Here is a 57043-nt window from a genome sequence, read left to right as displayed (position 1 = left end):
CCGACATGGTCGATGCGGCGCAGGCCGATGTCTGTGACATAGTCGGCAGCAGGCTCGGCGGGGGAGTTCTCAGGCATGACGTTAGTCTGGCCGAACAATCGTTAAGGCGTACAGGTCGGCACCCCTCGGAGGCAGGTATGGCTTCGGTGATCGTCAGCGGCGCGCGGACCCCGATGGGGCGCCTGCTGGGCAACCTCAAGGACCTACCGGCGACGAAACTCGGCGGCATCGCGATCGCCGCCGCGCTCGAACGGGCGGGGGTCGCACCCGATCAGGTGCAGTACGTGATCATGGGGCAGGTGCTCCAGGCCGGCACCGGGCAGATTCCCGCCCGGCAGGCGGCCGTCGAGGCGGGCGTCCCGATGTCCGTACCGGCCCTGACGATCAACAAGGTCTGTCTCTCCGGGCTCGACGCGATCGCCCTGGCCGACCAGCTGATCCGGGCCGGTGAGTTCGACATCGTGGTGGCCGGCGGCATGGAGTCGATGACCAACGCCCCGCACCTGCTGCTCGGCCAGCGTGGCGGCTACAAGTACGGCGACGTCGTCGTCAAGGACCACATGGCGCTCGACGGGTTGACCGACGCCTGGGACTGCTGCTCGATGGGGGAGTCCACCGAGCGGCACGGCGGCCCACGTGGCATCACCCGCCGGGAGCAGGACGAGTTCGCGGCCGCCAGCCACCAGCGCGCCGCCGCGGCGCAGAAGAACGGCCACTTCGCCGAGGAGATCACCCCGGTGGTCATCCCGCAGCGCAAGGGCGAGCCGCTGGTGATCAGCGAGGACGAGGGCATCCGGCCGGACACCACCGCCGATTCTCTGGCCAAGCTCCGCCCGGCGTTCACCGCCGACGGCACCATCACCGCCGGCAGTTCGTCGCCGATCTCCGACGGGGCCGCGGCGGTGGTGGTCATGAGCAAGGCCAAGGCCAAGGAGCTGGGCCTGGCCTGGCTGGCCGAGGTGGGGGCGCACGGCAACGTGGCGGGCCCGGACAACTCCCTGCACTCCCAGCCGTCCAACGCCATCCAGCACGCCCTGCGCAAGGGCGGACTGAGCGTCGCCGATCTCGACCTGATCGAGATCAACGAGGCGTTCGCCCAGGTCGGGATCCAGTCGATCCGTGATCTCGGGGTCAGCCCCGACAAGGTCAACGTCAACGGCGGCGCGATCGCGCTGGGCCACCCGATCGGCATGTCCGGCGCCCGGCTGGTGCTCACCCTGGCGCTGGAACTCAAGCGGCGTGGCGGCGGCACCGGCGCGGCGGCGCTCTGCGGTGGCGGCGGCCAGGGCGACGCACTGATCATCCACGTCCCCGACCCGAGCGAAACCGATCTGTGAGCGAGTCGAACACCCGCGTCCCGGCGGCGGCCAGCGGCTCGGTGCGCCGCAGCCGGGACGTACCGATGCTGGTCGAACGGGCCCGCGACGGTGACCCCCGGGCGGTCGCCCGCCTGATCACCCTGGTCGAGTCGGGCGACGAGACGGTGCCGGCCATCGCCGCGGCGCTCGCCCCGTACACCGGTCGGGCCCAGGTGGTCGGCCTGACCGGCTCACCGGGGGTGGGCAAGTCCACCACCACCAACGAACTGGTCCGTGCGCTGCGCGCCCGTGGTCACCGGGTCGGCGTGCTGGCCATCGACCCGTCCAGCCCGTTCACCGGCGGTGCGATCCTCGGTGACCGGGTGCGGATGCAGGACCACGCCACCGACCCGGGCGTCTACATCCGCTCCATGTCCAGTCGGGGACACCTCGGCGGGCTGTCGGCGGCCACCCCCCAGGCGGTGCGGGTGCTGGAGGGCGCCGGCTGCGACGTGGTGCTGGTGGAGACCGTCGGCGTCGGGCAGGCCGAGGTCGAGGTCGCCTCGCTGGCGGACACCACGTTGGTCCTGCTCGCACCGGGCATGGGCGACGCGATCCAGGCGGTGAAGGCCGGCATCCTGGAGATCGCCGACGTCTTCGTGGTCAACAAGGCCGACCGCGACGGCGCGGACGCCACCGTCCGGGACATCCAGGGCATGATCGCCCTCGGCGAGCGGGCGCCGGGCCAGTGGCGACCGCAGGTGGTGCGGGCGATCGCCGCGCGGGGTGAGGGGATCGACGACGTCGCCGCCGCGATCGACAAGCACCGGGCCTGGCTGGTCGAGCACGACGAGCTGCGACGCCGGCGCGAGGCGCGGGCCGCCGCCGAGGTCGAGGCGATCGCGCTCGGCGTGCTCCGCGCCCGGATCGGCTCGCTGCGCGACGGTACGCAGCTGCCGGCGCTAGCCGCCGAGGTGGCGGCCGGTGCGACCGATCCGTACGCCGCTGCCGAGGCGCTGCTGGCCCAGCTCTCCGCGTGACCGCGTCCACTGCGGAGCGTCGGGGACGGTTAGGCTCGCACCGCCCGGCGGATGCGCGGGCGCTGCGACGGCCGCTGGGGGACGCATGGATCACGAGATGACGCAGGAGTTGGCGATGACGCCGGACGCGGTGGCGGGCGGGCGTACGCACATCTCCGACGAGGTGGTGGAGAAGATCGCGGTGGCCGCGGCGAAGTCCGTGCCGGGCGTGGTCGAGCTGGGTGGCGACCTCGCCCGGTTCTTCAACGCGGTGCTCGACCGGGTCGGGTTGGACCAGGTCGGCGACGCGCGCCGGGGCTGTTCCGCGCACGTCACCAACGGTGGCGCTGTGATCAACCTGGTCATCGTCACCGACGCCGGGCATCCGGTACCCGAGGTGACCACCGCCGTGCGGGTCGAGGTGACCCGGGCGGTCGAGGCGTACGGACTGCGGGTCGACGAGATCAACATCCGGGTGGACGACGTGGCCATCGGCGGTCCGGCCGTCTGAGTTCGGGCAGCTCAGGTTACCGGTCGGTACGAGCTGCCTTATCGATCGTTCAGGTAAGGGCTCTACACTCGACGTGCAGTCGAGGACTCGAGGAGGAGCCCGGGGATGAACGCCGACGACATCGCGGCCGGGCGGGCCCGCTGGCAGGCCCGCTACGACGCCGCGCGCAAGCGGGACGCCGACTTCACCACGCTCTCCGGGATGCCCGTCGAGCCGGTCTACGGTCCGCCGGACGGTGCCGCGTACCCGGGCTTCGAGCGGATCGGCTGGCCCGGGGAGTTCCCGTACACCCGGGGTCTCTACCCGACCGGCTACCGGGGGCGGACCTGGACCATCCGCCAGTTCGCCGGGTTCGGCAACGCGAGGCAGACCAACGAGCGCTACAAGATGATCCTGGGCGCCGGTGGCGGCGGGCTCTCGGTCGCCTTCGACATGCCCACGCTGATGGGCCGCGACTCCGACGACCCGCAGTCGCTCGGCGAGGTGGGCCACTGCGGAGTGGCCGTGGACAGCGCCGCCGACATGGAGGTGCTCTTCGACGGCATCGACCTGGCCGGGGTCACCACGAGCATGACCATCTCCGGTCCGGCGGTGCCGGTGTTCTGCATGTACCTGGTCGCCGCCGAGCGACAGGGCGCCGACCTGTCGGCCCTCGACGGGACGTTGCAGACCGACATCTTCAAGGAGTACATCGCGCAGAAGGAGTGGCTCTTCGACCCGGAGCCGCACCTGCGCCTGATCGGCGACCTGATGGAGTACTGCGCCCGCGAGATTCCGCGCTACAAGCCGCTGTCGGTGTCCGGGTACCACATCCGCGAGGCCGGTTCGACGGCCGCGCAGGAATTGGCGTACACCCTGGCCGACGGCTTCGGCTACGTGGAGCTGGGGTTGTCGCGCGGCCTCGACGTCAACGTCTTCGCCCCCGGGCTCAGCTTCTTCTTCGACTCGCACGTCGACTTCTTCGAGGAGATCGCCAAGTTCCGCGCCGCCCGTCGGATCTGGGCCCGCTGGCTGCGTGACGTCTACGGTGCCACCAGTGAGAAGGCGCTCTGGCTGCGCTTCCACACGCAGACCGCGGGCGTGTCGTTGACCGCGCAGCAGCCGGTCAACAACGTGGTACGCACCGCCGTCGAGGCGCTCGCCGCGGTGCTCGGTGGCACCAACTCGCTGCACACCAACGCCCTGGACGAGACCCTCGCCCTACCGACGGACGAGTCCGCCGAGATCGCCCTGCGTACCCAGCAGGTGTTGATGGAGGAGATCGGCGTGACCAACGTGGCCGACCCGCTGGGCGGCTCGTGGTACGTCGAGGCGCTCACCGACCGGATCGAGGCCGAGGCGGAGAAGATCTTCGCCCGGATCCGGGCGCTCGGCGGTGAGGGCCCGCACGCCATCGGTCCGATGACCTCCGGCATCCTGCGTGGCATCGAGGACGGTTGGTTCACCGGCCAGATCGCCGAGGCCGCCTTCGCCTACCAGCAGGCGCTGGAGAAGGGTGAGAAGAAGATCGTCGGCGTCAACTGCCACACCGGCACGGTCGCCAAGGAACTGGAGATCCTGCGCATCTCGCACGAGGTGGAGTTGGAGCAGCGCCGGGTGCTCGCCGAACGCAAGCGTGGTCGGGACGAGGCCCGGGTACGGGCCGCGGTCGAGGCGATGGTGACGGTGAGCCGTACCGGGGAGAACATGATCCCGGCGATGCTGGACGCGGTCCGGGCGGAGGCGACTCTCGGCGAGATCTGCGACGCGCTGCGCGCCGAATGGGGCGTTTACCGCGAGCCCGCACGGTTCTGACCTTCGCCTCATCAGGCGGCTGGGCAGGGGTGACAGTGGCAACTGTGCGGGCCGAGGCTGATCCGAGTTCGGCGAATTGCGTGCGAGACTAGATAACCATGAGCGACCCACGGATCACCTCGTCGATCTTTACCCGCGGCGCGGTCGACCTCAGCGCGCTGCGCCCCCCTGCCCCCAGTCCCGCACCGGCCCCGGCCCAGGCCGGTCCCCCCGCCGGGGCACCCGGCGGGGCCGTCGGCGGTGTCACCGTCGTCGACGTGACCGAGGCGACCTTCCAGTCGGAGGTCCTGGAGCGCTCGCTGAGCACACCCGTCGTGGTCGACTTCTGGGCCGAGTGGTGCCAGCCCTGCAAGCAGCTCTCCCCGGTGCTGGAGCGGCTGGCGGTGGAGGGTGGCGGCGCGTGGGTGCTCGCCAAGGTCGACGTGGACGCCAACCCGCGGCTCGCGCAGATGTTCCGGGTGCAGGGCATTCCGATGGTGTACGCGGTGGTCGGCGGGCAGCCCGTCGACGCGTTCTCCGGGGTGGTGCCCGAGGCGCAACTGCGCCAGTGGATCCAGGCCGTGCTGAAGGCCGGCGGGGTGACCGTGGCCGAGCCCGAGGACCCACGGCTCGACGAGGCGGACGACGCCCTGATGAGCGGCGACCTGGACGCCGCCGAGCGGGCGTACCGGAAGATTCTCGCCGAGACCCCGGCGGACGCGGCGGCCGAGGCCGGGCTGGCCCAGGTGGGGCTCGCCCGCCGGGTGGCCGGCGCCGACCCGCAGGCCGCACTCGCCGCCGCGGCGGCCGACCCCGACGACGTGGACGCCCAACTGCTCGCCGCCGACATCGAGGTGCTCAGCGGTCTCGCCGACCAGGCGTACCAGCGCCTGGTCGGGCTGGTCCGCCGCACCGGCGGCGACGACCGGGAGAAGGTGCGTCAGCACCTGGTCGGCCTGTTCACCATCGCCGGGCCGGAGGATCCCGCGGTCGCCGCGGCCCGCCGGGCCCTGGCCAGCGCCCTGTTCTGAGCACCTGAGACGCCAGCGCGGGCCGGCGTGCCGCCGGCCCGCCCCTACCGGAGGACGGGAGCCCATGATGCGCCGGATCGCCGTCCTCGACGCGCCGAGCAACCTCGGTCTGCGCCCGCCGACGCCCACCTCCGTCCCCGGCTGCGGGAAGGCACCCGGCGCGCTGCGGGACCAGGGGCTGCTGCCCCGGTTGCGCGCCCGCGACGCCGGCTGCCTGACCCCGCCCCGCTACGACGCCGGTGACTGGCGACCGGGCGACGGCGTCTGCCACGCACGGGAGATCGCCGACTACTCCGCAGCGCTGGCCGACCGGATCGGCGCGATCATCGACCGGGGAGAGTTCCCCCTGGTCCTGGGTGGTGACTGCTCGATCCTGCTTGGCTCGGCGCTGGCCATGCACCGCTTGGGCGAGGCGGTCGGCGGCCGGATCGGCCTGGTATTCGTCGACGGACACTCCGACTTCCGGCACCCCGGCAACGCCTCGTACGTGGGTGCGGCGGCGGGTGAGGATCTCGCCCTGGTGACCGGCCGGGGACAGGCGGACCTGGCCGCCATCGAGGGACGCCGCCCCTACTTCCGCGACATCGACGTGGTGGTGCTCGGCATCCGGGCCCAGGACGAGTACCGGCTCGACCTGCAGGCCGCCGGGATCATCACCAGACCGGTGCCGGCGTTGCGCGCCGAGGGTGCGGCGCGGACCGCGCAGTGGGCGCATGAGCAGCTCGCCGACTGCGCCGGGTACTGGGTGCACATCGACGTGGACGTGCTCGACCCGGCCGTGATGCCGGCGGTCGACGCGCCCGATCCGGGTGGCATCGCCTTCGCCGAACTGGAGATCCTGCTCTCCGGGCTGGTCGACACGCCGCACTGTCTAGGTGTGGAACTGACCGTGTTCGACCCCGACTACGACCCGGATGGCGCGTACGCAGCGGAGATCGTCAACACGGTGGTCTCCGGTCTGCGCCCGGTCACCGCACCGGGCTCGGTACCTCCCCGGCTCCGGCCCGAGCGACCCGAGCAGCCCGACCCGCAGTCGTCGCCGTCGCGGCCGGAGCCATCGGACGGGGCTGCGCCCCTGCCCCGGCAACCGACCGGCGGACCGGCCATCGACGCCGGCGGGCCGGAACCGCGTGCGGCCGTGTTCTCCGTCGGGTCGGATCCGCGTGAGACCGTCTTCTCGGCCGGGCCGGGTTCGCTGCGCCGGACGCCCCCGGTGGAGCTGGATGAGCGGCCGACCGACGCAGACCTGGACGCCGCCGAGGCGGCCGAACCAATCGATCCCCGCTCAGCTTGACCAACACCGGCCCGCCGGTCGCCCACGGCGGGATCTCCGCAGGCAGGCGGTCAGCCGGCCAGGGCGCGCAGGAAGCGTTCCGCGATCGGAACCGCGGTGCCGCTGCCGGAGCCACCCTTCTCGACGAAGACCGCGACGGCGATGTCGCCCTGCCAGCCGACGAACCAGGCGTGGGTGTTCTTCGGGTTGTCGTCGTACTCGGCGGTGCCGGTCTTGCCGTGCACCGGCTCGCCCGGCACGTCCCGCAACGCGGTGCCGGTGCCGCTGGTGACCACCTCGCGCATCATCTCCCGAACGGCCGTGATCGCCTCGGGCTTCAGCTGCGGCCCCGGCTCGGCCGCCGGTTCCGGCGCCGGGTCCGACAGCAACTTCGGCGGGACGAACTGACCCTTGGCCACCGCGGCCGTCGCCGCGGCCATGGCCAGCGGGCTGACCAGCGTCGTACCCTGGCCGATCGCCGCGGCGGCCTGTTCGGTGGCTCCGCCGCCCGCCGAGACCTTCCCGGTGAACGCGTCGAGGCCCAGCTCACCCCACTCACCCTCCAGGCCCAGGGCGCGTCCGGCGGCGGCGAGCCCGTCGGCGCCCAACTGGGGGGCGAGTGCGGCGAAGGCGGTGTTGCAGGACTTCGCGAAGTCGGTACGGAACGGCACCTCGCCGAGGGAGAAGTCGTTGGCGTTCTTGAAGGAGCGTCCGTCCACGGTGAACGTCTTCGGGCAGGCGACGGTGGTGTCGGGGGTCACCGCGCCCCGCTCGATCAGCCCGTACGCGCTGACCATCTTGAACGTGGAGCCCGGCGGCACCTGGGCGGTGAAGGCCAGGTTCTCCCCGGCGGCGCCGGGGCCGTTGGCGGCGGCGAGCACGGCGCCGTCGCTGACCCGTACGGCCACCAGGGCGGCCCGCCGACGTTCCCCGCGCAGCGCCCGGTCGGCGGCGTTCTGGGTGTCCACGTCAAGTGTGGTGCGCACCGGCTGGCCGGGCTGGGGCTCACGCCGGAACACCTCGGTGCCGGTCGGCTCCACCGTGCCGTCCGACCCGGGCCGCTTGATGATCACGGTCAGTCCCGGTACGCCACGCAGCCGCTCGTCCCAGCGGCCCTGCAAGCCACCGTGGCCGACGAGGTCGCCGGGCGAGTAGCGGTCGGGATGGTTGGCCAGGTCCTCGGCGTACGCGGGATCGACGGTGCCGAGCACCGCCCGGGCGAACTCACGGGTGGGTGCGAGGTCCAGCGTGTCGGTTGGGAACTTCGTCCCCGACAGGCCGTGGATGCGTGGCTTGATCTGCCGGTACGCCTCGTCGCGGAGGGTGACCACCTCGACGAACGCGTCCGGTTTCGCCTCCGCCAGCCGCTTGGGGAGGTCCGACAGATCGACCGGCGGGTTGATCGCCGGCCGGATGGCGCGGAAGGCGGCGTCCAGTTCTCGGATCATGGCCTGGACGTCGGTCACCTCGTTGGGCTGCAACCCGACCCGAACCACGTCGCGGGGCGCCACGATCGGCTCGCCGGCACCGTCGAGCACGGTGGCCCGGGGCGCCCTGTCGCGCCGCAGTCCCAGCCGGTCGCCCCGGGTGAGCTGTTCATGGACGATCTGCGGCTCCCAGATCACCTGCCACTGGTCGTCGCGGCCCTGCGTGAGCCGCACCGGCCGGTCGTAGGTCCAGGGCGTCCCGCCCGGCAGCGTCCACTCCGCGCGGACGCTGGCGGTGGCGGTGTTCTGCACCACCTCGGGATCGCCTTGGCGGGTCAGCGTGAGCGGAGCGTCGACAAGCTCGCCGGAAAGCTCCCGGATCTCCTGGACGACGTTGGCGGCGGGAATCTTCGCCCCGGTCGGGTCGACGAAGCCGATCGCGTTCAGGTCGCCCTTGCGCCAGCCGTCCAGGAAGGCGTCGACGGTGCGCTGCGGGCCGTCCTCGCCGGAGCAGGCGACGAGGCTGGCCGCCGCGACCAGGCAGGCGGCGGCGACGGCCAGTGGGGACCGGCGGTGACGGTCTCGGCGCGCAACGTACATCTGGTGGCTTCCTCCTGGTCGGCTGTTCCGCACGCTAGTACGCCGACGCGTCGACCACTGCCCCGCCAGGCCCCGAGGGAGCGGAAAGACGGGCGTGCAGGTGTGATGAACAACATCATGCGGGGTACTCCCAACCCGGCCGAACCTCGTACCGCAAGGGGTGAAAGGACGACGTCGGAGATCCGGACGTCCGGCCGGTGGTCCGCCGACGGAAGAACTGGTCGGTCGGCCTAGGCTGGGCGGCAGAGTGACCCACAGCGTTGTGGGTCGAGGGGAGTGGCACCGATGGACCGGCGTCCGGCGATCAAACCGGAACCCGACATCCGGCAGGCTGACACCGGCCGGGACGACAGTTTCGACACGGCGACCGACGGGGACGGTTTCGGCCGGCTAGACACAGGCGCGACCGGGGTGACCGGTTCGAGCATCGACACCCTCTACGACCTGGGACTGCCGCCGGAGGCGCTGGCCGACGACGCGGAGGACGCCGAGTTCGACGAGCCGGTGCCGAACGCCGAGCGGCTGGTGGCCCAGGCGGTCTCGCTGGCCGGTGACGACCACGATGCGGCGACCCTGGTGAGCAGGTTCTGGCGGTTCGCGCCGGACGAGGAACTGATCGGGTTCACCGCCGAGGAGATGCTCGACGCCGCCCGCGCGCACCGGGAACTGGCCCGGCAGCGAGTGCCGGGTGAGTTGAAGCTGCGGATCCACTCGCCCGACGCGGAGCAGCACCACAGCGTGGTGGAGATCGTCACCGACGACATGCCGTTCCTGGTGGACTCGGTCACCGCCCTGCTCAACACCCACCACCTGGACGTGCATCTGCTGGTGCACCCGCTGGTCGTGGTACGCCGGGAGCCGTTGGGCCGGCTGGTCGAGGTGGCCGCGGACGTGGAGCCGGACGACGCGATCTCCGGAGACCTGGTCGAGAGCTGGATGCGGATCGAGATCGACCCGGTACGCGACCCGGCGGAGCGGGACAAGCTGCGCCGGGAGCTGCAACGGGTGCTGACCGACGTGCGGGAGGCCGTCGAGGACTGGCCGAAGATGCGTCAGCGTGCGCTGGCGCTGGCCGACGAGCTGGCCGCGGCGCGCACCAGCGACAACCGGCCACCGGTGCCGGAAAAGGACATCACCGACTCGGTGGAGCTGCTGCGCTGGCTGGCCCACGACCATTTCACCTTCCTCGGGTACCGGGAGTACCGGCTGCTGCCGGACGCGGCGCAGGGCGGTCCCGCCCTGGAGGCGGTGCTCGGCACCGGGCTGGGCATCCTGCGGCAGGACGCGCCGGAGGCGCGGGCCCTGTCGTCGATGACGCCGGAGGCGCACGAGAAGGTCACCGAGAAGCGCCTGCTGATCATCACCAAGGCGAACTCGCGGGCCACCGTGCACCGCTCGGCGTACCTCGACTACATCGGTTTCAAGATTTTCGATGAGAACGGCGAGGTGGTGGGCGAGCGGCGGTTCCTGGGCCTGTTCTCCACCGCCGCCTACCGGACCAGCGTCCAGGAACTGCCGGTGGTCCGGCGCAAGGTCGCCGAGGTGCTGGACCGTTCGGGTCTGAGCCTGCGCAGCCACTCGGGCAAGGATCTGATGCAGATCCTGGAGACGTACCCGCGCGACGAGCTGTTCCAGATCAAGACCGACGACCTGTACCACGCGGTCATCGGGGTGCTGCGGATGGCGGGTCGCCGGCAGCTGCGGGTCTTCCTGCGCCGGGACGCGTACGGCCGGTTCATCTCCTGCCTGATCTACCTGCCCCGGGACCGGTTCACCACCCAGAACCGGCTGCGCATGCAGGACATCCTGCTGCGCGAGCTGAACGGCGTCGGGGTGGACTACACCACCCGGGTGACCGAGTCGATGCTGGCCCGGGTGCACTTCATCGTGCGTACCGACCCGACGAGCCCGCCCGGTGACATCGACGCCGACCTGCTCGCCGAGGAGCTGGCCGACGCCACCCGGCTCTGGGACGACGACTACCGGCTGGTGCTGGAGCGCAAGCTCGGCGACGAGCAGGCCAAGCACCTGTTCGGCCGGTACGCCGACGCGTTCCCGGAGGGCTACAAGGACGGGCACACGCCGTACGAGGCGATGAAGGACCTGGCCAAGCTGGAGCTGCTGGAGGAGCCCGGCCAGCTGGAGATGCACCTGTTCCGCAAGCAGTTGGCGCCCCGGGTCGGTGGCCGGGGGACCGACGTCGACGAGTCGATGGACGTGCGGTTCAAGGTGTACCGCTACGGCGAGCCGATGATGCTCTCCGCGGTGCTGCCGGTGCTGCACTCGCTCGGCGTGAAGGTCGTGGACGAGCACCCGTACGAGGTGGAACGGGTCGACGGGCGGATCTGGCTGTACGACTTCGGACTGCGGCTGCCGGAGGGGCACCAGGAGCTGGCCGAGGTACGCCCCCATGTGGAGAACGCCTTCGCGGCGGCGTGGCGGGGCGAGGCCGAGGTGGACCGCTTCAACGAGCTGGTGCTGCGCGCCGGGCTGACCTGGCGTCAGGTGGTGGTGCTGCGGGCCTACGCGAAGTACCTGCGGCAGACCGGGACGGTGTTCTCCCAGGACTACATGGAGTCCACGTTCATCGCGTACCCGCAGCTGGCCACCCTGCTGGTGCAGCTGTTCGAGGCGCGGTTCGAGCCGGGCCCGGTGGATGCCGAGCAGCGCCAGCGACGCGGCACCCAGCTGGTGGACGAGATCCGCGCCGCGCTCGACGACGTGGCCAGCCTCGATCAGGACCGGATCCTGCGGTCGTATCTGTCGCTGATCCAGGCCACGCTGCGGACCAGCTTCTACCAGAAGCCGGTGGGCGGGCGGCCCAAGCCGTACGTCGCCTTCAAGCTCGACCCGCAGGCGATCCCCGAGCTGCCCGCGCCCCGGCCCAAGTTCGAGATCTTCGTGTACTCGCCCCGGTTCGAGGGGGTGCACCTGCGGTTCGGGCCGGTGGCCCGGGGCGGTCTGCGCTGGTCGGACCGGCGGGAGGACTTCCGCACCGAGGTGCTCGGCCTGGTCAAGGCGCAGATGGTGAAGAACGCCGTGATCGTGCCGGTGGGCGCCAAGGGCGGCTTCGTGCTCAAGCAGAAGCCGGGTGACCGCGACGAGGCCGTGACCTGTTACAAGGAGTTCGTCTCGGCTCTGCTGGACGTCACCGACAACATCGTGGCCGGCGAGATCGTGCCGCCCGAGGACGTGGTCCGGCACGACGGCGACGACCCGTACATGGTGGTGGCGGCGGACAAGGGCACGGCGACCTTCTCCGACATCGCCAACGAGATCTCGACCGCACACAACTTCTGGCTGGGCGACGCCTTCGCCTCCGGTGGTTCGGCCGGCTACGACCACAAGAAGATGGGCATCACCGCTCGGGGTGCGTGGGAGTCGGTCAAGCGGCACTTCCGCGAGATGGGCCACGACACCCAGAGCCAGGACTTCACCGTGGTCGGGGTCGGCGACATGTCCGGTGACGTGTTCGGTAACGGCATGCTGCTCTCCGAGCACATCCGGCTGGTGGCCGCCTTCGACCACCGGCACATCTTCCTGGACCCGGACCCGGACGCGGCCACCTCGTACGCCGAACGGAAGCGGCTGTTCGAGCTTCCCCGGTCCACCTGGGAGGACTACAACGCCGACCTGATCTCCGCAGGCGGCGGGGTCTACCCGCGTACGGCGAAGTCGGTGCCGGTCTCGCCGCAGGTCCGCACCGTGCTCGGGCTCGAGGACGACGTCGAGCAGTTGAGCCCGCAGGAGCTGATGAAGGCCATCCTCACCGCACCGGTGGACCTGTTCTGGAACGGCGGCATCGGCACCTACGTCAAGGCGTCCAGCCAGACCAACGCCGAGGTGGGCGACAAGTCCAACGACGCGATCCGGGTGGACGGGCGCAGTCTGCGCTGCCGGGTGGTCGGTGAGGGCGGCAACCTGGGCTTCACCCAGCACGGCCGGATCGAGTACGCCCTGGCGGGCGGCCGGATGTACACCGACTTCATCGACAACGCGGCCGGGGTGGACTGCTCCGACCACGAGGTGAACATCAAGATCCTGCTGAACACCGCGGTCGCCGACGGCGAGCTGACCCTGCCCGAGCGGGACGAACTGCTCGCCCGGATGACCGACGAGGTCGCGGAGCTGGTGCTGCGGGACAACTACGACCAGGCCCGGGCGATCAACAACTCCCAGGCGCAGGCGACGTCGCTGCTCCCGGTGCACCGCCGGATGATCACGGAGCTGGAGCGCTCGGGCGTGCTGGACCGCTCGCTGGAGGCGCTGCCGCCGGACGAGGAGCTGGCGGTACGCACCGAGTCCGGGCTGACCGCGCCGGAGTTCGCCGTGCTGCTGGCGTATGTGAAGATCGCCTTGGAGAAGGAGATCCTCACCGACGGGCTGCCCGACGAGCAGTGGACCGGCGAGGTGCTGGTCAACTACTTCCCGACGCCGATGCGGGACCGGTTCGCCGACCGGATGAACCGGCACCGGCTGAACCGCGACATCGTGACCACGGTGCTGGTCAACGAGGCGATCAACCGAGGCGGCATCTCCTTCGTCTTCCGGGTGGTGGAGGAGACGGCCGCGACGGCGGCGGACGTCATCCGGGCGTACGTGGTGGTCCGCGAGGTCTTCGGGCTGCGCCAGCTGTGGGACGCGGTCGAGGCGCTGGACAACCGGATCGACCCGGAGTTGCAGACCAGCGTGTACCTCGACACCCGGCGACTGCTCGACCGGGCGGTGCGTTGGTTGGTGACCAACCGCCGTTCGCCGATCGACGTGCCGGCGGAGATCGTTCGGCTGCGGGACGGGATCGCCCGGCTGCTGCCCCGGATGGAGACGCTCTTCTACGGCAGCGAGCGCGAGTCCATCGCCGCGCACATCGATTCGATGACCGAGCGTGGTGTACCGCGTGAGCTGGCTGAGCGCAGCACCCGGCTGATGTACAGCTTCGGCCTGCTGGACGTGGTGGAGACCGCCGCCGGCACCGGGCGGGACGTGGGCGAGGTGGCCTCGGTCTACTTCGTGCTCTCCGACCGGTTCCGGGTGGACTCGTTGCTCTCGAAGATCTCCCTGCTGCCGAGGGAGGACCGGTGGCAGACGCTCGCCCGGATGGCGCTGCGTTACGACCTGTACGCCGCGCTCGCCGCGCTCACCGCGGAGGTGCTCGACTCCACGCCGGGTGGCCTTGCTCCGCAGGAGCGGGTGCAGCAGTGGGAACAGTCGAACGCCACCTCCATCCACCGCGCCGAACGGGCGATGGGGGAGTTCGACGAGTCACGGGCCGACCTCGCCGCCCTGTCGGTGCTGCTGCGCCAGATCCGCACCCTGGTCCGCACCTCCGCCGCCACCTGACCTCCAGGCAGCACCACAACTGAATGATCGACAACGCGCGACCCGGTGTCGGGTCGCGCGTTGTCGTGGTGGTCAGGCAACGAGGGACGCGAAGACGATCACGTTGTCGGGATAGTCGCCGGTGGTCTCGTCGAACGTGCCGCCACAGGTGATCACCCGCAGTCCGGGCCGGTCGTTGGGGCCGTACACCTGGTCGGTGGGGAAGGCGTCCTTGGGGTACGAGGCCACCGAGTCCACCCGGAAGTTCGCCGCCCGGCCGTCGTCCCGGGCGACGCTGACGGTGTCGCCGGGTTGCAGGGCACCGAGGGAGAAGAAGACGGCGGGACCGATCGCGGCCGAGTCGACGTGTCCGACGACGACGGCGTTGCCCCGCTCGCCCGGGCTCGGCCCCGGTTCGTACCAGCCGGCGAGCAGCGCCTGGTCCAGCGGGGGAACCTGGACGGTCCCGTCCGGGTTGGTCCCGAGCGCGATGATCTCGGCGTTGACCCCGATGCGAGGGATGTTGATCCTGGTGGGAGCGGCGCGGGGCAGTCCGGCCGGCGCGCCGTTGAGGTCGGCCTCCGCGATCGGGCCGGCCGGGGTCGGATCGGCCGTTCCGGTTCCGGCCCGGGCCACTGGCTGCGGTGGGCGCGGGGGGTCGGTGGTCTTGAGCGAGGCGCCGATGAGTCCGGAGCCCGCCATGGCGAGCAGGACGACGACGGCGGCGCCGACGGCACGCCACGGTCCACCGTGACGGCCGTCGGCCCGTCTCGCCGACGCGTCAGGCCGCGAACTCATCGACCCGGCGACGGCGCATCAGCACGAGGCCACCGAGGGCGGCCGCGCCGACCAGGCTCGCCCCGGCGGTGGCCAGGCCCCGGTCGGCACCGGTGCCGATGCCACCGTCGCCGCCGTCGACCCCGCCGTGCGGCAGGACGACCAGCTCGCCCGTGCCGCAGGAGCCCTCCAGCTTGTACGTGCCGGGCTTGGCGTCCCGGGCGACGCGGGCCTCGCCGTAGTAGACGAAGTCCTTCTTGTGCTCCCAGCTGTCGCGCTTGCCGTGCTCGGCGGCCTCTTCGCCGGCCCAGTCGCGCTCGCTCGACCAGCCGCGCTCGCCGGAGTCCGAGCCGTACTCGTCCCGACCCGACCAGCCGCCCGTGGACTCCTCGTCGGCCCAGTCGCGCTTCTCGTCCTTCCAGTCCTTCTTGTCGTGGCCCTTGCCGTCGCGGCCACCCTCGGCGTCCTGGCCGTGCTCCTCGCCCTTCCAGTCGTCGTGGGCGTCGGCGGCGGCGCCACCCCCGTAACCGTGGCCGGACTCGGCTTCGGTCTCGGCGGGCTGCGGCCGGTCGTCGCCCTTCCAGTCCTTGCCGTGTCCGTCCTTGCTGTCCTTCCGGTCCTTACCGTGCCCGTAGGAGTCCTCGTCCTCGCCCCAGCTCCCGCGGTCCCCGCGCCGGTCACCGTCGCGGTGGGCCGGCTTGAGCTTCACCTTTCCGGTGACCTTGGACCAGACGAAGGGGTGCTCCTGCGGCTCCGCGCAAATCTGGACGAGCTTGACCTCTTCGCCGGCCTTCACGGCGTGCGGCTTGGCGAAGACCTTGCCCTCGTCCGGTTGCGGTTGGCCGTCGGCGTACGCGATCCCGGGCGCGAACACCAGCAGGGAGGCGCTGCCGAGGGCAGCACCCGCAACGACCTTCCCCAGCATCTTCTTAGCCATGACCTGTGTCACTCCATCCCTGTTGTCCTGCGGCCGGCAACAACCGAGCCAGAACCGACGTTAGACCGTTTCATGACCTATGAAGGGAAAGATTCGTGTTCTGGCATTTGTTCGTTCCGGGGGTTATGCCGGCTCGCTTGTCCCGCCGAGTGCCGGCCTGTCCTCCGTGGCAGGTGCGGGGATGAGGCATTTGTCCGGTAGCGTTTCGAAAATATCGAACCATTGCCATGGAAGCGCTCCCATGCAAGAATCGCTGCACGCGGTGAGCTGAGCCACACCGCGCAGGCAGGTGTCGAGGGCAGCCGGTTCGCCGGACGACCACCTGGCCGCCGACCGGGTGATGCCGGTCGATGCACCACCACCAACGCCCGTCCGGGTCGGGCGCTCACCGAAGAATCCCGTTGGCACCGGCGGTCGTCCGCGCAGGGCGCCCCTCGGGCCACGTGCCGGGCCGTTCGCGGATCCGGTCTCGCCCAAGGAGATCAGTGGCATGAATGTGTGGAGAAGGCTGTCCGGCCGACGCCGGGCCGTCGCGCTGGCCGGCGCGAGCGCGCTGGTCGCGGGCGGTTTGGTGACGCTTCCGGTCACCGCGGCACACGCGGCGACCCAGTGCGACGTCGCGTACACGACCAACGACTGGCAGGGCGGCTTCACCGCCAACATCACCATCAAGAACGTCGGCGACCCGCTGACCAGCTGGACGCTCGGCTTCACCTTCCCCGACGCCAACCAGCGGGTGCAGCAGGGCTGGTCCGCCCGGTGGAGCCAGTCGGGGCGCAACGTGACCGCGCAGAACGAGTCCTACAACGGCAACCTGGCCCGGGGTGCCTCCACGACCATCGGCTTCAACGGCGCGTGGAGCGGCAGCAACCCCCGGCCGACCTCGTTCACCATCAACGGCGTGACCTGCAACGGCGGCACCACGCCGACGACGCCGCCGCCGTCTTCGCCGCCGCCGTCCTCGCCGCCCCCGTCTTCGCCGCCGCCGTCCTCGCCGCCCCCGTCCTCGCCGCCGCCGACCTCGCCTCCGCCGCCCGGAACCAAGGTGGACAACCCGTACGTCAACGCCCGGGGCTACGTGAACCCGGAGTGGAAGGCCAAGGCCGAGTCGGTCAGCGGTGGCAACCGGGTCTCGAACATCTCGACCGCCGTCTGGATCGACCGCATCGCGGCGATCAACGGCACCCCGGACAGCCAGTCCAACGGCCCGATGGGTATCCGGGATCACCTGGAAGAGGCGCTGCGGCAGAACGCGCAGTACATCCAGTTCGTCATCTACAACCTCCCGGGCCGCGACTGCGCGGCGCTCGCCTCCAACGGTGAGCTGAAGGCCGACGAGCTGCCCAAGTACAAGGCGCAGTACATCGACCCAATCGCGGCGATCCAGGGTGACGCGAAGTACCGCAACCTGCGGATCATCAACGTCATCGAGGTCGACTCGCTGCCGAACCTGGTGACCAACACCTCCAACAACGCCGGTGGCACCGTGATGTGCGACACGGTGAAGGCCAACGGGGCCTACGTGCAGGGTGTCGGTTACGCCCTGGCCAAGCTGGGCTCGATCCCGAACGTCTACAACTACGTCGACGCCGGGCACCACGGCTGGCTGGGCTGGGACAGCAACTTCACCCCGACCGCCCAGGTCCTGAAGGAGGCGGCGACCGCCTCCGGCAGCACCGTGAACCACGTGCACGGTTTCATCACCAACACCGCGAACTACTCCGCCCTGATCGAGCCGTACGCGAAGGTCACCGACACGGTGAACGGGCAGACGGTGCGTCAGGCGAAGTGGATCGACTGGAACCAGTACAACGACGAGCAGAGCTTCGCTCAGGCGTTCCGGCAGGAGCTGGTCCGGCAGGGCTTCCCGAGCGGCATCGGCATGCTGATCGACACCTCCCGCAACGGCTGGGGCGGCCCGAACCGGCCCACCGCCGCGGGCCCGACGACCAGCGTGGACGCCTACGTGGACGGTGGCCGGGTCGACCGTCGTATCCACAAGGGCAACTGGTGCAACCAGGCCGGTGCGGGCATGGGTGAGCGGCCGAAGGCCGCGCCGGCGTCGGGCATCGACGCGTACGTCTGGATCAAGCCCCCGGGTGAGTCGGACGGCTCCAGCCGCGAGATCCCCAACAACGACGGCAAGGGCTTCGACCGGATGTGCGACCCGACCTACACCGGCAACGACCGCAACGGCAACAGCCGCAGCGGTGCCCTGGCGGACGCCCCGATCTCCGGCGCCTGGTTCCCGGCGCAGTTCGCCGAGCTGATGCGCAACGCCTACCCGCCGCTGTCCTGACGGACGCAGGCATACCCGCCGCCGACAGTAGGTGAGGCGCTGCGGCGGCAGGTCACCCGGGCCCCTGGTCCGACCGCACCGGTCGGACCAGGGGCCCCTCGCGCCGCCCAGCCACGGTCGTCGTCACCCGCCCGACGCCGAGGCGCGCCACACCGGGTGGCTGCCCTCTGGCAGACAGCCGCCGGGGCGCCGGCGGGTCAGGGCACGGTTCTCTCGATCGCGGCGCGTCCGATCTCGTCCAGATCGCGCCGCGCCCGCTCGATGTTCTCCGCGGTGAGGTCCTGTCCCCGGGCCATCACCAGGTCCTCCGGCTCCCACGGCTGCTCCGCGCCGGTGCGGATGTCGTCCCCAGCGGCACCGGTGCCGGTCCCCGTCGCGCCGGTGCCCGCGGCGTACGGGTCGCCGATGATGTCGTCGGTGCGATCACCGGGCTCGGTGAAGGCAGGGGTCTCCCGGTCTGCTCCGCCCCCGGTCATCAGCTGGGGAACGGTGCTGTCGTCGTCGACCGCCGCGGCCGCCTCGGGGCGCTCCTCCAGCGGTCGTTCCCGATCACGATCCGTCATCCCTGCTGCCCTCCTGTCCGCAGCGCTTCTCCGGCCTCCTTCGGCGTACCCGCCTAACCGGTCGCCATGCCTGACGGCGGCACGCCGAAGGCGGGTGCCCGGATCGGGCACCCGCCTTCGGGGGTGTCGGGTGCCGGTGCCGGCCGGTCAGCGGCCGAGCACCCGGTCGAGGAAGTCGCGGTACTCGCGTACGGCCACCCGCAGCTGCTCGGTGTCCGACGAGCCCGCCTCCTGCCAGCCGCCGAGCTTGTTCCGGTGTTCGGCCAGCGCGGCGGAGAGCGCCTCCATGGCCTCCTCCACCAGGGACTGAGCCTCGCCGGCCGCCGCGCGTGGGTCGTCCACGAAGCGCAGCTGCACGTCGCGCCAGCGGTCCCGGAAGCCCTGCGCCGTCGCGTCGTCGAACAGCGTCGCCGCTCCCGACGGCACCGCCGTTCCGGTACCCGACGCGCTGTCGCCCGGGGTCCGCGTGTCCGGGTCGACCATCGCGGGGGTGGCGCTGCCGTAGCCGGCACCGCCCGCCGCCACCGCGTCCCCGGTGGTCGTCGCCCCGGTCGACCGGATGTCGTCGCCGGCCACCGCCGGGTCGTCGTCGACGTCGTCGGTCAGCCGGTCGCCCGTGGTCGCGCCGGTGGCGGTCGCCGCCTCGCGATCGTCGACAACGCCGTCGCCGTCGGCGTCGTCGGCGAGTTCGTCGACCTCGTCGTCGGTGCGGTCGAACTCGGCCGTCGGGTCCGCCCGCCGTCCCTCCCGCTCGCCGTCGACCGCGCCGTCGCCGGGCCGGGCGGTGTCCTCCTCGCGCGGGTCGCGCTCGTCCTCGGGGCGCGGGCTGGCCAGCGCGGACGCGGCAACCGCGCCACCCACGGTGGTCGCGCCGAAGGTGGTCGGCACGGGACCCGGCTCGTGGAACTCGGCCCGGTCACCGTCGGAGCCCGGACGGCCGTCCCAGGGGCGGCCCCGGTCAGCCCCGGCTTCCGAACGGTCGCGGTCGGTCGGCCCGTCGACGGTGTCCACGTCGTCGGTGATCTCCCGATCGTCCTCAGTGGCCGGCACCGCCACCGGGGCGGAGCGGACCGTCTCCGGGTGGTCGTTGTTGAGCTGCTGCTCGTCCTGCCGCATGGTGGTCTCCTCAGCGGTTGGTGGCGTCGTGGGCGGCGTCGGGGTGGCGCTGTTCCGGCGTCCCGGCAGCGACCGGCGGCTCCTCGCCGAGCAGGTCGCTGAAGAGGGCGCGGTAGTGGACGACGGCCTGGCGCAGATCCTCGGTGCTGGCCTCGCCCCGGGAGTTGCGCAGGTGGATCTCGTGCGCGTCGCGGTAGTGGCCCAGCGTGCGCGCGTGCTCGACGGAGAGGTGGGCGATCTGGTCGTCGAACTCACCGGTGGGGTATCCCCGCTCGGCGATGAGCCGGCTGACCAGTTCGTCGGCCTGGCCGACGGTCTCGGCGGGAGAGTCGACGAAACGCACCTGAAGCTCCTCCCATGCCTCGGCGTACCGGGCACGGGATTCGGGGGTCAGCGGGACCAGTTCGAGTTCGGCGTGCCGGCGTTCCCGGTCCCGCAGTTCGCGCTCGGCGGCGCTGCGGCTGTCCTGCTCGGCGACGACGTGGTCGTACTCGGGGCCGAAGCGCTGCCGGAGCGCCCGGCGGCGGCCGGCCACGACGATGGCGGCGGCGATGGCGGCGACCACCAGGATGACGAGGACGGTGACGACTATCTGCGTGGGCGACATGGCTCCTCCTTCGCCTGCAGGTATTCCCGCAACGCACTGATCGCCAATCCCGTTCCGGAGCACTTTCCTCGGACGGACCGCCAGCGGCCGACGGTACGAAACCGGACAGGCCGTCGGCGGGCGGGACGTTCGGCAACGTACCGGTAGTCTCGACGGACGGTAGTGCTACAGGCGCGGATTACGTATCCTGCCCAAGGCGCCCGAGCCGGCGTCCCGGCGGGACAACCCGGGACGTGCCCCGGCGACGGTGCTGCCCGGCTGCGCCGGAGCCCTTCCAGCCACCCTTCCGGGCGAGGTCCGATTGAACACCCGCGACTGGCCGATCCGCTCGAAGCTGACCGCGTTGGTCGTCGTGCCGGTGACCGCTCTGCTGGCACTGTGGATCTTCGCGACCACGCTCACCTTCGGGCCGGCGCTCGACCTGCTCGCCGCCCGTACCCTCCTCTATGACCTGGGCAGGCCCGGTGAGACGGTGGTGGCCGAGCTGCAACGGGAGCGCCGCCTCTCCGTGGTGCACCTCGCCTCGCCCCGCACGGAGTGTGGACAGCCGCCGGCCAACTGCGTGCTGCCGGCTCTGGTGGAGCAACGGACCCGCACCGACGCGGCAGTGGCCGAACTGCGCCGCCGGGTCGCCGGCGACCAGTTACGGGACGCGGCAGGGGAGCTGCTCGAAGCCCGGCTGGAGCGGCTCCTCGGCGAGCTGGAGGCGTTGCCGGCCGGTCGCGGCTTCATTGACCGTCGGGACCTCGATCGCGCTGGCGCCGTCGGCCTCTACAGCGGAATGATCTCCTCGGCGTTCCACACCTTCACCGCTCTGGCCAACCTTCCGGACCACGACCTCAACCGCGAGGCGTTGGCGCTTACCAACCTGGGCCGCTCGCGGGAACTGCTGGGGCAGACCGACGCGCTGCTGGCCGGGGTGCTGACCGCGGGCGGGTTCGCCGAGGGGGAGCACACCCTGCTCGTACAGGGCATTGGCAATCAGCGGTTCCTGGCCGAGGCCGCCGTGGCCGACCTGCCCGAGGCGGACCGGGCCGCGTACCAGCGGCTGACCGAGCAGGAGGCGTTCGGCCGGCTGCGGGCGATGCAGGACGACCTCGTCGCCGCCGGTCCCTCGGCCCGGCTCCGGCTCGACCCGCAGGAGTGGCAGACGAGCTACGACGCGGTGCAGCGGTCGTTGCGGGACTTCGAGCTGAGCCAGGCGGACGGACTGGCCGACCGGTCGGTGCCGATGGCGGTGGGTGCCCTGGTGCGGCTGGCCGCGGCCGGACTGCTCGGACTGATCGCCGTCGTGCTCTCGCTGGTGGTGGCGGTCCGGGTCGGACGTTCCCTCGCGCAGCGGTTGACTCTGGTACGCGGCACGCTCGCCGACGCCGAACAGCGGCTCCCGGAGGTGGTGGACCGGCTGCGCAAGGGTGAGCAGGTGGACCTGACCCGGGAGGCGGTGGTGGCCGACCGGGGCGCCGACGAGATCGGTCAGGTCGCGCAGGCGTTCACCGAGGTGCACCGGGCCGCGATCCGGTCGGCGATGGTCGAGGTGAGCCTGCGCCGCGGCCTCAACGACGTCTTCCTGAACATCGCCCGTCGCAGCCAGGGGCTCGTGCACCGGCAGCTCGCACTGCTCGACCGGTTGGAACGCGACGCGGAGGACCCGGACCACCTGGCCGAGCTGTTCCGCGTCGACCATCTCGCCACCCGGTTGCGTCGGCACGCGGAGGACCTGGTCATCCTCGCCGGTGCGGCACCAGGCCGGGGCTGGCGTAACCCGGTGGCCATGGTGGACCTCATCCGGGGCGCGATCTCCGAGGTCGAGTCGTACGACCGGGTCGACATCACCACCGTGCAGCCCGCCGGCACGGTCGGGCGGGTGGTGGGCGACATCATTCACCTGCTCGCTGAGTTGATCGAGAACGCCACGGCGTTCTCACCGCCCGGTTCGCGGGTCGAGATCTCCGGCGAGCACGTGGCCCACGGCTACGCTCTCTCCGTCTCCGATGAGGGTCTCGGCATGAGCGAAGCCGCCATCGAGGAGGCAAACCGCAAGCTGGCCCGGTCGCCCGAGTTCGACCCGACCGAGACGGCCCGGCTCGGGCTGTTCGTGGTGGCGCGACTGGCCGCCCGGCACCAGGTGCGGGTCCGGCTGCGCCGGTCGGAGGGGACCGGCCTCACCGCTGTGGTCCTCATCCCGACCGGGCTGATCACAGAGGAACCGTCGCCGTTGCCCGGACCGGAGGTGGCGGCGGACGACGACCGGGGCGCCACGCCGGAGCAGCGGCGGCTGGCCCGGGCGACGCGGCTGACCACGGTGCCTCGGCCCCGGACCCGCACCCTGCCACGGGGTACGTCCGGATCGCCCCCTGGCTCGCGCGGGGTCACCTCGGGAGGTCCCGCCTCCGACGCGTCGGTCGACGCCACGGGTGGCGGCTCGACTGTCGGCCCGGCCGAGGCCGACGGCCTGCCCCGACGGATCCGCCGGCGCGGTCCCGCCGCGCCGGCCACGGCCGATCCGTCCGCCGCGTCGGGTACCGGGACTCCGCCCGTCGCCGTCAACGGGGCGGCACCGACGCCCGCCTCCGCGGCACCGGCCGACGGAACCGGTGGGCGCACCGCAGGTTCGCCGGGTGCGGCAGCGCCGGACGCCGGAGCACCAGTCGATACCTCCGCGCTCCAGGCCGCGCCCGGTGACGGCAGCATGCTGGAGGCGCCCACGATGCAGCTGCCGACGGTGACCCCACCATCGGCACGGACGGCGGCGCTCGACGGACCCACCCTGCGGCAACCGGCGGTGGCGTCCCGGGCGCTGAACCGGCCACACCGCGACCCGGCGCCGCGGAGCCCGGAGGAGGCGCGCCGGGTGATGTCGGCCCTGCAGGCGGGTACCGCGCGGGGTCGGCGCGCCGCCACCGGCACCCCGAACCCGGACCCGGCCGCGTCGTCGTCCGACGACCCGACGGGCGATGGTGGGCCCTCCGTGGCGGAGGCGGCCCGCCAGGCCGGCACACCTGCCGTGCGTACGAGCGCCGAGTCCGGCTCCCCGCCGGGCACCGGACCGGCGTCTGTGGAATCCCCGACCGCTACTGAGAGGGACGCCTGATGCAATCGACGAGGCAGAACGCAGATCTCGACTGGTTGCTCGACGATCTGCTGGAGCGGGTGCCGACCGCGCGGCAGGCGGTGGTGCTGTCGGCCGACGGACTCCTGCTGGGCTCCTCCACCGGCATGGACACCGCCGACGCCGAGCACCTCTGCGCGCTGGCCTCCGGCCTGTCCAGCCTGGCTCGGGGCGCGAGCCGGCAGCTCACCGGTGGACCGGTCCGGCAGACCGTGGTGGAGATGGAGTCCGCGTACCTCTTCGTCACCGCGGCGGGGCAGGGTGCGTGCCTGGCGGTCGCCAGCGACGCCGACGCGGACATCGGCCTGGTGGCCTACGAGATGGCGATGCTGGTCACCCGGGTGGGTGAGAACCTGGGAGCGCCGGCTCGGGCGTCGGTGGGTGCCGCCGATGCGAACTGACTTACCCGGGCACCGACAGGAGTGGCTCGACGATGACGCCGGGCCGGTGGTGCGGCCCTACACCCTCACCGGGGGGCGCGTCCGTCCGAGCGCGGACGGGTTCGACCTGGTCGCGTACGTGTTGGCGAAGCCGGACCCGGACCTCGCGGCCTACCCCGAGCTGCATCCGGAACACCGGCTGCTGGTGGAACTGGCCGGCCGCGGTACCCCGGTCGTCGAACTCGCCGCTGACCTGGACCTGGCGGTCGGTGTGGTCCGGGTGCTGCTTGGTGACCTGCTGTCCCGGGGACTGGTAGCGGTGCATCAGCCGCCGCGCGCCACGTACCTACCCGACAACGACATCCTCAAGGCGGTGGTCGATGGACTCCGTGCGTTATGACGGCGAGCGGCGGGGTCACCGGATCCCCATCGCACTGAAGATCCTCATCGCTGGCGGCTTCGGCGCCGGCAAGACGACGCTGGTCAGCGCGTTGAGTGAGGTCCGGCCGTTGCAGACCGAGGAGATCCTGACGGGCGCCGGCGTCGACACCGACGACATCTCGGGGGTGGAGACCAAGTCGACGACCACGGTGGCGATGGACTTCGGCCGGATCACCATCAACGACGACCTCCAGCTCTACCTGTTCGGTACGCCCGGACAGGACCGGTTCTGGTTCCTCTGGGACGAACTGGCCTTCGGGGCGCTCGGCGCGGTGGTGCTCGCCGACACCAGGCGGCTGGCCGACTGCTTCCCCTCCATCGACTACTTCGAGCAGCGGGGCATTCCGTTCGTGGTCGGGGTGAACTGCTTCGACGATGCCCGGCGGTTCAGCCTGGAGGCCGTGCGCCGGGCCCTGGACCTGGATCCGGACGTGCCGATGGTGCTCTGCGACGCCCGTGACCGACAGTCCGGCAAGACGGTGCTGATCTCCCTGGTCGAGCACGTCGCCCGGCAGCGGGGCGAGCCGGTGCCGACGGCCTGAGCCGGCCGGCGTGGTCGCGCGTACCGGTTCGGCGGGCAGGGCTTAACTCGGCGGTGTCGGGGGAAGGCATCTGATGGGATTCGGCCAGGGAACGAGCGGAGGGCGGTAACCGGTGACAGGTCGAGGCGAGATCGTTCACATCGGCGGGTACACCGAGCCCAACGGAGGGCGCGGCACCGGGATCGTGGCGGCACGGCGGGATCCGCGCACCGGCGAACTGACGTCGCTGGGCACGGTCGCCGTCACCGATTCGCCCTCCTTCCTCGCCCGCCACCCGACGCGGCCCGTCCTGTACGCCGTGAACGAACTGCCCGACGGCCGGATCAGCGCCTGGCGGGTGGAGACCGACGGTGAGCTGTCGTCCATCGGCTCGTGGTCCACCGGTGCCGCCGAACCGTGCCACCTGGCGGTCGCGCCGGCGGGTGGGCACCTGTTCGTGGCCAACTACGGCGGCGGCAGCGTGACGGTCTTCCCGCTCGACGCCGAGGGCGTGCCCGGTGAACGCACCGACCTGGTGCAGCACCAGGGGCACGGGGCCGACCCCGAACGCCAGGAGCAGGCGCACGCTCACATGGTCTCGCCCGGCACGGGTTCCTCGCCGTTGCTGGCGGTCGATCTGGGCACCGACTCCATCTACCGGTACGACCTCGACCGGGCCACCGGTCGTCTGGTGCCACGAGCGCCCCGGGTGCGTACCGCGGCCGGGGTGGGCCCCCGGCACCTGGCCCGGCACCCCGACGGGCGGCGCTGCTACGTCTCAGGCGAGCTGGACGGTTCGGTGCTGGCCTACGAGTTGACCGACGGCGGGGCGCTGCACCAGCAGGGCCGGGTCGATGCCAGCGACCGGGGCGGGCACGTCCAGCCGTCCGAGATAGGAATCGGTCCGGACGGCCGCTTCCTCTACGTCGCCAACCGGGGCGTCGGCACGGTGACGGTCTTCGCTCTCGGTGCGGGCCTGCCCGAGCTGGTGGCGGAGGTGGAGACCGGCGGAGAGTGGCCGCGTCACTTCGCGCTCCTCGGGGAGCACCTCTACGTCGCCGACGAACGGGCGGACATGGTGCGTACGTTCCGGGTGGACCCGGACACGGGCGTGCCGGTGGCGGTCGGCGAGCCGTTGCCGGTTGCGAGCCCTACTTGCGTTCTGCCCTGATCGTGGGCGTGGGACATAGATACATCCACATTGCGCCGTTGACTCATCACTCAAAGTTACTGAATCACGGTAAACTGTTTCTCCTCTGTAACTTTCGTCCGAACGGCCATGGCAGTCCAACGGTCGGATACGCAAGATGGTCTGCGTGTCAGCAGGCCGCCATCGCATGCGTTCAAGTATTCACGGTGCCGCCGCCGCAGCAGCGGTCGGCGTACTCGTCGTCACCGCTGGTGGGTGGGTGGGTTACCGCCAACTCGCCGGTCAGGACTGCTCGGGCAAGATCGAGCTGTCCGTCGCGGTGGCGAGCGAGCTCGCCCCGGCGGTCGACGAGGCGGCCTCCGAATGGGAGGCCAAGGGCGCCGCGGTCGACGGGACGTGCATCGATGTGACCGTCGCCGCCTCCGACCCGGTCGAGGTGGCCGCGGTGGTGGCGGCCAAGCACGGCGCCATCCTGGCCGGCGTGGGACAGGCCAGCGGCACCGCGGTCAGCCCGGACGTCTGGATCCCGGATTCCTCCATGTGGTTGCTGCGGCTCAAGACCGGCGGTGCGGCGGCCTTCGAGCCCGGTAACGGTGCCTCCATCGCGAGCAGTCCGGTGGTGGTCGCCATGCCGGAGCCGATCGCGACCCGGTTGGGCTGGCCGCAGAAGGAACTCGGCTGGACCGACCTGCTGACGCGACTCAACAGCGACCGGCCGTTGAAGACCGGCATCGTCGAGCCGACCCGCGACGCCGCCGGCCTGTCCGGCCTGCTGTCGATGATGACCGCCGCCGCGTCGTCCGGTGGCGACACCGCAGAGCAGGAGCGCATCGGCGCGCTCCGGGCGCTGGCCGCAGGTGCCTCGGCGCTGCGCCAGGACCTGCTCGCCAAGTTCCCCACGGCCACCGACGGCACCACCCTGGCCAGTGCCCTCGGTGCGGCCGCGCTGTCCGAGGAAGACGTCATGCAGTACAACGCCCGGAAGCCTCCGGTGCCGTTGGCGGCGCTCTACCTCAAGCCGGCGCCGTTGCCGCTGGACTACCCGTACGCGGTGCTGCCCGGCATCGAGCCGGCCAAGGCTTCCGCCGCCGGGGTGCTGTTCGAGGCGCTCACCACGGGATCGTTCAAGGACAAGCTGGCCGCACAGTCGCTGCGCGGACCGGACGGCAACTGGGGCGCCGGCTTCAACGCGCCGCAGGGTGCGCCGAGCCCGGCCGGCGGTGACGCCTCCGCCACGCCTCCGGCCCAGGGCGGGGTCGCCGCCGGTGGGCTGGCACCGGACGCGGTGGAGCGGGCCGTCTCCAGCTGGTCCATCGCCACGCTGTCCGGCCGGATGCTCTGCATCATCGACGTCTCCGGCTCGATGAAGAAGCCCGTGCCGACCGCCAACGGAGCCACCCGGCAGCAGGTCACCGCGGAGGCGGCCCGGCGCGGGCTGAACCTCTTCGACGACTCCTGGTCGATCGGCCTGTGGGTCTTCTCGACCAACCTGGTCGGCTCCCGGGACTACCAGGAGATCGTGCCGGTCGCGCCGCTGTCGCGTCAGCGCAGTGAGCTGGAGCGGGGCCTGGACCGGGTCACCTCGTCGAGCGGCGACACCGGTCTGTACGACACGCTGCTGGCCGCGTACAAGGACGTCCAGCAGAACTGGGAACCGGGCAAGGTCAACTCGATCGTGCTCTTCACCGACGGTAAGAACGAGGACCCCGACGGCATCTCGCAGAAGGACCTCATCGCCGAGCTGAAGCGGATCAAGGACCCGGACCAGCCGATTCAGGTGATCATCATCGGTATCGGCCCTGAGGTCAGCAAGTCGGAGCTGGACACCATCGCGCAGAGCGCCGGTGGCGGTGCCTTCGTCGCCACCGACCCCACCAAGATCGGTGACATCTTCCTTCGGGCGATCGCGCTGCGGAAGGCGCCCGCCTGACCTGAGACACCCCGAAGGGGCCTGTGATGCCGGTTCTGTCCGGTACCACAGGCCCCTTTCGCGTTGTCCTACACCTTGGAAACTGACGGCAATACGTCGGAAGCAATTGGTAGCCATGGTTGTCAGGGCAGGATGTCGACGTGCATCGGTAGTTCCGGTCCTGGCCCGACCGGGCCCGTGCCGTCGGCGAGCGAAGTGGGAGGGCTGGTGACCTCGGCGACGCTGTTGACCCCGGTCAGATCGTCATCGCGACCGCACGACGCCCCGCCACCGACGCGACCGGTGCGCGCCGACCAGCGGGCGTACGTCCGGACCCTGGTCGTGCTGGACGCCGCGGTCCTGGCGGTGGCGGTGCTCGTCGGCTATGCCGTCCGGTTCGGTGACGCCGCCCCCCGAGGTCCGGTGCCGTACGTCCTGGTGGCACCGGCGCTGGTCCTGGCGTGGCTGGTCTCGCTGAAGGCGCTGCGCTGCTACGACGACCGGGTGGTCGGCTACGGCGCGGACGAGTACCGACGGGTGAGCATGGCCAGCCTGCGGCTGGCCGGCGCGACCGCCATCGCGGGCTACGTCGCCGATGTCGGTGTCTCCCGGGGTTTTCTGGCCATCTCCTTCTCGGTGGGCACGATCGGTCTCGAGGTGGCCCGCTTCGCCGCCCGCAAGCGCCTGCACCGTGCCCGGTCGCAGGGGTCGGGCTGGTCGCGGCGGGTGCTGGTGGTCGGGGACACCGCGCACGTGCTGGAACTGGTGCACACCCTGCGCCGCGAGCCGTACGCCGGCTACCAGGTGGTGGGCGCCTGCATCCCGGACGCCCTGCTCGCACCGGTCGCCCAGCGGCTCGGTGACGTGCCCGTGGTGGGCTCGTTCCGGGCCATCCCGGAGGCCGCCGCCGCGATCGGCGCGGACACGGTCGCTGTGACCGCCTGCGGTGAGTTGACCGCCACCCGGCTGCGTCGGCTCGGCTGGCAGCTGGAGGGCACCGGCATCGACCTGGTGCTGGCTCCGGCGCTGACCGACGTCGCGGGCCCGCGCATCCACACCCGCCCCGTCGCCGGCCTGCCGCTGATCCACGTGGAGGCGCCCGAGTTCCGCGGGGTCCGCAAACTGGTCAAGGGGTTCGTCGACCGATCGATGTCGCTGGTGGCACTGACCATGCTGTTGCCCCTGGTGGCGGTCATCGCGCTGGCCGTCAAGCTGGACAGCCGGGGACCGGTGCTGTTCCGGCAGACCCGGGTCGGGCAGGGCGGCCAGGAGTTCGGGGTCTTCAAGTTCCGCACCATGGTGGTCAACGCGGACGTCCTGCTGGCCGAGCTGGCCGCCCGCAACGAGACCGACGGCCTGTTGTTCAAGATGCGGGACGACCCCCGGGTGACCCGGGTGGGTCGGCTGCTGCGCAAGTGGTCGCTGGACGAGCTGCCGCAGTTGGTCAACGTCCTGCTCGGGCAGATGAGCCTGGTCGGCCCTCGGCCGCCGCTGCCCTCCGAGGTCGCCCGCTACGACGGCGACGTCGCCCGCCGGTTGCTGGTCAAACCGGGCATGACCGGGCTCTGGCAGGTCAGCGGACGGTCCGACCTGAGCTGGGAGGACGGCATCCGGCTCGATCTCTACTACGTGGAGAACTGGTCACTCGCCGCCGACCTGACGATCCTCTGGAAGACCGTCGGAGCGGTGATCAACAGTCGCGGTGCGTACTGACCCGGGCGAGGCGTCTCACGGCTGGGGGCCGAACCAGTCCAGGCAGACCACCACGGCGTCGTCGGTGAGGTCGCCGGCGACGAACGCGCGCAGGTCACCGAGCAGGGACCGGACCGCGTCCAGCGACGTCATCGGCGTGGTCCGGCGCAACATCCGGTCGAGCGCCGTCTGTCCGTAGCGCTCGGCGCCCCCCGTCGCCTCGATCACCCCGTCGCTGATCATGAACAGCCGGTCGCCGCGCTGGAGTTGCACGTACTGCTCGCGGTAGTTGGTCCCCTCGAACATGCCGAGGGGGAACTGCTCCTCCAGTGGCTGCACGCTGACCTCGCCGTCGCGTAGCAGGACGAGTCGGGGCGAGCCGGCGTCGACGGCGGTGAGCAGCCCGGTGCGCAGGTCCAGTTCGAGCAGCAGGGTCGCCAGGTACTGCCGACCCTGGTGCAGGTCGTAGATCGCCTGGTCGGCCAGGGCCGCCTGATCGGCCAGCGGGATGTCGGCTCGGCGGGCGTTACGCAACGCGCAGGTGGCGAGGGTGGTGAGCATCGACGCGGCGACCCCCTCACCCATCCCGTTGATCGTGGCGAGCCAGACCCGCTCACCGTCGTCGGACCAGTCGAAGCTGTCCCCGCGCACCGCGTACGCCGGTTCCAGTTGACCGGCGAGGCTGAAGGACGGGCGGAGACGGCTGCGCCCGGGCAGCAGCTCCCACTGCACCTCCGCGGCGAGCGTGAGCCGGCGGCTGCGTCGAGCCTTGCGGTACACGTCCGTGCCGGCGTCGACGGCGGCCAGCTCGTGGGCGAGCGCGGTCGCGACCTTCGCCAGGTCGCTCAGCCGCGCGTCGGCGACCGGCGCCACCCGGAGCACACCCCACCGTTCCCCACGCATGGTCACCGGCAGATACCCGGTGCCGTCGACGTGGGTCGGGCTCTGGTGGTCGAAGCAGCGCCACGCCGGATGCCCAGGCTCCGTCACCGCCGCCCCGTGCCCGAGCGGCAGCAGGGCCGCCAGCCGGTAGTCGATCTGGAACAGCTCGGTGTCGGTGATGCCGTACTCGCGATCGAGCAGCGCCCCGACGCGGGCCACGAGAAGATCCACGGGGGCGGCGATGATGGCGGCACGGGCCCGGTCGACCGGCTCGCTCATGGTCTCTCCTTGATCACAAGCCCATTCACCGACAGAATCGGAGTACGCTCAGGCCCACCATGGCGGAACTGCATGGTCCACCGGGACCCGAGATGAGTATGGCTGCCGAGCTGGACGCCGCGGCAGGTGCCCTGCTGACGGTCTGGGACGGCGCGAGGGAGCGGACGGCCAACCGGATCTCCACCGCCCAGCTTCGCGCCGTGATGCTCGTCGAGCGCCACGACGGGATCAACCTCCGCCGCCTCGCCACCGGTCTGGACATGCTGCTCTCCTCGGCCAGCCGACTCTGCGACCGACTGGTGGCCGCCGGGATGCTGGAGCGGGAGCCGGGCCGGGCCGACCGGCGGGAGATCTCGCTGCACCTGACCGCCGAGGCCCGTCGGTTGCTGGCCGAGCTGCGTGACGACCGCCGGCAGCAGCTGGCGGCGATCCTGGCCGCCATGACGCCGGAAGCCCGGCAGGCGCTGCTGCGGGGGTTGCGCGCCTTCGACGAGGCCGCTCGCGCGCGGGTCGTGCGGCCGGTGTCGCCGCTGGTGCCGCAGGGCGAGGAACCACTCGCGGAGCAACTGCCGGAGGCCCGTGGCTCCGCCGAGGGGGCGGCGCGTGGCTGGCCGGCCGGAGACGCCTCCGTCTTCCGGACCGCCTGACCGACCCCCCGCCCCCGGGGGTGTCGCCGAGCCGGGTGACAGCCCGGTCAGTCGGCGGTCGGGCCGATCGCCAGCATCGCGACGTCGTCGTGGCGGTGCCCGGCACACCATTCGTCGAGCTGCCGGAGCAACCGGTCGACCAGCTCCGCCGGGGACAACCCGGCACCGGCGGACAGCGCCCTACGCAGTCGCGGTTCGCCGAACTGGTCCGTCCCGCGCGAGCCACCCGGGGCGTCGGTGACGCCGTCGGTGTGGGTGAACAGCAGCTCACCGGGGGCCAACCGAAGGTCCGCGGCGGCGAACCGGGCATCGGGCAGCGCACCGACCGGCATCCCGCCCACCCGTACCCGGGTCACCGTCCCGTCGGCGCGGACCACGAGGGGCGCCGGGTGCCCGCCACCGGCGATCCGGACCCGCAACCCGCCCTGCGGCTCGGGACGCAGGGTGCCCAGCAGCATGGTGGTGAACTGGCCGCGCCGGGTGGCGTCCGGCATCCCGAGCAGTGCCCGGTCGAGCAGTCGGAGCAGCTTCGACGGTTGCTGCTCGACCAGCCGCAGGGTCTGCAGCGACTGGCGTACCCGACCGGTCAGCACCGCCGCGCCGACCCCCTTGCCACAGACGTCGCCGATGGCGAACAGGGCACCGCCGTCGGTCGGCAGGACGTCGTAGAAGTCGCCTCCGATCCGCAGGGTGTCGCCGGCGGCGCGGTAGCCGCCGGCCAGGGTCGCCCCGGCCACCGTGGGCAGCTTCGGTGGCAGCAGGCTGTGCTGGAGTACCCGGGCGAGATGGCTCTGCTCGTCGTGGAGTTGTGCGGTGGTCAGGGCGGCACCGGCCCGCGCGGCGAACTCCCGGGCCAGCTCGACGTCACGCCGGTCGAAGCCGGTGGCTCGGCGGAGCAGCACCAGCGCCCCCGCCGTCCGACCGGCCCCCGGCATCGGGCTGACCAGCAGTGTCGACGCCGGGTCCACGTCCGCCGGGAGCAGGGGGTCGAGGTCCTTACCGGTGGCCGGCCACGGCCGCGGATCGGCGGGCTCGCCGTCGAGGGCCTCGACGAGACCCGGTACGGCGGTGACGACGTCCCAGCCGACGACCCCGGCGGCCGGTGCCGCGTCGGCTTCGGTGTGCCGGACCCAGTGCGGCTGATGCTCGGTCGGAGTGGGGGGCAGGTGCACCACCAGGGCCAGATCGGCCAGGTACGGCACGGGCAGGGTGGCGACGGCGCGGAGGGTCTCCGCACGCTCCAGCGTCAGGCCGAGCTGACGGCCGGCGTGCGCCAGGAACCGGGTACGCCGGCGCTCGGCCAGCAGCTCCTCGGCGTGAGCGTGCTCGTCGGTGACGTCCCGCACGCACCAGGCGGACCGGCCGCCGCCCAGCGCACGGCGGACACCCCGTAACCGTCGTCCCTGGTGTTCACCCTCGAAGTCGTCCGCTCCGTCGGCGGCCGCGGCCGCCAGCGCCGGCAACTGGCATCCGGCCAGGTCGGTGCCGACGACCACGTCGGGCAGCAACTCCACGGCCATTGCGTTGACCAGCACGATCAGCCCGGCCTCGTCGGTGGTGAGCACCGCCTCCGCGAGCCCGTCGAGCAGCTCGTGGGCGAGGTCGGCGTCCACCGGCGTGACGTGGGGCGGGTCGGGGTCGGGGCGGCGGGGCCGTCCGTCGTCGGCCCGCTCGCCGGTCGCGAAGGCGCCCTGTCGGGTGCTGGTCACCGGCGGTCGCCGGGCGCCGGGCGCTGTCGACCAGTACGCATGCCGGTGGTGCACTCCTCGGGGTCGCGGTTGGTTGCCTGCGGGCAAGGGTACCGAGACGTTCGTCGAAACCGCCTGTCGAGTAGCGGAGACCGGCAGTCAGAGCCGGGCCAGCCAGCCGGCGGGGCGGGCGATGATCCGGCGGACCACCGAACCGGCGGCTCCCACCGCGGCGGCCGTGGCACCGAGGGCGGCCGGCCGGACGGTCACCGGTGACCAGGCCGCGGTGAGCACGCGACGCTCGATCTCGGCGAGCACGGGCGGCCGGAGCCAGCCGGTGAGCGGGGCGTAGCCACCGCCCAGCACCACCGTGTCGAGGTCCAACAGATTCACCACGCTGGCCACGGTGACCCCGATCGCCGTACCGGCCTCGGCCAGGGCCCGTAGCACGACGGGGTGTCCGGCCTCGGCGAGTTGGGTCAGCCGGGTCGACGCCGTGTCGGCCGGCAGGTCGGCTCCGGCCAGGCCGGCGGCGGAGAGGATCGCCTCCTGGCCCGCGTAGAGCTCCAGGCAGCCACGGCCGCCGCAACGGCAGGGCGGCCCGTCCGGACGTACCGGGATGTGGCCGATCTCGCCGCTCCAGCCACGGGCGCCCCGGAACAACGCGCCGTCGAGGACGATGCCGGCACCGATACCGACCTCGCCGGAGATGTGCAGGAAACTGCCCGGCCCGGCACCGGCGTGCAATTCGGCCAACGCGGCGAGGTTGGCCTCGTTGTCCACCACCAGGGGCGGCACCCCGTCGACGAACTCGGTCAGCGGGGGGTGGTCGGCCAACAGCGCCGGCACCGGTACGTCCCGCCAGCCCAGGTTCGGTGCGAGGCGTACCCGTCCGGCGTCGTCCACCAGGCCGGGTACCCCCAGGGCGGCACCGGCCAGGGTCAGGCCCTGGGCGTCGGCGTCGGCGCGGGCCTGGGCGGCGAGTCCGGCTAGCCGGCCCAGCGCGTCGGCCGGGGAGACCGGTCGCAGGTCGACCCGGCACACCGTGTGGTGCCGCACCTGGCCGGCGAGGTCGACGACGCACGCGGCCAGGTAGTCGACGTTGATCTCCAGCCCCAGGCCGGCCGGACCGTCGTCGGCGAGCAGCAGCCCACGGGCGGGGCGGCCGGCGCCGGCACGGGGCGTCGGGTCCGCCTCGGTGACCAGCCGACCGGCGACGAGATCCTCCACCACGGCCGAGACGGTGGCCCGGGTCAGGCCGGTGTCGGCGGCCAGCGCGGCCCGCGACGGCGGGTGGCGGGCGGCGGCGATGCGGCCGAGCACGAGGGCGAGGTTCAGCTCACGCAGGCTGGCCTGCCGCACCGCGCCGGGCGGGGCTGCGGGTGACTTCACCCCTTGACACTGCCACATCGTGGTCATTTAATTCAACCACTGAACAAATAGCGGATGACACCACCGGAGGTCTGCCATGGCACCCCGTCCCACCCCTGCCGACAAGTTCTCCTTCGGGCTCTGGACGGTCGGCTGGCAGGGCCGAGACCCGTTCGGCCACGCCACCCGCGCCGCGCTGGACCCGGTGGAGTCGGTGCACCGGCTCGCCGAGCTGGGTGCGTACGGCGTCACCTTCCACGACGACGACCTGGTGCCGTTCGGCTCGGACGCCGCCACCCGGGACGCCCAGATCGCCCGGTTCCGCAAGGCGCTCGACGAGACCGGCCTGGTGGTGCCGATGGTCACCACGGACCTCTTCCAGCAGCCGGTCTTCAAGGACGGTGGCTTCACCAGCAACGACCGCGACGTGCGGCGGTACGCGCTGCGGAAGGTGCTGCGCAACATCGACCTCGCCGCCGAGCTGGGCGCGAAGACCTTCGTCATGTGGGGTGGCCGGGAGGGCGGCGAGTACGACCTGGCCAAGGACGTCCAGGCCGCGTTGGAGCGGTACCGCGAGGCGGTCGACCTGCTCTGCCAGTACGTCATCGACCGCGGCTACGACCTGCGCTTCGCGCTGGAGCCGAAGCCCAACGAGCCGCGCGGCGACATCCTGCTGCCCACCGTCGGGCACGCGCTGGCGTTCATCTCCACCCTGGCCCACCCGGAGCGGGTCGGGGTCAACCCGGAGGTCGGTCACGAGCAGATGGCCGGGCTCAACTTCGTCCACGGCATCGCCCAGGCGCTCTGGCAGGGCAAGCTGTTCCACATCGACCTCAACGGCCAGCGCGGCATCAAGTACGACCAGGACCTGGTCTTCGGCCACGGCGACCTGCTCAACGCGTTCGCCCTGGTCGACCTGCTGGAGCACGGCGCGCCGGGTGGCGGTCCGGCGTACGAGGGGCCGCGGCACTTCGACTACAAGCCCTCCCGCACCGAGGACGTCGACGGGGTCTGGGCCTCTGCGGCGGCGAACATGAGCACCTACCTGCTGCTCAAGGAGCGGGCCGCGGCGTTCCGGGCCGACCCGGAGGTGGCCGAGGCGCTGGCCGCGAGCAAGGTCGACGAGCTGGCCGTGCCGACCCTCGGCGACGGCGAGGGCTACGCCGAGCTGCTCGCCGACACCAGCGCGTTCGAGGAGTTCGACATCGAGGCGACCGCGGCCCGCGGCTTCGGCTTCGTCCGGTTGAACCAGCTCGCCGTCGAGCACCTGCTCGGCGCGCGCTGAGGCGGCTGGCATGCCGCTCGTCGCCGGGGTGGACTCCTCCACCCAGTCGTGCAAGGTGGTCGTCCGGGACGCGGAGACCGGTGCCCTGGTCCGGCAGGGTCGGGCACCGCACCCGGACGGCACCGAGGTCGACCCCTCGGCCTGGTGGTCGGCGCTCCGGACGGCGATCGACGCCGCGGGCGGGCTGGCCGACGTGGCTGCGGTCTCCGTGGCGGGCCAGCAGCACGGCATGGTCTGCCTCGACGAGGCCGGCCAGGTGATCCGGCCGGCGCTGCTCTGGAACGACACCCGGTCGGCCGGGGCGGCCGCCGAGCTGATCCAGGAGGCGGGCGAGGGGCAGGCCGGCCGCCGGTTCTGGGCCGACGCGGTGGGCAGCGTGCCGGTGGCCAGCTTCACCGTCACCAAACTGCGCTGGCTGGCCCGCCACGAGCCGGCGAACGCCGAGCGGGTGGCCGCGGTCTGCCTGCCGCACGACTGGCTGACCTGGCGGCTGGCCGGCGCACCCGGGCTGGACGCGCTGCGGACGGACCGCAGCGACGCCAGCGGCACCGGCTACTGGTCGCCAGCCACCGGGAAGTACCGGCCGGACCTGCTCGAGCAGGCGCTCGGGCGGGTGGTGCGGGTGCCGACGGTACTCGGTCCGGCCGAGACCGCCGGGCACCTTGCCCCGGCGGCACTGTCGGGCTCCGGTGCCGCGCCGGGCTCCGGCGCGGCACTGCTCGGCCCCGGCGCGGGTGACAACGCCGCCGCCGGCTTCGGCGTCGGTGCCGGTCCCGGCGACGTCGTGGTCTCGATCGGTACCTCCGGCACGGTCTTCAGCGTCGCGGACACCCCGGCGGCCGACCCGAGCGGCATCGTCGCCGGCTTCGCCGACGTCACCGGCAGGTTCCTGCCGCTGGTCTGCACGCTGAACGCGGCCCGGGTGCTGGACGCCGCCGCGGCCATGCTGCGGGTGAGCTTGGACGAGCTGGCCGACCTGGCGCTGTCCGCACCGCCCGGCGCGGACGGACTGGTCATGGTGCCGTACCTGGAGGGCGAGCGGACGCCGAATCGGCCGGACGCCACCGGTGCGGTGCACGGACTGACCCTGCGCACCTCGACCCCCGCGCACCTGGCCCGGGCGGCGGTGGAGGGCATGCTCTGCGCGCTCGCCGACGGGCTCGACGCCCTCGCGGCCCAGGGAGCGACCGTACGCCGGGTGATCCTGGTCGGTGGCGGCGCCCGCTCGGCGGCGGTACGCCGGATCGCGGCGCAGGTGTTCGGCTGCCCGGTGGTCGTCCCACCGCCCGGCGAGTACGTCGCCGACGGTGCCGCCCGTCAGGCCGCCTGGCTCGCCCTGGGTGGCACGGCGGCACCGTCCTGGACACCGTCCGGCACCGAGGAGTACGCCGCCGAGCCGGTCTCCGCCATCCGGGAGCGCTACGCGCAGGCCCGGGAACGCCACCTGGACCGGTTGGCCCAGGGCTGACCACACTCGATCCCGGGCCGGGTGGCGTCGCCGCACGCGGACGCCACCCGACCCGGCATCGCGCCCGATCCTCGTTCGCGATGACGGCGCCGGCAGCGGGGTGACCCGGTGACCGGCCCGTTATCCAGCCCTGGTTGGCTGCCCGCATGACCTTGACCACGGGCCGGTCGACGCCGGTGTGGGGCGGCGGCGCGGCGCACCGGTTGTACAGCGTCGTGGTCTTCGTGCTGCTCGCCTCGCTGGACAACGTGGCGATCGGCCTGGTGCCGCCGCTGTACGGCGCGATCGCCGAGTCCTTCGAGGTGCCGCAGCGGCTGCTCGGCCTGGTCACCGCGATCAGCTTCCTGGTCAGTGCGGTGGCGGCGGTGGGCTGGGCGTACTTCGGCGACCGCACCAACCGCAAACCGTTGCTGATGATCGGCACACTGCTCTGGGCGGCCGGCACCGGTGGCAGCGGACTGGCCGGGAACTATCCGACCTTCCTGGCCGCCCAACTGCTCGCCGCGGTGGGGCTCGGCGCGGTCGGTTCGGTCGGTTTCTCGGTCGTCACCGACCTGATCTCGCCTCGCCGCCGGGGCCTGGTGATGAGCTTCTGGGGACTGTCCCAGGGGGCCGGCACACTGGCCGGCACCCTGGTCGGAGGACTGCTCGGCGCGACCGACTGGCGTCGGCCGTTCCTCGTGCTCACCGTCGTCGGGCTGGCCGCCACGGCGGCCTACCTGTTCACGTACGACATCCGGCGCGGCCAGAGCGAACCGGAACTGGCCGGCGCGCTCGCCACCGGCGCCGGCTACGACTACCGGATCAGCCGGGCCGACCTGCCCGTCATCCTGGGGCGGCGGACCAACCGCTGGCTGATCCTCCAGGGCCTCACCGCGCAGGCCGCCTTCGGCTCGCTGGTCTGGCTGCCGGTGCTCTTCCGAGAGCGGGCCGAGGACCAGGGCTACTCGACGGCGACCGCGATCATCGTGGGCAGCGTCTTCGCCACGCTGTTCCAGCTCGGTGGGGTCTTCTCCATCGTCGGCGGCCTGATCGGCGATGCGCTGCAACGGCGTACGCCCTCCGGTCGGGCCCTGGTCGCCGCGGTGGGCATCCTCGCCGCCGTGCCGTTCTACCTGGTGTTGTTCTTCGTACCGATCCGCGTCGACGTGCCCGACGGCGCGGGCACCGGCGCGGTCGTGCGGGCGGTGCTGGGCAGCGTGGTCAGCGAGCCGACGGTGGGGCTGAGTCTGCTGGCCGCGCTGCTGGCCCTGGCGTTGACCTCGGCGAACTCGCCGAACTGGTTCGCGCTGATCGCCGACGTCAACCCGCCGGAGCACCGGGGCACGGTCTACAGCCTCGGCAACCTGGTCAACGGGGTGGGGCGGGCCGCCGGCAACGGGCTGGTCGGAGTGGCGTTCCACGGGCTGCGGGTGGCCTTCCCGCCGCCCCTGAACTACGCCGTCGGCCTGGCCGCCTTCCAGCTCTTCTTCATCCCCACCGGCGTCATGTACTGGCTCGCCGCACGTACCTCACCGAAGGACATCACCGACGTGAAGCAACTGCTGCACACCCGCGCCGAGAAGCTGTAGCGAAAGGAAGGGCCCCCTCTTAACGCCTCGTGTATAGCAAGGGCCCCCTATTAACACCGCGCCGGCTCGACCCCGGCCGAAGTGTTAATAGGGGGCCCCTCCTCTACCGGAGGCGTTAATAGGGGGCCCTTCCTTACACCCTCACCCAGACGGTCGCGTCGGTGGGGACCGAACCGTCCTCGTTCAGCGGAGCGCTGTGGTGCAGCAACTCGCCGGCGGGCGGCGGGACGGGTGCGGTGCCGAAGTTGGTCAGTACCACCACGTCGCCGTTGCGGAAGGTCAGCACCTCGTCGCCGGAGGAGAGCCATTCCAGGGTGCCCTGGCCGAGCCGGTGCGTGCGGCGCAGCCGCAGCGCCTCCCGGTACAGCTCGTACGTCGAGCCGGGCACCCCGCGCTGGCGGTCCAGCGCGTACTCGGCCCAGACCGGAGGCTGCGGCAACCAGCTGGCGTCGGTCGGCCCAAAGCCGTATGAGGGGGCGTCGGCCTCCCACGGGATCGGCACCCGGCACCCGTCGCGACCGCGCTGGGTGCCGCCACTGCGTACCCAGGTCGGGTCCTGCCGAGCCTCGTCGGGCATGGTGGTGTGCTCCGGCAACCCGAGTTCCTCGCCCTGGTAGAGGTAGGCCGAGCCGGGCAGGGCGAGCATCAGCAGGGTGGCCGCTCGCGCCCGTCGCAGCCCGGTGGTGGCGTCCGGCTGCTCGTCGCCGACACCGATGCCGTTGGGGCGGGGGGTACCGACCGGCAGGCCGAGCCGGGAGGCGTGGCGCACCACGTCATGGTTGGAGAGCACCCAGGTCGTGGGTGCGCCGACCGCGTCGGTGGCCTCCAGCGACCGGGTGATCACCGCGTACTGTGCGGGAGCCGTCCAGGAGGCGAGCAGGTATTCGAAGTTGAACGCCTGGTGCATCTCGTCGGGGCGTACGTAGCGGGCCAGCCGCTCCGCCGGCTCCACCCACGCCTCGGCGACCAGGACCCGCTCGCCGGGGTAGCCGTCGAGCAGGCGTCGCCACTCGCGGTAGACCTCGTGCACACCGTCCTGGTCCCACATCGGCGGGCGGGGCTTGTCCGCCTCCTGCCCGGAGAGGATCTCCTGCGGTTCCTGCCAGTCGGCCAGGTCGGCCTGCTTGATCAGACCGTGCGCCACGTCCACCCGGAAGCCGTCCACCCCACGGTCCAGCCAGAACCGCAGCACGTCCAGGAACTCGGCGCGGACCTCGGGATTGTCCCAGTTCAGGTCGGGCTGGGCGGTGTCGAACAGGTGCAGGTACCACTGACCGTCGGGGACCCGGGTCCAGGCTGGACCGCCGAAGACGCTCTGCCAGTCGTTGGGTGGCTCGGCACCGTCCGGTCCGCGGCCCTCGCGGAAGATGTAGCGCTCCCGCTCGACGCTGCCCGGGCCGGCGGCGAGGGCGGCCTGGAACCAGGCGTGCGCCGAGGAGGTGTGGTTCGGCACCAGGTCGACGATCACCCGCAGGCCGTGGGCGTGGGCCTTCGCGATCAGGCCGTCGGCGTCGGCGAGCGTGCCGAACAGCGGCTCGACGTCCCGGTAGTCCGCCACGTCGTAGCCGGCGTCGGCCTGCGGGGACGGGTAGAAGGGGGAGAGCCAGACCGCGTCGACGCCCAACTCCGCCAGGTGGTCGAGGCGGGCGGTGATTCCGGGCAGGTCGCCGATGCCGTCGCCGTTGGAGTCGGCGAACGAGCGGGGGTAGATCTGGTAGATCACCGCCTCCGTCCACCAGCCGGTCGGTGGGGTCTGGTGCGTCGCGTCGTGGTTCAGGGCGTACTCCCATGGTCGAGCCGTTCCGGCCGGGGCCCGGACGGCATGCTGGTGTCGTTCAGTGTGCCCGGGCGGGCGCGGTCGAATCACGCACGACCAGCCGAGTGTTCAGGATCACCGAGGAATCCGGTTTGCTCGTCTCGGGATCGGTGGCCCGCCCGCACAGTGGGTCGAGCAGCAACTGCGCGGCCAGCCGCCCCTGCTCCGCCGCAGGCTGGGCGATGGTGCTCAGCCCGAGCACACCGGAGAGGGCGTGGTCGTCGATGCCGATCACGCTGACGTCCTGCGGGACCCGCAGGCCGGCGTCGCGCAGCGCGGTCAGCGCGCCCATCGCCATCTCGTCGCAGGCGGCGAAGATGGCCGTCGGCGGGTCGCCCCGGCGCAGCAGTTCCTCGGTGGCCCGGGTGCCACCGGCGATGTCGAAGCTGGACTCCACGTCGAGGCTCGGGTCGGGGTGCAGCCCCGCTGCCCGCAGCGCCTCCTGATGTCCTCGGCGCCGGTCGAGGTGGGCGCTGAAGGCGAGTTCGTCGTCGGGGTCGCCGGAGATGTGCGCGATCCGCCGGTGACCGAGATCCAGCAGGTGCCGGGTTGCGGTCCGCGCCGCGGCCACGTCGTCGATGCGTACGCAGGGCCAGCCGGGCACGGTCGTGCCGGAGCTGATGGTGACCCCGGGCAGGTCCAGCGCGGCCAGCGTGGTCACTTCGGCGGACTGCAGCGGGGTGGCGACCAGCATGATCGCGTCGACGCGCTTGTCGAGGTTGGCGGTGCGCAGCAGGCGCTGGCGATTGCGTTCCCGCCCGCCGAGGTTGTGCAGCAGCAGGTCGTAGCCGGCCTGGTGGAAGAAGTCCTCGGCCGCCTCGACGACCACCCCGAAGAACCAGCGGGTGATCCGGGGGACCACCACCGCCACCGTGCCGGTCCGACCGCCAGCCAGCCGCGACGCGCTGGGCGAGACGGCGTACTGCAACTGCTCGGCGGCGGCCAGCACCCGACGCCGGGTCGCGGCCGACACCGTCGGCAGTCCGCGCAGCGCCCGGGAGACGGTGGCCGTGGAGACGCCGGCCAGCCGGGCGACATCGTCGATCTTCGTCACGTGAAACCCCGCTCACGTCCCGCGTGGTGCCGCCGCCGAACGCGGCGGCACCACGACGGATCAGCCCTTGACGCTGCCGGCGAGCAGCCCACGAACGAAGTAGCGCTGCAACGACAGGAACACGATCAGCGGTACGACGATCGAGACGAACGCTCCCGCGGTCAACCGTTGCCACTCGTTGCCCCGGGTACCGGCCAGTTCGGCCAGCCGGACCGTGAGCGGCGCGGTGACGTCGCTACCGCCGGCGAAGATGAGCCCGACCAGCAGGTCGTTCCAGACCCAGAGGAACTGGAAGATGCCGAACGCGGCCAGGGCCGGGGCCACCAGGGGCAGGACGATGGTGCGGAAGATCTTCGGGTGGGTGGCCCCGTCGACCCGGGCCGCCTCCATCAGATCCTTGGGTAGCTGAGAGATGAAGTTGTGCAGCAGGTACACGGCGAACGGCAGCGCGAAGCAGGTGTGCGCGAACCACACCTGGGCGAAGTTCTGCGCGCCGTCGAGGTTCCAGGCCGGCATCAGGGTGACGCCGCCCAGGGTGACGCCACGCGAGAAGAAGCTCAGCAGCGGCACCAGCGCCATCTGCAGCGGCACGATCTGGAGCGCGAAGATGCCGATGTAGACCCAGTCCCGGCCCCGGAAGTTGATCCACGCCAGTGCGTACGCGGCCAGGGCCGCGAACGCGAGCGGGAAGAGCACCGACGGCAGGGTGATCACCAGAGAGTTGATGAAGTAGCTGGCGAGCTGCCCGGACGAGGCGGACTGCCCGAACAGCACGTCCTGGTAGTTCTGGAGGGTGAACTCCGGGTCCCGGAAGAAGTTCCACCAGCCGGTGGTCTTGATCTGGTTCTCCGGCCGGAACGAGGAGACGAACAGGCCGAAGGTGGGGATCGTCCAGACCACGGCGATGACGATGGCGACCATGGTCGCGGTGTGGGTGTTCAGCCGCTTGCGTACCCGCGCCGCGGTTGTCGTCCGCCCGCCGGTGTCCTGGGTGCCGGTGGCGACCGGGGGAGTGGTGGTGGTCATCTCAGCCCTCCCGTCGCTGTTGACGCAGGTTGCGGATCTGGAAGATCACGATTGGTACCACCAGGACGAAGAGGAAGACCGCCAGCGCGGAGCCCTGCCCGTTCTGGCCGTACCGGAACGCCTGGTTGTACATCTCGTTGGCGATCACGCTGGTGTCGTAGTTGCCGTTGGTCGAGGTGCGGACGATGTCGAAGACCTTCAGCGTGGCGATCGAGATGGTGACCACCACCACGATCAGCGCCGGCCGGATGCTGGGCAGGGTGATCTGCCAGAACATCTGCCACGGGCTGACCCCGTCGAGGCGGGCGGCCTCGACGATGTCGGCCGGGATGGCCTTGATCGCCGCGGAGAGCACCACCATGGCGAAGCCGGCCTGGATCCACACCATGATCACGATGAGCAGCAGGGTGTTCAGCGGTGAGTCGAGCAGCCACTGTCGGGGCTCGCCGCCGAGGCTGACCACGATCTGGTTGAGCAGACCGATCTGTTCCTGGTCCTCGCCCCGGTACGCGTACACGAACTTCCAGATGATGCTGGCACCGACGAACGAGATCGCCATCGGCATGAAGATCAGTGACTTCGCCACCGCCTCCAGTCGGGCCTTGTCCACGAGCACGGCGTAGATCAGGCCGATGGAGGTGGCCACGAGCGGGACCAGGGTCACCCAGATCAGGGTGTTGAGCAGCACCCGCACGATCGAGTCGTCGGCGAACATCCAGCGGTAGTTGTCCAGGCCCACCCAGTTCTGGCTGCCGCCGTCCATGAAGGACAGCAGCGTGGTCCGGATCGCCGGGACGACGAGGCCGATCAGCAGCAGCAACACCGTCGGCAACAGAAAGAACGTGGCGAACAGGCCCTCGCGGGGCTTCGTCCGCCCGGGCAGTGGGGCCCCGCTGGCGGACGCGGCGACGAATTGCGCCTCACGCCGCCGCGCGAAGTAGGACGGCACCGCGTCGAGCAGCACGAGCAGACCGCCCACCACCACCGCGAAGGCGACCAGCCCCCACAGCAGCATCATGAGTTTGGGCGTCTGGCTGGTGAAGTCGAAGTTCATCAACCCTCCCCGGGTTCTCGGCAGAGCCGGTGGGCCGGCCCGCGAACGCGGACCGGCCCACCACTGGAGCTACTTCCAGCTGCTCTCGATGCCCTGGAGGACGGTGGCGGTGTCCCGCCCGTTGATCCAGTCGACCATGCCCTTCCAGAAGGTCCCGGCGCCGACGGCGGCGGGCATCAGGTCGGAACCGTCGAACCGGAAGACCGTGCTGTCGTCCTGGAGGATCTCCACCGACAGCTTGTCGATCGGGTTGGCGACGTTGGCCAGGTCGACCTTGTTGTTCGCGGACACCCAGTCGCCGATCTTGGCGCGGCTGTTGGCGTACTCACCCGAGGCGAGGTACGTCTGCACCGCCTGCACCTCGGGACGGTCCGCGAAGGCCGTCACGAACTCGCCGCCACCCAGCACCGGCTTGCCCTTGGCGGGGTCGATGGCCGGGAAGTAGAACGCGAACACGTCGCCGTCCTCGGCCACCCGGGTGCCCTGCGGCCACTGGTTGGCGTAGAACGAGGCCTGCCGGTGCAGCGCGCACTTGCCCTGCGTGATCGGCACGCCGGCCTCCTGGAACGAGGTGGTGGCGATGCTGCGCACCCCGCCGAAGCCGCCGTTGACGTACTTGTCGTTCTTCAGGATGGTGCCGGCGCGGTCCAGCGCCTCCGCGACCCGCGGGTCGTTGAACGGGATCTCGTGCGTGGTCCACTGGTCGTAGACCTCGGGGGTCTGCGTACGCAGCATGAGGTCTTCGATCCAGTCGGTGGCCGGCCAGCCGGTGGCGTCACCGGACTCGATGCCCGCGCACCACGGCTTGACGCCGCTGTCGGCGATCGTGTCGCTGAGCTGGATCAGCTGGTCCCAGGTGGTCGGGACGGTCCAGCCCTTCTCCTGGAACATCTTTGGCGAGTACCAGACGAACGACTTCACGTTCGACCCGAGCGGCGCGCCGTAGAAGGTGCCGTTGACGGTGCTGTACTTCAGCCAGTCGGGCGAGTAGTTCTGCTCGGCCATCGCCTTGGTCTCGGCGCTGGCCGGCTTCAGCTGGTTGCGCTCGGCGAACCGGGCGAGCAGGCCGGGCTGGGGGATGAAGGCCAGGTCGGGGGCGTTGCCACCGTCGACCCGGACGGGGAGCTGGGCCTCGAACTCGCCGCTTCCCTCGTGATTGATCTTGATGCCGGTGCAGTCCTCGAACTGCTTCCAGGACTCCGCCAGGCGGTCGGCCTCGATGTCCCGGATCGACGAGTAGATGTTCACCGTCTTGCCGTCGTGACCCTGGTACTGCTCGTACGGGGCACACTCCGCGGAACCGGCGTTGCTGTTGCCGTTGTTGCTGCCGCTTCCAGTGCCGCAAGCGGTGGCGCTGAGCGCCAGTCCGATCGCGCCAACGATCGCGAGGGCCTGGCGTGGCCTGGCAGAGACCGCCATGCCGTCCTCCTTCCTGTCCGGCGCTGGCCGGGGTCGCATCCGGTTGACCTGGCGCCGGTCCGATGGGCGTTTTCACATGTAAGCGCTTGCATCCCATCGGGGTCCACCCTTGGACGGACACGACCGAGTAACAATCCGGAAACCTGGCCCAGGCTGCTGGATGCGCTCTCACCGGCGCGAACGACCCCTGTCGATCAGTGGAGATTTCCGTCAACCGGGTAGGGCCACAGGAAGAATCTGGACACCGAAGGTCCTGGGCGGGCCCGGGTCCGGCCCGGTGCGGGTCAGCTGTTCAGCTGCCAGATCGAGTAGTTGAGGGCGGCGGCGAAGGTGACCCAGGCCCAGTAGGGCAGCAGCAGCGCCGTCGCCAGGCGGCTCTCCCGGGCGAACAACAGCACGGTCACGCCGATCGCCAGCCACAGCAGGATGATCTCGACGAACGCCAGCCCGTACCGGTCGCCCGCGAAGAAGAGCGGCGTCCAGGCGGCGTTGAGCACGAGCTGGACCGCCCACGCGCCGAGGGCCGGACCGAATCCGGTCCGGCGCCAGACCAGCCAACCGGCGACCGCGATCATCACGTACAGAACGGTCCAGACCGGGCCGAAGAGCCAGGACGGCGGGGCCCACGCCGGCCGGTCAAGGTTGGCGTACTGGTCGGCGGCCCCCGATGCGGCCAGGTTGCCGATGACGGCGGCGGCCAGGACGGCCAGCGCGAATCCGGCCAACGCCCACCACTGGCCGGCACCGTTCCGTCGGGTCTGTTCCGCAGTCGTCCGCATGGACGGTGGTTCTCCGTTCGTCGGGGGCGGCAAACCTCCCGGGGGAGGCCCGATCAGGCGCGGACGGCCCGCGACAGCACGCCGGGGTCGCCGCGTCCGGTGACTCCTGTCGGGAGGACGGAGTACCGGTCACGACGACCCCGGCGGGTCCGGTGTGCGACGCCTTGCGCCGCCACGTCAATTGAAGATGCTGACACCACCCGGGCCGACGAGCAGCCCGACAACGATGAGGACGATGCCCCAGAGGATCTGCCGGCGGAACAGCGCGAGGATGCCGGCGACCACCAGTACGACTGCGAGAATCCAGAGAATCAGCTCCATGGTTGCTGAATACCCCCGGCACCGACTCCGGAAACCTCACCCTGATCAAGGTGGTCCCCCAGGTGGAAGACGCTGTACGCCTGCTTGATCACCGGGTGGGCCACGTTGCGGACCCGCACCCCGCCCGGAGTGGTCCCCCGTTCGGTGCCGTGATGGGCGTGCCCGTGCAGGGCGAGCGCGGTCGGCGCGGAGTCGACGGCCTGACCCAGCTGGTAGCAGCCGAGGAACGGGTAGATCTCCAACGGTTCACCGGCCAGGGTGTCCGGCACCGGCGCGTAGTGGGTGAGCGCCACCAGTACGTCGCAGTCCAGCGAGCGCAGCGCCTCGCCCAGCCGGTCGGCGCTCTCGGTCGTGGTGCGTACGAAGGCCTTCATCTCCGGCTCCCCGAAGTCGCTGGCGCACCGGCCGGCGAAGCCGCCACCGAAGCCCTTCACCCCGGCGATCCCCAGTCGGCCACCCGGGCAGTCCAGCACCACGCCGTCGCCCTCCAGCACCGTGATGCCCGCCTCCTGCAGCGCCCCGACGACCTGTGGCACCTGGTCGCACTGGTGATCGTGGTTGCCCAGCACGGCGATCACCGGCACCCCCAGGCCGCCGAACTCGCGGGCCACGCAGCGGGCCTCGGCCTCGGTGCCGTGCCGGGTCAGGTCACCGGCGAGCAGCAGCGCGTCGACGCTGCCGGGCAGTTCCTCCAGGGCCGGCCGGAACCGGCCGACCACGTCCTCGTCCAGATGCACGTCGCCCACTGCGGCGATCCGGATAACCATCGAACCTCCCTCAGGGCAGTTGCTCGATCTCCGTGGGCGCCTGCGCGCGGATCACCCCGATGTCACTGGTGATCGGCACGTCCGGAAAGCGCTCGGCCACCCGGCGCAGGATCTCGTCCCGCCGGTGGGCGCTCTCGACCTCGCCGTGCAGCACGAGGGCGCGTTCGGTGCGGACCACGGTGATTCCCTGTTCGGCGACGGCCGGATCCTCGGTGAGCAGCCGGTGGATCTCCGCCTCGACATACTCGTCGGGCGGCCCGGCGCCGGAGTCGCGGTGCGCGGTCACGGTCTCCCCCTCCCGTCGGTCGTGCCGGTGTGGGGCACGACTTCCAGCCTGTCCAGCAGCACCAGGAACGACTCCGCGTACGGTGAGTGCTGCGTCTCCTTGCGTACCCGTTCCCAGTCGATCTGCTCGCGTAGTGAGCGGGCCAGCGGCAGCCCGCGCGCGAAGTCGCAGTAGTGCTGGGAGAAGCTCAGCAGCTTGTGCACCATCAGCTGGGTGGCCGAGAGCACCGGCATGTGGATCGCGTCAACCGGCCGCACGACCGTGTCGGCGAAGGTCTCCTCGGTCACCGGCGTCTCGATCGGACGATGGATCAGGTCCACCATCCGGCCACCGTCGTAGACCTTGACCAGCCAGTCCTCCGGTGGCCGTTCGGCGGTGAAGCCGGCCTGCACCAGCGCCTCCAGCGCGGTTTCGACGTCGGACTCCCGGATGAGGAAGTCCACGTCGTGCTCGCTGGAGTGCCCGCCGTGCGCGTACACCGCGAAGCTGCCACCGAGGGCGAACGGAATCTCCGACTGCTTGAGCACGGCGGCGACCTTCTTGAGGGTGTGCAGGAGAGTCTCGTCGTCGCGCTCGGCCATCTCGCTCTCCCGTCGCCTTGTCGGGTGCCACCGGTGGGATCTCCGATCGGTACCCGGCAATCCGGTCGTCCACACCTGCGCCGCTCGCGTAAGGGGATGAACAGTGTTGGAACGGGATTTTTCGCGCGTCACCCCGTGCGGTGGTCGGATAACCTTTCGAGGGTGGCCAGATCGACGGGAATGCCCGGATCGACGGGAGCCCGATGTGGCAGGGGCCGGCTTCGCACCGTGGCCCTGATCGGCATCGACGGCTCAGGCAAGACCACCCAGGCGTACCGGCTCGCCGAGGCGCTCACCGCGGCCGGGTACCCCGCCACCTATCACCGCAACGCCGGTGGTCGGCGCTGGCTCGGCCGGGTGGCGCAGCTACTCGGCCGGCCGGACGCACAGGGGCTCCTCGGGCGGGACGGAATGCTGCTGGTGGAGTCCCTGCTGCGCTGGCTGGCCATCGCGCTGACGCTGCTCGGCGGGCTGCTCACCGGACGGGTGGCCGTGATGGACCGCTACGCCGCGTGCCAGTACGCCAGCCTCCGCGCGCACGGGGGCCAACGCTGGGAGCGCCTGGTCCGGGCCGCGTACCGGCTCTTCCCCCGACCGCAGGTGACGTTCCTGCTGAACGTCGAGCCCGGCGAGGCGTACCGGCGGATCGAGGGCCGGGGCACCGACCACGAGAGCCTCGGCTATCTGACCGCCGCCGATCTTGCCTACCGCGCCCTGCCGGAGTACCCGTCGTTCGTGCCGGTCGACGCTGACCGGCGGGCCGATGAGGTCGCCCGGGAGATCCGCGAGCACCTGCACGCCTGGCTGGCGGCCGGGGAGGGGCCGGCCCGGCGCACACGTGCGGGGGCGACCCCGGCCGGGGACACCGCACCGGTGTCGAGCCTGGTCCCGGCTCAGGCCCGGCCGTAGACCGGAATGGCCGCGCCGCTGGTCGGCGCCGACTCGTCCGAGGCGAGGAACCGGATCACCGAGGCGATCTCGGCCGGGTGGACCCAGCGGGTGTGGTCGGCGTCGGGCATCGCCGCCCGGTTGGTCGGGGTGTCGATGACGCTCGGCAGCACCGTGTTGCAGCGGATGCCGGAGGCCTTGTACTCCACCGCCACCGCGGCGGCGAAGCCGAGCACGGCCGCCTTCGCGGTCACGTAGCCGGCGACCCCCGGAAACGGCGTGAGCGCCGCGCGGGCGGCGACGCAGACCACCGCGCCGCCACCCGCGGCGACCAGGTGCGGGAGTGCGGCACGGGTGACCAGATGGGTGGGGCGGAGGTTGAGGGTGAGCATCCGCTCGAAGTCCTCGACCGAGGTCTCGTGCACCAGCCCGCCGCTGGCGTAGCCGCCGACGAGGTTGACCACCGCGCGCAGCGGCGCCTCGGGGTCGCCCGCCGCGACCTCGGCAACCCGGGCCGCGTCCTGCGGGTCGGTCAGGTCCGCCACGACCCGGACCGGGGCATCACCCTCGGGTCGGGTGACCGCGGCCGGCTGCCGGCGCTGCGGCGCGATCACGCGCCATCCCGCCTCCGCGAACACGGCGGTGACCGCCGTGCCGAGACCGCCCGTGGCTCCGGTGAGCAACACACTGCGATTCGCCATGACCCGAGGCTAGTGCGGCAGTTCCCGGATGCTCCCGGTGCCCTGCCCGGTCGGCGGGTGCCGGCCCCCACCCGACCGGGAGGACCCGGCCCGGCGGGGGAGGCGGACCGGGCGGAACGGATGGCAGGCTGCCGGGCAGCGGCACGGCCGCGGCGGTCATGGTTGACGATCCGAAGCTCATGAAAGTAAGTTTCAGTTGTGGCGAAGAGCCGGAAGGTTTCCGCAGCCCCCGAGCCGGGTGGGCTGATCGTCCACATCAGCGGTCTGCTTCCGGCACTGTCGCCGGCCGAGCAGCGGGTCGCCCGGCTGGTGGTCGTCGACCCCGCCGAAGCGGCCCGACGGACCATCACGGACCTCGCCACCGCCGCCGAAACCTCCGAGGCGACCGTCATCCGGTTCTGCCGTTCGGTCGGCATAGAGGGCTACCCGCAGTTGCGGATCCGGTTGGCCGCGGAGGCCGCCCGACGTGTCGAGCCGCCGGACGCGCGGGTGGCCGGCGGAGACATCCCGCCCGGCGCAGACCTCGCCCAGATCATCGCGACCATCGCCTTCAACGACGCGCGGGCGGTGGAGGAGACCGCCGAGCAGCTCGACGCGACGGTCTGTGAGCGGGTGGTGGACGCCATTGTCGGTGCCGGCCGGATCGACATCTACGGTGCCGGGGCGAGCGGCCTCGTCGCCTCGGACTTCCAGCACAAATTGCACCGGATCGGTCGCACCGCCTGCTGTTTCCCGGACGTGCACACCGCCCTGGCCTCCACGGCCCTGCTCGGTCGGGGCGACGTCGCCGTCGGCATCTCGCACACCGGCACCACCTCGGACGTGGTCGAGGTGCTGGAACAGGCACGGTTCCGGGGCGCCACGACAGTGGTGCTGACGAACTTCCCGCGCTCCCCGGTCACCGAGGTCGCCGACCACGTGCTCACCACCGCCGTGCGGGAGACCACCTACCGGTCCGGTGCGATGGCCAGCAGGCTGGCGCAGCTCACCGTCGTGGACTGCCTCTTCGTCGGAGTGGCCGCCCGCAACCGGTCCCGGACCCGCAAGGCGATGGAGGCGACCGCCGAGGCGGTTCGCTCCCGCCGGGTGGTTGCCGGCCGGCGGCGGGCATAGGACCGCGGCCCGGATTGTTCATCAGGGCGTGGGGTATTACCACCGGCGTGGATGAACCGAGCGGTCCACGTACGCGTATCAGGCAGTGACCAGGATCGCAACACGGTGGTGACCCGGGTCGCTGCACCTACCGGTCGGGCAGTGCTGCCATGGACCGGGACGGACGGCGATCCGTCGATCCGTCGACCTACGGGGTGCCTGCTGGCAGCAGTCAGGCAGGGTGCTGACAGCAAACGTGGACCGTGCTCTCAGCGGATTATCAGGCATTCGTGACACTTTCGACCCACGACATGGAATCCCCGACACGTCTCATCTGTTGTGTAGATGTCAGCACCGATGGGCACAGCGGAGGTTACGGGGGAGGGCTGATGGGCGTGGGGATGGCAAGGAACCGGGCAACCGGCGCGAGCGAGGGGACCGTGGGCAACGTGGACAAGAACATCGGAATGCGAACTGACGAGGTCGCCGAGGAGCGCGACCTGGTCGGAGTCTACCTGCACGAGATCTCCCGGACGCCGCTGCTGGACGCCGCCAAGGAGGTCGATCTCTCCAAGGCCATCGAGGCCGGCCTGTACGCCGAGCACCTGCTCGGCGAGGACCGCGTCCCCGACGGAGCCACCCGGGAGGAACTGGAGCGGCTGGTCGCCGACGGTGAGCGGGCCAAGGACCTGTTCATCCGGGCCAACCTGCGACTGGTCGTGTCGATCGCCCGACGTTACGTCCGCTCCGGGATGCCCATGCTGGACCTGATCCAGGAGGGCAACACCGGACTGGTCCGGGCGGTCGAGAAGTTCGACTACGAGCGTGGATACAAGTTCTCGACCTACGCGACGTGGTGGATCCGCCAGGCGATCAGCCGGGCGATCGCCCAGCAGGAGCGCACCGTGCGACTGCCGGTGCACCTGGTGGAGGACGTCAACCGGATGCGCAACGTGGCCCGTCAGCTGACCCGCGAACTGGGTGGCGACCCGGAGCCGGAGCAGATCGCGGCGGCGCTGGGCGTGACCGTTGAACGGGTCAACGAACTGGTCCGTTGGTCGCAGGACACCGTGTCGCTGGACACGCCCGTCGGTGACGACGGCGACACCAATCTCGGTGACCTGGTCGCCGACAGCGACGCGCCGTCGCCGGAGGAGATCGTCCTCACCGGGTTGGAGCGGCAGCGGATTGAGGGTCTGCTCAATCACCTGGACGACCGTTCGGCCGGCATCATGCGGGCCCGTTACGGGCTGGAGGACGGCCGGGAGCACTCGCTGACCGAGGTGGCTTCGCGGTTCTCCCTGTCCCGGGAGCGGATCCGGCAGTTGGAGATCCAGGCGCTCGGCCGGCTCCGCGAGCTGGCCCGTGCGGAGGGTCTGCAGGCGGCCTGAGCAGGCGACATAACGGCGAACGGCCGGCGTCCGATAGGGGGACGCCGGCCGTTCGCCGTTCTGGATGCCGGCGACGCTGGCTGGTGACGGCGCGAGCGGATGGCGCTCAGCGCACCCGACCGTAGCCGTAGGGTGACATGAGGTCGATCGAGCGCTTCTCCACGTTGCGTCCGAAGGTCGGCGCGTGGATGACCTGCCCGTTGCCCACGTAGATGGCCATGTGACCCAGGCCGCTGTAGAAGACGAGGTCCCCGGGACGCAGGTCGCCCCGGCTGATGTGGGTCACCACACCCCACTGCATCCGCGTGTTGTGCGGTAGCGACTTGCCCGCTGCCCGCCACGCGGCCGAGGTGAGCCCGGAGCAGTCGTAGCTGTCCGGCCCGGACTTCCCCCACCCGTACGGCTTGCCCAGCGCGCCGTAGGCGTACCGGACCGCTACGCCGGCCTGGCCGGAGACGGCGGGGGCGTCGTTGGCGCTGCTGGCCCGGTTGGTCGGCCGTTCGGTCGCCCGCCCATACGCCTGCCGACGCAGCTCGTAGAGCTTGGCGAGATCGCGTTCGATCCGCTGCTTCGCCGAGGTCAGCTCCCGCGACTGCGCCGCCTGCCGGCTGAGCGTGACGTCCAGCCGGGTCTTCTCGTCGAGCAGCCGCCGCTGGTCGGCGGTGTAACTGGCGATGGTGGCCTGCCGCTGCCGGGTCAGGTGGTCCAGGGTGCCGAGCCGGTCGAGCACGGAGGCCGAGTCGCCGGCGTGCAGCAGCGCGTCGACGGCCCCCAGGTTGCCGGTCTTGTACGCGGTCACCGCCAACTCGCCGACGTCTGCCCGGCTCTGCTCGGCCTGCTGTTCCAGCGGGCCGATCCGGTCCTGCAGCCGTGCCACGGCGGCGCGGTTCTCCTTGATCTTCTCCCGTAGCTCGTTGTGGGCCTCCACCACGCGTTCCAGCTCGACGGAGGCCTTCTCGATCCGCCGGGTCAGTTCGGCGGGGGAAGGTTCGGCCCGGGCCACCGTTGCCGGCACGACCAGCGCCAGCGAGAAGGCGGCGACCGTCAGGGCACGCAGCGTGTGCGTCAGGGACGACAAGAGCTCGAATGCTCCTCTCCCGGAGCCGGCGCGGGCGGCTGAGGCTCCGCGACGGCGACGACCCGGTGCCGTCCGGACGGACGGCGGCCGGCCGGGCCGACCTGCCCAACGTAGTACGGGACGGGAGTCATCCGCAGAGAAAGCCGGGACCAATGGGAGTGCTGTGGCGGAGCACGCAGCGCTGAGGGCGATAGAAGCTGTTATCGGCGACATGTCGTATTGGTCGCTCTCGGCATATGCCGTCGGCTGGCGGGACGCTTTGACCGACAAGCCGGACTTGGTGCGCTCTTTCCGGCGGGCCAAGCCCTCACGCAGGCCCCTGACCATCGGAAACATCGCAGCCGGAGTGGCGCGAGCGGCCCACAATGAATCGCGCGGCCGGGATTCCCGTCGACCGGAGTCGATGGACGAGGCCGGCCGGACCGACCCGGTGCCACCGCCGTGGGAGGAGGTTTCGTGAACCCAGAAGGCGCGACAACGCGACCGCCGCGGTCAGCTCGCGACGCCGGTGCCGAGCCGACGTTGCTCTACGCCCGTCCCGGGATCATCGTCACGGTCGACCGGTTCACGGTGGGCCGCAACAGTTGGCGCGTCGCCGAGCTGACCCACCTGCACAGCACCCGCGGACCACACGACCGGGTCGCCACCCGGGCGGTCCTGGTCTCTACGGTGGTGATCGGCGGAGTGGGCCTGCTGCTCGGGTTCACCGGAGGGCTGCAACGGCTCACCGCCGGGGCGTACCTCCTCCTCGGCGCGGTCTTCCTGGTGCCGGTACTGCTCGCGGCGGCGGGTGACCGGTGGCGGCCGCCGGCGTACGAGCTGTGGGGCCGTCGGGCGGGGACGGACGAGCTGCTGTTCAGCAGCGACGACGAGCACCAGTTCGGCCAGGTGAGCCGGGCGCTGCGTCGGGCGCGGGAGATGAACAGCTACGGCGGCTGGGAAGACCCGCTGGCCGGCACGGACCCGTGGCGACCCCGCAGATGAGACGACCCTAGCCGGCGACCGGCTCGGGGGCCTGCTCCCGCTGCCGCTGCTCGGCCGTGACCAGGGCGCTCACCCGACGCTCGGCCCAGAACGAGACGAACGGCACCGTGCCGGCCAGCATCACCAGGATCATCCGCTTGAGCGGCCAGTCGGCCCGCCGGGACAGGTCGAACGCGGCGGCCAGGTACACCATGTAGAGGAAGCCGTGCGCCTGGCCCACGGTCTCCACCACGATCGGGTTGTCGAAGCCGTACTTGAGCGGCATGCCGATCACGACCAGCAGGATCAGCACCACGCCGACGACCCAGGCGATCACGCGGTAGCGGGTGAGGGCAGCGCGCACTTCTCGTCCGTCCTTCCGGACCCGGCTCAGCCGGGATAATCGCCGGGCTTCGCGCCCGGATTGGCGTTCAACCATGACAGGTAGCGGTTGTAGGCGGCCAGGTCCGCGTCGTCGTCACCGGCACCGGCGGGGACCCGGACGACGCGTACCGGACGGCGGATCCCCGACCGCGGTCGGTCGTGAGGAACGGCGTCGACCGGGGCGGGCCCGGTGGTACCGGCCGATCCGGTCGGGTCACCGGCAGATGCCGGCGCGGCCGCCGACCCGTTCGACGGAGGCGCCGGCCGTAGCGCGTGGCGTACCTCGCGCCACCACACGAAGACCACGAAGCCGGCGAAGATCGGCCACTCCACGGCGTAACCCCAGCTGATGGCGTTGCCCGCGGCGGCCCGGCTGACCTGCCACCAGCCGAGCCCGAGGAAGGTGGTCACCAGCACGACCATGGCCACGTGGCGGGCGATCCACGCCGGGGTCCAGAGCCGCTTCATGCCACGAGGGTACCGAAACCGGCCGGGCTCTCCGACGCGGCGTCGTAGTGCGGCGGTGGTTTGGCCACACCCGGGGTGGGCAACCGTACAGACGCCAGCCCAGGACGGACGAGGGGGCGACATGACGGCTTCGGAACGACAGGACGGATTTCCGGCCGGTGGTACGGAGGTGAGCCCCGAGCAGCGGATCCCCGAATGGGGCGACGACCGGGCGGCGCTCGACGCCGACCTGCTCGGCGTCGATCCGGCCGAACTGGCCGAGGAGGATCTGATCCGCGAGATGCAGAGTCTGCACCGCACCCGGCTGGACACGTTGCGCCACGCGACCGATTCGGCGCTCGCCAACCATCTGCGGCGCACCGCCGAGCTGGAGACCGAGTACCTCGCCCGACACCCCGGCCGCGAGGTCGACCCGAGCCGGCTCCGGGACGCCTGATGGGGTACGCGGAGCGGGGAGTGTCCGCACCCCCGGAGGTCGTCTTCAACACGGCCACCGATCCCGACCGTATCTCCGCGTGGCTGCCCGAGCCGCTGTTGTCGAGTGACCCGTCCCGGGAGGGCGACGCCGGGCGGATGCAGGCCCGGTGGACGGCGCGCGGCTCCGACTGGTCGGCCGAGCTGCGGGTGGAGCCGGTCGACGCCGGTGGCTCGCGGCTCCGGCTCGAACTGGGCGGCGGCGGCGAAGACGTCGACCGGCTCGCCGACGAGGCGCTGGACAGCCTCGCCCGCGAGGTCGCCGACAACCTGCAGGCCGGTTGATCCGTCGAGCCGCTGCCGTGGGGCGGCGAATTCCAGCGTGACCTGAGGAGGAGGCTGGGTGAGCGAGCTGAAGCAGAAGGTGGCGCGGTTGCGCCAGGCGTACGCGCCGCACGAGCACCGCCCGCTCGGTGGCTATCTGGTGGCGATGGGCACCTACGCCGGGGTGGCCGGTGCGATCGCCGGCCTGGTGAAGGTGACCGGGCGGACCGTGCCGGAACGGCCCGCCACGTCGGACGTGGTGCTGCTTGCCGTCGCCACGCACAAACTCAGCCGGCTGTTGTCCAAGGACGCCGTGACCAGCCCGCTGCGCGCCCCCTTCACCCGGTACGACCGGCCGATCGGCAGCGGCGAGGTGATGGAGCAGGTACGCGATTCGGGAAGCTCCACCCGCCATGCCATCGGTGAGCTGCTCAGCTGCCCGTTCTGCCTGGCGGTGTGGGTGGCCACCGGGCTCACCGGCGGACTGGTGCTCGCGCCGCGACTGACCCGACTCGTCGCCACGGCCCTGACTGCGGTGGCGGCCTCCGACTTCCTCCAGATGGGCTACGCCGTGGCTCAGCAGGCGGCTGAGGGCGATGACAAAGCCGCCGAGGGCGGCGACCGGAAGGACTGAGGCGACGGACCCGGCGAGGCCGGCCCGTGATGTCACGGGCCGGCCTCGTTTCAGTGCTCTGATCGGGTTCAGCGCTGCATGCCGGACCAGCCGCGGGGCGACTCCGGCTCCCGCTCGTCCTCGTCGGCACCGGTGATGATGTCCCGGTCCACGGCGGTGCGGTCGTGCTCATTGGCGAAGTCAGGCTCGGGCAGGGTGTCCGTGCCCTCCGGTGGCTGGCCGAGCGCGGGCGGGTGGGGGTGTCGGTCTTCCTCGCGCTGCGTCATCGCGTTCCTCTCCTCGTCGCCGGCCGGCGGATCAGCCCGCCGAGCCGCCCAGCAGGTCGGTCACCTCGTCGACCGCGTACTCGCCCTGCGGCAGGGCGTTGAGCCGGGACAGCAACTGGGCCGGCAGCTCCGCGGCGACCGCGCGGCGGTAGATGTCCACCTGACTGATCCGCTCCTGACCGTGGTAGAGGTCGTCGAGCAGCTCGTCGAGCGGACGGGTGTCCACCTCCTCGGTCTCCACCTCGTCACCCACGGCGGCCACCGTTCCGGGCAGCTCGGTGGTGGGTGGATCGATGGCGGCGGTGTCCACCACGGGCACGTCGGCCAGGACGGCTTCGGGCAGCCGCGCCTGCGTCGTGGGTGCCTCGGTCACGGGTACGTCATCGGTCAC

General features: G+C 71.6%; 52 protein-coding genes (1 of these 52 only partly in view). 26 read left to right on the top strand and 26 right to left on the bottom strand.

Annotation, left to right across the window (positions count from 1 at the left end; all coding sequences use genetic code 11):
- A protein-coding gene (gene mce / locus SM447_RS26090) for a methylmalonyl-CoA epimerase (RefSeq protein ID WP_474575512.1) crosses the window boundary here: on the bottom strand, positions 1-77 show its start. The gene continues 397 nt to the left of window position 1, outside the view; 77 of the gene's 474 nt are visible here — the first part of the coding sequence; its start codon is at positions 75-77; the stop codon falls past the left edge of the window.
- Positions 78-137: 60 nt separating this feature from the next.
- On the opposite strand from mce, the gene SM447_RS26085 reads away from it, so the two are divergent.
- From SM447_RS26085 to SM447_RS26060, 6 genes are all read left to right on the top strand, one after another.
- Positions 138-1337, top strand: a complete 1200-nt coding sequence (locus SM447_RS26085; protein WP_474575511.1) for an acetyl-CoA C-acetyltransferase — start codon at positions 138-140, stop codon at positions 1335-1337.
- A gap of 65 nt (positions 1338-1402) precedes the next feature.
- Entirely contained in the window at positions 1403-2338 is a 936-nt protein-coding gene (gene meaB / locus SM447_RS26080; RefSeq protein ID WP_474575535.1) for a methylmalonyl Co-A mutase-associated GTPase MeaB, read from the top strand.
- Between the two features lie 97 nt (positions 2339-2435).
- On the top strand, positions 2436-2828 hold the full coding sequence (locus SM447_RS26075; protein WP_474575510.1) for an Asp23/Gls24 family envelope stress response protein: 393 nt from the start codon (positions 2436-2438) through the stop codon (positions 2826-2828).
- Positions 2829-2933: 105 nt separating this feature from the next.
- On the top strand, positions 2934-4622 hold the full coding sequence (locus tag SM447_RS26070) for an acyl-CoA mutase large subunit family protein (protein WP_474575509.1): 1689 nt from the start codon (positions 2934-2936) through the stop codon (positions 4620-4622).
- Positions 4623-4720: 98 nt separating this feature from the next.
- Entirely contained in the window at positions 4721-5632 is a 912-nt protein-coding gene (locus SM447_RS26065; RefSeq protein WP_474575508.1) for a tetratricopeptide repeat protein, read from the top strand.
- A gap of 64 nt (positions 5633-5696) precedes the next feature.
- On the top strand, positions 5697-6926 hold the full coding sequence (locus SM447_RS26060) for an arginase family protein (protein WP_474575507.1): 1230 nt from the start codon (positions 5697-5699) through the stop codon (positions 6924-6926).
- Between the two features lie 50 nt (positions 6927-6976).
- Here SM447_RS26060 and SM447_RS26055 read toward each other — a convergent pair whose 3' ends face one another.
- Positions 6977-8932: a penicillin-binding transpeptidase domain-containing protein gene (locus SM447_RS26055; protein WP_474575506.1), complete on the bottom strand. Its 1956-nt coding sequence runs from the start codon at positions 8930-8932 to the stop codon at positions 6977-6979.
- Between the two features lie 285 nt (positions 8933-9217).
- On the opposite strand from SM447_RS26055, the gene SM447_RS26050 reads away from it, so the two are divergent.
- Positions 9218-14272 carry an NAD-glutamate dehydrogenase gene (locus tag SM447_RS26050; RefSeq protein WP_474575505.1) on the top strand — a complete coding sequence of 1685 codons (5055 nt, stop codon included), beginning with the start codon at positions 9218-9220 and terminating at the stop codon, positions 14270-14272.
- Between the two features lie 72 nt (positions 14273-14344).
- Here SM447_RS26050 and SM447_RS26045 read toward each other — a convergent pair whose 3' ends face one another.
- Together SM447_RS26045 and SM447_RS26040 are read right to left on the bottom strand one after the other, a co-directional pair.
- Positions 14345-15049 (bottom strand): class F sortase, encoded by a 705-nt coding sequence (locus SM447_RS26045; protein WP_474575504.1) that lies wholly within the window; start codon positions 15047-15049, stop codon positions 14345-14347.
- Positions 15033-15965, bottom strand: coding sequence for a hypothetical protein (locus SM447_RS26040; protein WP_474575503.1), 933 nt, complete (start codon positions 15963-15965; stop codon positions 15033-15035). Before SM447_RS26040 ends, SM447_RS26045 begins: the two co-directional genes overlap by 17 nt.
- A 490-nt stretch (positions 15966-16455) precedes the next feature.
- Here SM447_RS26040 and SM447_RS26035 point away from each other — a divergent pair, with 490 nt between their 5' ends.
- Positions 16456-18264 (top strand): glycoside hydrolase family 6 protein, encoded by a 1809-nt coding sequence (locus tag SM447_RS26035; RefSeq protein ID WP_474575502.1) that lies wholly within the window; start codon positions 16456-16458, stop codon positions 18262-18264.
- A 197-nt stretch (positions 18265-18461) separates the two neighbouring features.
- Here the strand turns inward: SM447_RS26035 and SM447_RS26030 are convergent, their stop codons facing one another.
- From SM447_RS26030 to SM447_RS26020, 3 genes are all read right to left on the bottom strand, one after another.
- Positions 18462-18827: a hypothetical protein gene (locus SM447_RS26030; protein ID WP_474575501.1), complete on the bottom strand. Its 366-nt coding sequence runs from the start codon at positions 18825-18827 to the stop codon at positions 18462-18464.
- 147 nt (positions 18828-18974) lie between these two features.
- On the bottom strand, positions 18975-19943 hold the full coding sequence (locus tag SM447_RS26025) for a hypothetical protein (protein ID WP_474575500.1): 969 nt from the start codon (positions 19941-19943) through the stop codon (positions 18975-18977).
- 10 nt (positions 19944-19953) lie between these two features.
- Positions 19954-20550, bottom strand: a complete 597-nt coding sequence (locus SM447_RS26020) for a hypothetical protein (RefSeq protein ID WP_474575499.1) — start codon at positions 20548-20550, stop codon at positions 19954-19956.
- A gap of 301 nt (positions 20551-20851) precedes the next feature.
- On the opposite strand from SM447_RS26020, the gene SM447_RS26015 reads away from it, so the two are divergent.
- The 7 genes from SM447_RS26015 (at position 20852) to SM447_RS25985 (ending at position 29776) form a co-directional block, all read left to right on the top strand.
- Positions 20852-23644 carry a sensor histidine kinase gene (locus tag SM447_RS26015; protein ID WP_474575498.1) on the top strand — a complete coding sequence of 931 codons (2793 nt, stop codon included), beginning with the start codon at positions 20852-20854 and terminating at the stop codon, positions 23642-23644.
- Positions 23644-24063 (top strand): roadblock/LC7 domain-containing protein, encoded by a 420-nt coding sequence (locus SM447_RS26010; RefSeq protein ID WP_474575497.1) that lies wholly within the window; start codon positions 23644-23646, stop codon positions 24061-24063. Before SM447_RS26015 ends, SM447_RS26010 begins: the two co-directional genes overlap by 1 nt.
- Positions 24053-24442 carry a DUF742 domain-containing protein gene (locus SM447_RS26005; RefSeq protein ID WP_474575496.1) on the top strand — a complete coding sequence of 130 codons (390 nt, stop codon included), beginning with the start codon at positions 24053-24055 and terminating at the stop codon, positions 24440-24442. Before SM447_RS26010 ends, SM447_RS26005 begins: the two co-directional genes overlap by 11 nt.
- A complete protein-coding gene (locus SM447_RS26000) occupies positions 24423-25025 on the top strand; it encodes a GTP-binding protein (RefSeq protein ID WP_474575495.1) in 603 nt (200 codons plus the stop codon). The genes SM447_RS26005 and SM447_RS26000 overlap by 20 nt, the downstream gene beginning before the upstream one ends.
- A 112-nt stretch (positions 25026-25137) precedes the next feature.
- Positions 25138-26175: a lactonase family protein gene (locus tag SM447_RS25995; RefSeq protein WP_474575494.1), complete on the top strand. Its 1038-nt coding sequence runs from the start codon at positions 25138-25140 to the stop codon at positions 26173-26175.
- A 145-nt stretch (positions 26176-26320) separates the two neighbouring features.
- Positions 26321-28084 carry a substrate-binding domain-containing protein gene (locus SM447_RS25990; RefSeq protein WP_474575493.1) on the top strand — a complete coding sequence of 588 codons (1764 nt, stop codon included), beginning with the start codon at positions 26321-26323 and terminating at the stop codon, positions 28082-28084.
- Positions 28085-28291: 207 nt separating this feature from the next.
- Entirely contained in the window at positions 28292-29776 is a 1485-nt protein-coding gene (locus SM447_RS25985; RefSeq protein ID WP_474575492.1) for a sugar transferase, read from the top strand.
- 15 nt (positions 29777-29791) lie between these two features.
- Here SM447_RS25985 and SM447_RS25980 read toward each other — a convergent pair whose 3' ends face one another.
- Positions 29792-30916, bottom strand: coding sequence for a PP2C family protein-serine/threonine phosphatase (locus tag SM447_RS25980; protein ID WP_474575491.1), 1125 nt, complete (start codon positions 30914-30916; stop codon positions 29792-29794).
- 92 nt (positions 30917-31008) lie between these two features.
- Between SM447_RS25980 and SM447_RS25975 the strand changes: the two genes are divergently transcribed.
- Positions 31009-31563 carry a MarR family winged helix-turn-helix transcriptional regulator gene (locus SM447_RS25975; protein ID WP_474575490.1) on the top strand — a complete coding sequence of 185 codons (555 nt, stop codon included), beginning with the start codon at positions 31009-31011 and terminating at the stop codon, positions 31561-31563.
- Positions 31564-31610: 47 nt separating this feature from the next.
- On the opposite strand, the gene SM447_RS25970 is transcribed toward SM447_RS25975, so the two are convergent.
- Together SM447_RS25970 and SM447_RS25965 are read right to left on the bottom strand one after the other, a co-directional pair.
- Positions 31611-33272, bottom strand: a complete 1662-nt coding sequence (locus tag SM447_RS25970; RefSeq protein ID WP_474575489.1) for a PP2C family protein-serine/threonine phosphatase — start codon at positions 33270-33272, stop codon at positions 31611-31613.
- Positions 33273-33410: 138 nt separating this feature from the next.
- Positions 33411-34670: an ROK family protein gene (locus SM447_RS25965; protein WP_474575488.1), complete on the bottom strand. Its 1260-nt coding sequence runs from the start codon at positions 34668-34670 to the stop codon at positions 33411-33413.
- A 49-nt stretch (positions 34671-34719) separates the two neighbouring features.
- Here SM447_RS25965 and xylA point away from each other — a divergent pair, with 49 nt between their 5' ends.
- The 3 genes from xylA to SM447_RS25950 all read left to right on the top strand — a co-directional run bounded on the left by xylA (position 34720) and on the right by SM447_RS25950 (position 38946).
- The gene (xylA, locus tag SM447_RS25960; protein ID WP_474575487.1) at positions 34720-35907 is read left to right on the top strand and encodes a xylose isomerase; all 1188 of its coding nucleotides are present in this window, start codon (positions 34720-34722) and stop codon (positions 35905-35907) included.
- A 10-nt stretch (positions 35908-35917) separates the two neighbouring features.
- Positions 35918-37375: a xylulokinase gene (gene xylB, locus SM447_RS25955; RefSeq protein ID WP_474575486.1), complete on the top strand. Its 1458-nt coding sequence runs from the start codon at positions 35918-35920 to the stop codon at positions 37373-37375.
- 146 nt (positions 37376-37521) lie between these two features.
- Entirely contained in the window at positions 37522-38946 is a 1425-nt protein-coding gene (locus tag SM447_RS25950) for an MFS transporter (RefSeq protein WP_474575485.1), read from the top strand.
- A 133-nt stretch (positions 38947-39079) separates the two neighbouring features.
- Here SM447_RS25950 and SM447_RS25945 read toward each other — a convergent pair whose 3' ends face one another.
- The 10 genes from SM447_RS25945 to SM447_RS25900 form a co-directional block, all read right to left on the bottom strand.
- Positions 39080-40723 carry a glycoside hydrolase family 13 protein gene (locus SM447_RS25945; RefSeq protein WP_474575534.1) on the bottom strand — a complete coding sequence of 548 codons (1644 nt, stop codon included), beginning with the start codon at positions 40721-40723 and terminating at the stop codon, positions 39080-39082.
- A gap of 58 nt (positions 40724-40781) precedes the next feature.
- Positions 40782-41816, bottom strand: coding sequence for a LacI family DNA-binding transcriptional regulator (locus SM447_RS25940; protein ID WP_474575484.1), 1035 nt, complete (start codon positions 41814-41816; stop codon positions 40782-40784).
- Positions 41817-41876: 60 nt separating this feature from the next.
- Positions 41877-42842 carry a carbohydrate ABC transporter permease gene (locus SM447_RS25935; protein ID WP_474575483.1) on the bottom strand — a complete coding sequence of 322 codons (966 nt, stop codon included), beginning with the start codon at positions 42840-42842 and terminating at the stop codon, positions 41877-41879.
- Between the two features lies 1 nt (position 42843).
- Positions 42844-43896 (bottom strand): carbohydrate ABC transporter permease, encoded by a 1053-nt coding sequence (locus SM447_RS25930; protein WP_474575482.1) that lies wholly within the window; start codon positions 43894-43896, stop codon positions 42844-42846.
- Positions 43897-43965: 69 nt separating this feature from the next.
- The gene (locus SM447_RS25925; RefSeq protein ID WP_474575481.1) at positions 43966-45315 is read right to left on the bottom strand and encodes an ABC transporter substrate-binding protein; all 1350 of its coding nucleotides are present in this window, start codon (positions 45313-45315) and stop codon (positions 43966-43968) included.
- A 284-nt stretch (positions 45316-45599) separates the two neighbouring features.
- On the bottom strand, positions 45600-46094 hold the full coding sequence (locus SM447_RS25920; protein WP_474575480.1) for a TspO/MBR family protein: 495 nt from the start codon (positions 46092-46094) through the stop codon (positions 45600-45602).
- Between the two features lie 177 nt (positions 46095-46271).
- Positions 46272-46415: a GPGG-motif small membrane protein gene (locus tag SM447_RS25915; protein ID WP_007464364.1), complete on the bottom strand. Its 144-nt coding sequence runs from the start codon at positions 46413-46415 to the stop codon at positions 46272-46274.
- Positions 46406-47182, bottom strand: a complete 777-nt coding sequence (locus SM447_RS25910; protein ID WP_474575479.1) for a metallophosphoesterase family protein — start codon at positions 47180-47182, stop codon at positions 46406-46408. The genes SM447_RS25915 and SM447_RS25910 overlap by 10 nt, the downstream gene beginning before the upstream one ends.
- Positions 47183-47192: 10 nt before the next feature.
- The gene (locus tag SM447_RS25905; protein ID WP_474575478.1) at positions 47193-47468 is read right to left on the bottom strand and encodes a BON domain-containing protein; all 276 of its coding nucleotides are present in this window, start codon (positions 47466-47468) and stop codon (positions 47193-47195) included.
- Positions 47465-48049 (bottom strand): nucleotidyltransferase, encoded by a 585-nt coding sequence (locus tag SM447_RS25900; protein WP_474575477.1) that lies wholly within the window; start codon positions 48047-48049, stop codon positions 47465-47467. Before SM447_RS25900 ends, SM447_RS25905 begins: the two co-directional genes overlap by 4 nt.
- 180 nt (positions 48050-48229) lie before the next feature.
- On the opposite strand from SM447_RS25900, the gene SM447_RS25895 reads away from it, so the two are divergent.
- Positions 48230-48958 carry a dTMP kinase gene (locus SM447_RS25895; protein WP_474575533.1) on the top strand — a complete coding sequence of 243 codons (729 nt, stop codon included), beginning with the start codon at positions 48230-48232 and terminating at the stop codon, positions 48956-48958.
- Here the strand turns inward: SM447_RS25895 and SM447_RS25890 are convergent.
- The gene (locus SM447_RS25890) at positions 48943-49638 is read right to left on the bottom strand and encodes an SDR family NAD(P)-dependent oxidoreductase (protein ID WP_474575476.1); all 696 of its coding nucleotides are present in this window, start codon (positions 49636-49638) and stop codon (positions 48943-48945) included. The genes SM447_RS25895 and SM447_RS25890 overlap by 16 nt on opposite strands.
- Before the next feature lie 198 nt (positions 49639-49836).
- Here SM447_RS25890 and SM447_RS25885 point away from each other — a divergent pair, with 198 nt between their 5' ends.
- Positions 49837-50751, top strand: coding sequence for a MurR/RpiR family transcriptional regulator (locus SM447_RS25885; RefSeq protein WP_474575475.1), 915 nt, complete (start codon positions 49837-49839; stop codon positions 50749-50751).
- 380 nt (positions 50752-51131) lie between these two features.
- Positions 51132-52121, top strand: coding sequence for a sigma-70 family RNA polymerase sigma factor (locus SM447_RS25880; protein WP_474575532.1), 990 nt, complete (start codon positions 51132-51134; stop codon positions 52119-52121).
- Positions 52122-52227: 106 nt separating this feature from the next.
- On the opposite strand, the gene SM447_RS25875 is transcribed toward SM447_RS25880, so the two are convergent.
- Positions 52228-53199, bottom strand: coding sequence for a C40 family peptidase (locus SM447_RS25875; RefSeq protein WP_474575474.1), 972 nt, complete (start codon positions 53197-53199; stop codon positions 52228-52230).
- A 456-nt stretch (positions 53200-53655) separates the two neighbouring features.
- Between SM447_RS25875 and SM447_RS25870 the strand changes: the two genes are divergently transcribed.
- Positions 53656-54183, top strand: coding sequence for a DUF6232 family protein (locus SM447_RS25870; protein ID WP_474575473.1), 528 nt, complete (start codon positions 53656-53658; stop codon positions 54181-54183).
- A gap of 7 nt (positions 54184-54190) precedes the next feature.
- Here SM447_RS25870 and SM447_RS25865 read toward each other — a convergent pair whose 3' ends face one another.
- Both SM447_RS25865 and SM447_RS25860 read right to left on the bottom strand, forming a co-directional pair.
- Positions 54191-54526, bottom strand: a complete 336-nt coding sequence (locus SM447_RS25865; RefSeq protein ID WP_474575472.1) for a DUF3817 domain-containing protein — start codon at positions 54524-54526, stop codon at positions 54191-54193.
- A gap of 26 nt (positions 54527-54552) precedes the next feature.
- Positions 54553-55014: a hypothetical protein gene (locus SM447_RS25860; RefSeq protein ID WP_474575471.1), complete on the bottom strand. Its 462-nt coding sequence runs from the start codon at positions 55012-55014 to the stop codon at positions 54553-54555.
- Between the two features lie 121 nt (positions 55015-55135).
- Here SM447_RS25860 and SM447_RS25855 point away from each other — a divergent pair, with 121 nt between their 5' ends.
- Genes SM447_RS25855 through SM447_RS25845 form a run of 3 tightly spaced genes read left to right on the top strand, consistent with a single transcriptional unit; the run spans position 55136 to position 56386 of the window.
- Positions 55136-55450, top strand: a complete 315-nt coding sequence (locus SM447_RS25855; protein ID WP_474575470.1) for a DUF6158 family protein — start codon at positions 55136-55138, stop codon at positions 55448-55450.
- On the top strand, positions 55450-55773 hold the full coding sequence (locus tag SM447_RS25850) for an SRPBCC domain-containing protein (protein WP_474575469.1): 324 nt from the start codon (positions 55450-55452) through the stop codon (positions 55771-55773). Before SM447_RS25855 ends, SM447_RS25850 begins: the two co-directional genes overlap by 1 nt.
- A 58-nt stretch (positions 55774-55831) precedes the next feature.
- Positions 55832-56386 (top strand): DUF1360 domain-containing protein, encoded by a 555-nt coding sequence (locus tag SM447_RS25845; protein ID WP_474575468.1) that lies wholly within the window; start codon positions 55832-55834, stop codon positions 56384-56386.
- Between the two features lie 68 nt (positions 56387-56454).
- Here the strand turns inward: SM447_RS25845 and SM447_RS25840 are convergent, their stop codons facing one another.
- Together SM447_RS25840 and SM447_RS25835 are read right to left on the bottom strand one after the other, a co-directional pair.
- Positions 56455-56652 carry a hypothetical protein gene (locus SM447_RS25840; protein ID WP_474575467.1) on the bottom strand — a complete coding sequence of 66 codons (198 nt, stop codon included), beginning with the start codon at positions 56650-56652 and terminating at the stop codon, positions 56455-56457.
- Between the two features lie 31 nt (positions 56653-56683).
- Positions 56684-56947 (bottom strand): hypothetical protein, encoded by a 264-nt coding sequence (locus SM447_RS25835; protein ID WP_474575531.1) that lies wholly within the window; start codon positions 56945-56947, stop codon positions 56684-56686.
- Positions 56948-57043: the final 96 nt, after the last annotated feature.

The sequence above is a fragment of the Micromonospora aridisoli genome (genome assembly GCF_056150025.1).
The sequence above is the reverse complement of the archived record's forward strand: the minus strand, read 5'-3'. Positions and strand labels throughout refer to the sequence as shown.

Excerpts from the sequence above, each read along its gene's own strand:
- SM447_RS26085 (WP_474575511.1), top strand. The coding sequence starts at position 138 with ATGGCTTCGGTGATCGTCAGCGGCGCGCGGACCCCGATGGGGCGCCTG.
- meaB (WP_474575535.1), top strand. The coding sequence starts at position 1,403 with ATGCTGGTCGAACGGGCCCGCGACGGTGACCCCCGGGCGGTCGCCCGC.
- SM447_RS26075 (WP_474575510.1), top strand. The coding sequence starts at position 2,436 with ATGACGCAGGAGTTGGCGATGACGCCGGACGCGGTGGCGGGCGGGCGT.
- SM447_RS26070 (WP_474575509.1), top strand. The coding sequence starts at position 2,934 with ATGAACGCCGACGACATCGCGGCCGGGCGGGCCCGCTGGCAGGCCCGC.
- SM447_RS26065 (WP_474575508.1), top strand. The coding sequence starts at position 4,721 with ATGAGCGACCCACGGATCACCTCGTCGATCTTTACCCGCGGCGCGGTC.
- SM447_RS26060 (WP_474575507.1), top strand. The coding sequence starts at position 5,697 with ATGATGCGCCGGATCGCCGTCCTCGACGCGCCGAGCAACCTCGGTCTG.
- SM447_RS26055 (WP_474575506.1), bottom strand. The coding sequence starts at position 8,932 with ATGTACGTTGCGCGCCGAGACCGTCACCGCCGGTCCCCACTGGCCGTC.
- SM447_RS26050 (WP_474575505.1), top strand. The coding sequence starts at position 9,218 with ATGGACCGGCGTCCGGCGATCAAACCGGAACCCGACATCCGGCAGGCT.
- SM447_RS26045 (WP_474575504.1), bottom strand. The coding sequence starts at position 15,049 with ATGAGTTCGCGGCCTGACGCGTCGGCGAGACGGGCCGACGGCCGTCAC.
- SM447_RS26040 (WP_474575503.1), bottom strand. The coding sequence starts at position 15,965 with ATGGCTAAGAAGATGCTGGGGAAGGTCGTTGCGGGTGCTGCCCTCGGC.
- SM447_RS26035 (WP_474575502.1), top strand. The coding sequence starts at position 16,456 with ATGAATGTGTGGAGAAGGCTGTCCGGCCGACGCCGGGCCGTCGCGCTG.
- SM447_RS26030 (WP_474575501.1), bottom strand. The coding sequence starts at position 18,827 with ATGACGGATCGTGATCGGGAACGACCGCTGGAGGAGCGCCCCGAGGCG.
- SM447_RS26025 (WP_474575500.1), bottom strand. The coding sequence starts at position 19,943 with ATGCGGCAGGACGAGCAGCAGCTCAACAACGACCACCCGGAGACGGTC.
- SM447_RS26020 (WP_474575499.1), bottom strand. The coding sequence starts at position 20,550 with ATGTCGCCCACGCAGATAGTCGTCACCGTCCTCGTCATCCTGGTGGTC.
- SM447_RS26010 (WP_474575497.1), top strand. The coding sequence starts at position 23,644 with ATGCAATCGACGAGGCAGAACGCAGATCTCGACTGGTTGCTCGACGAT.
- SM447_RS26005 (WP_474575496.1), top strand. The coding sequence starts at position 24,053 with ATGCGAACTGACTTACCCGGGCACCGACAGGAGTGGCTCGACGATGAC.
- SM447_RS26000 (WP_474575495.1), top strand. The coding sequence starts at position 24,423 with ATGGACTCCGTGCGTTATGACGGCGAGCGGCGGGGTCACCGGATCCCC.
- SM447_RS25980 (WP_474575491.1), bottom strand. The coding sequence starts at position 30,916 with ATGAGCGAGCCGGTCGACCGGGCCCGTGCCGCCATCATCGCCGCCCCC.
- SM447_RS25975 (WP_474575490.1), top strand. The coding sequence starts at position 31,009 with ATGAGTATGGCTGCCGAGCTGGACGCCGCGGCAGGTGCCCTGCTGACG.
- SM447_RS25965 (WP_474575488.1), bottom strand. The coding sequence starts at position 34,670 with ATGACCACGATGTGGCAGTGTCAAGGGGTGAAGTCACCCGCAGCCCCG.
- xylA (WP_474575487.1), top strand. The coding sequence starts at position 34,720 with ATGGCACCCCGTCCCACCCCTGCCGACAAGTTCTCCTTCGGGCTCTGG.
- xylB (WP_474575486.1), top strand. The coding sequence starts at position 35,918 with ATGCCGCTCGTCGCCGGGGTGGACTCCTCCACCCAGTCGTGCAAGGTG.
- SM447_RS25950 (WP_474575485.1), top strand. The coding sequence starts at position 37,522 with ATGACCTTGACCACGGGCCGGTCGACGCCGGTGTGGGGCGGCGGCGCG.
- SM447_RS25935 (WP_474575483.1), bottom strand. The coding sequence starts at position 42,842 with ATGACCACCACCACTCCCCCGGTCGCCACCGGCACCCAGGACACCGGC.
- SM447_RS25930 (WP_474575482.1), bottom strand. The coding sequence starts at position 43,896 with ATGAACTTCGACTTCACCAGCCAGACGCCCAAACTCATGATGCTGCTG.
- SM447_RS25925 (WP_474575481.1), bottom strand. The coding sequence starts at position 45,315 with ATGGCGGTCTCTGCCAGGCCACGCCAGGCCCTCGCGATCGTTGGCGCG.
- SM447_RS25920 (WP_474575480.1), bottom strand. The coding sequence starts at position 46,094 with ATGCGGACGACTGCGGAACAGACCCGACGGAACGGTGCCGGCCAGTGG.
- SM447_RS25915 (WP_007464364.1), bottom strand. The coding sequence starts at position 46,415 with ATGGAGCTGATTCTCTGGATTCTCGCAGTCGTACTGGTGGTCGCCGGC.
- SM447_RS25910 (WP_474575479.1), bottom strand. The coding sequence starts at position 47,182 with ATGGTTATCCGGATCGCCGCAGTGGGCGACGTGCATCTGGACGAGGAC.
- SM447_RS25900 (WP_474575477.1), bottom strand. The coding sequence starts at position 48,049 with ATGGCCGAGCGCGACGACGAGACTCTCCTGCACACCCTCAAGAAGGTC.
- SM447_RS25895 (WP_474575533.1), top strand. The coding sequence starts at position 48,230 with ATGCCCGGATCGACGGGAGCCCGATGTGGCAGGGGCCGGCTTCGCACC.
- SM447_RS25890 (WP_474575476.1), bottom strand. The coding sequence starts at position 49,638 with ATGGCGAATCGCAGTGTGTTGCTCACCGGAGCCACGGGCGGTCTCGGC.
- SM447_RS25880 (WP_474575532.1), top strand. The coding sequence starts at position 51,132 with ATGGCAAGGAACCGGGCAACCGGCGCGAGCGAGGGGACCGTGGGCAAC.
- SM447_RS25860 (WP_474575471.1), bottom strand. The coding sequence starts at position 55,014 with ATGAAGCGGCTCTGGACCCCGGCGTGGATCGCCCGCCACGTGGCCATG.
- SM447_RS25855 (WP_474575470.1), top strand. The coding sequence starts at position 55,136 with ATGACGGCTTCGGAACGACAGGACGGATTTCCGGCCGGTGGTACGGAG.
- SM447_RS25850 (WP_474575469.1), top strand. The coding sequence starts at position 55,450 with ATGGGGTACGCGGAGCGGGGAGTGTCCGCACCCCCGGAGGTCGTCTTC.
- SM447_RS25840 (WP_474575467.1), bottom strand. The coding sequence starts at position 56,652 with ATGACGCAGCGCGAGGAAGACCGACACCCCCACCCGCCCGCGCTCGGC.